This window comes from Salmonella sp. NW177 (assembly GCF_051811585.1).
GTDB lineage: Bacteria > Pseudomonadota > Gammaproteobacteria > Enterobacterales > Enterobacteriaceae > Salmonella > Salmonella enterica.
Genome location: NZ_JAMMZV010000002.1, coordinates 386,792 through 444,462 on the forward strand (window position 1 = coordinate 386,792; position 57,671 = coordinate 444,462).

The 57,671-nt window shown below is 52.6% G+C and carries 44 protein-coding genes, 1 pseudogene and 1 CRISPR repeat array (2 of these 46 running past the window's edge); of the genes and pseudogenes, 25 read left to right on the forward strand and 20 right to left on the reverse strand.

The window, feature by feature from the left end; genetic code table 11:
* The 3 genes in view from gcvA to rlmM are tightly spaced (at most 18 nt apart) and all read left to right on the forward strand, a layout consistent with a single transcriptional unit that may run on beyond the window.
* Positions 1-724, forward strand: partial view of a glycine cleavage system transcriptional regulator GcvA gene (gene gcvA / locus NA986_RS08555; RefSeq protein ID WP_000044409.1) — the 3' portion only. 194 nt of this gene lie to the left of the window's left edge; 724 of the gene's 918 nt are visible here — the last part of the coding sequence; its start codon lies beyond the left edge, outside the window; it ends in the stop codon at positions 722-724.
* Positions 725-742: 18 nt separating this feature from the next.
* Entirely contained in the window at positions 743-1,138 is a 396-nt protein-coding gene (locus NA986_RS08560) for a DUF423 domain-containing protein (protein WP_000203913.1), read from the forward strand.
* Positions 1,131-2,231, forward strand: coding sequence for a 23S rRNA (cytidine(2498)-2'-O)-methyltransferase RlmM (gene rlmM, locus NA986_RS08565; protein WP_001045494.1), 1,101 nt, complete (start codon positions 1,131-1,133; stop codon positions 2,229-2,231). The genes NA986_RS08560 and rlmM overlap by 8 nt, the downstream gene beginning before the upstream one ends.
* Positions 2,232-2,289: 58 nt before the next feature.
* Here rlmM and fucR read toward each other — a convergent pair whose 3' ends face one another.
* From fucR to fucP, 5 genes are all read right to left on the reverse strand, one after another.
* Positions 2,290-3,000, reverse strand: a complete 711-nt coding sequence (gene fucR / locus NA986_RS08570; protein ID WP_000642330.1) for an L-fucose operon activator — start codon at positions 2,998-3,000, stop codon at positions 2,290-2,292.
* Between the two features lie 57 nt (positions 3,001-3,057).
* Positions 3,058-3,480: an L-fucose mutarotase gene (fucU, locus tag NA986_RS08575; protein ID WP_000920848.1), complete on the reverse strand. Its 423-nt coding sequence runs from the start codon at positions 3,478-3,480 to the stop codon at positions 3,058-3,060.
* 1 nt (position 3,481) lies between these two features.
* Entirely contained in the window at positions 3,482-4,900 is a 1,419-nt protein-coding gene (fucK, locus tag NA986_RS08580) for an L-fuculokinase (protein WP_053444830.1), read from the reverse strand.
* 100 nt (positions 4,901-5,000) lie between these two features.
* The gene (gene fucI, locus NA986_RS08585) at positions 5,001-6,776 is read right to left on the reverse strand and encodes an L-fucose isomerase (RefSeq protein ID WP_000724126.1); all 1,776 of its coding nucleotides are present in this window, start codon (positions 6,774-6,776) and stop codon (positions 5,001-5,003) included.
* Between the two features lie 31 nt (positions 6,777-6,807).
* Positions 6,808-8,124, reverse strand: a complete 1,317-nt coding sequence (gene fucP, locus NA986_RS08590; RefSeq protein ID WP_000528622.1) for an L-fucose:H+ symporter permease — start codon at positions 8,122-8,124, stop codon at positions 6,808-6,810.
* Positions 8,125-8,679: 555 nt separating this feature from the next.
* Here fucP and fucA point away from each other — a divergent pair.
* Together fucA and fucO are read left to right on the forward strand one after the other, a co-directional pair.
* Positions 8,680-9,327, forward strand: a complete 648-nt coding sequence (gene fucA, locus NA986_RS08595) for an L-fuculose-phosphate aldolase (RefSeq protein ID WP_000440819.1) — start codon at positions 8,680-8,682, stop codon at positions 9,325-9,327.
* A gap of 16 nt (positions 9,328-9,343) precedes the next feature.
* Entirely contained in the window at positions 9,344-10,492 is a 1,149-nt protein-coding gene (fucO, locus tag NA986_RS08600) for a lactaldehyde reductase (protein WP_020899172.1), read from the forward strand.
* A 91-nt stretch (positions 10,493-10,583) separates the two neighbouring features.
* On the opposite strand, the gene xni is transcribed toward fucO, so the two are convergent.
* The 5 genes from xni to queF all read right to left on the reverse strand — a co-directional run bounded on the left by xni (position 10,584) and on the right by queF (position 17,115).
* On the reverse strand, positions 10,584-11,339 hold the full coding sequence (xni, locus tag NA986_RS08605; protein WP_001818022.1) for a flap endonuclease Xni: 756 nt from the start codon (positions 11,337-11,339) through the stop codon (positions 10,584-10,586).
* 170 nt (positions 11,340-11,509) lie between these two features.
* Positions 11,510-12,877, reverse strand: a complete 1,368-nt coding sequence (sdaB, locus tag NA986_RS08610; protein WP_000626384.1) for an L-serine ammonia-lyase II — start codon at positions 12,875-12,877, stop codon at positions 11,510-11,512.
* Between the two features lie 58 nt (positions 12,878-12,935).
* Positions 12,936-14,225, reverse strand: a complete 1,290-nt coding sequence (gene sdaC / locus NA986_RS08615; RefSeq protein ID WP_000450462.1) for an HAAAP family serine/threonine permease SdaC — start codon at positions 14,223-14,225, stop codon at positions 12,936-12,938.
* Positions 14,226-14,789: 564 nt separating this feature from the next.
* Complete coding sequence (gene ppnN, locus NA986_RS08620) at positions 14,790-16,154, reverse strand: nucleotide 5'-monophosphate nucleosidase PpnN (RefSeq protein WP_000627973.1); 1,365 nt, start codon at positions 16,152-16,154, stop codon at positions 14,790-14,792.
* 112 nt (positions 16,155-16,266) lie between these two features.
* Positions 16,267-17,115: an NADPH-dependent 7-cyano-7-deazaguanine reductase QueF gene (gene queF, locus NA986_RS08625; RefSeq protein ID WP_023215984.1), complete on the reverse strand. Its 849-nt coding sequence runs from the start codon at positions 17,113-17,115 to the stop codon at positions 16,267-16,269.
* Between the two features lie 68 nt (positions 17,116-17,183).
* Here queF and syd point away from each other — a divergent pair, with 68 nt between their 5' ends.
* The 8 genes from syd to NA986_RS08665 all read left to right on the forward strand — a co-directional run bounded on the left by syd (position 17,184) and on the right by NA986_RS08665 (position 25,678).
* Positions 17,184-17,729, forward strand: a complete 546-nt coding sequence (gene syd, locus NA986_RS08630) for a SecY-interacting protein (RefSeq protein WP_023215985.1) — start codon at positions 17,184-17,186, stop codon at positions 17,727-17,729.
* 611 nt (positions 17,730-18,340) lie between these two features.
* Positions 18,341-18,670: a YqcC family protein gene (locus tag NA986_RS08635; RefSeq protein WP_023215986.1), complete on the forward strand. Its 330-nt coding sequence runs from the start codon at positions 18,341-18,343 to the stop codon at positions 18,668-18,670.
* On the forward strand, positions 18,670-19,452 hold the full coding sequence (truC, locus tag NA986_RS08640) for a tRNA pseudouridine(65) synthase TruC (RefSeq protein ID WP_000890028.1): 783 nt from the start codon (positions 18,670-18,672) through the stop codon (positions 19,450-19,452). Before NA986_RS08635 ends, truC begins: the two co-directional genes overlap by 1 nt.
* Before the next feature lie 18 nt (positions 19,453-19,470).
* Positions 19,471-19,920: a flavodoxin gene (locus NA986_RS08645; protein ID WP_000807736.1), complete on the forward strand. Its 450-nt coding sequence runs from the start codon at positions 19,471-19,473 to the stop codon at positions 19,918-19,920.
* 481 nt (positions 19,921-20,401) lie between these two features.
* Positions 20,402-21,760, forward strand: a complete 1,359-nt coding sequence (gene gudP / locus NA986_RS08650; protein ID WP_000097015.1) for a galactarate/glucarate/glycerate transporter GudP — start codon at positions 20,402-20,404, stop codon at positions 21,758-21,760.
* Entirely contained in the window at positions 21,757-23,097 is a 1,341-nt protein-coding gene (locus tag NA986_RS08655; RefSeq protein WP_000211801.1) for an enolase C-terminal domain-like protein, read from the forward strand. Before gudP ends, NA986_RS08655 begins: the two co-directional genes overlap by 4 nt.
* 20 nt (positions 23,098-23,117) lie before the next feature.
* Positions 23,118-24,458 (forward strand): glucarate dehydratase, encoded by a 1,341-nt coding sequence (gene gudD / locus NA986_RS08660; RefSeq protein ID WP_000107113.1) that lies wholly within the window; start codon positions 23,118-23,120, stop codon positions 24,456-24,458.
* A gap of 77 nt (positions 24,459-24,535) precedes the next feature.
* On the forward strand, positions 24,536-25,678 hold the full coding sequence (locus NA986_RS08665) for a glycerate kinase (protein WP_023215987.1): 1,143 nt from the start codon (positions 24,536-24,538) through the stop codon (positions 25,676-25,678).
* Between the two features lie 43 nt (positions 25,679-25,721).
* Here NA986_RS08665 and barA read toward each other — a convergent pair whose 3' ends face one another.
* On the reverse strand, positions 25,722-28,478 hold the full coding sequence (gene barA, locus NA986_RS08670; protein WP_000186400.1) for a two-component sensor histidine kinase BarA: 2,757 nt from the start codon (positions 28,476-28,478) through the stop codon (positions 25,722-25,724).
* Positions 28,479-28,535: 57 nt separating this feature from the next.
* Here barA and rlmD point away from each other — a divergent pair, with 57 nt between their 5' ends.
* Complete coding sequence (rlmD, locus tag NA986_RS08675) at positions 28,536-29,831, forward strand: 23S rRNA (uracil(1939)-C(5))-methyltransferase RlmD (RefSeq protein ID WP_000046849.1); 1,296 nt, start codon at positions 28,536-28,538, stop codon at positions 29,829-29,831.
* A gap of 51 nt (positions 29,832-29,882) precedes the next feature.
* Positions 29,883-32,117: a GTP diphosphokinase gene (gene relA / locus NA986_RS08680; RefSeq protein ID WP_000226841.1), complete on the forward strand. Its 2,235-nt coding sequence runs from the start codon at positions 29,883-29,885 to the stop codon at positions 32,115-32,117.
* A gap of 349 nt (positions 32,118-32,466) precedes the next feature.
* Here relA and NA986_RS08685 read toward each other — a convergent pair whose 3' ends face one another.
* From NA986_RS08685 to NA986_RS08715, 7 genes are all read right to left on the reverse strand, one after another.
* Positions 32,467-33,498, reverse strand: coding sequence for a hypothetical protein (locus tag NA986_RS08685; protein WP_001071987.1), 1,032 nt, complete (start codon positions 33,496-33,498; stop codon positions 32,467-32,469).
* A gap of 54 nt (positions 33,499-33,552) precedes the next feature.
* Positions 33,553-34,089 carry a fimbrial protein gene (locus NA986_RS08690; protein WP_023215990.1) on the reverse strand — a complete coding sequence of 179 codons (537 nt, stop codon included), beginning with the start codon at positions 34,087-34,089 and terminating at the stop codon, positions 33,553-33,555.
* Positions 34,086-34,556, reverse strand: coding sequence for a fimbrial protein (locus tag NA986_RS08695; RefSeq protein WP_023215991.1), 471 nt, complete (start codon positions 34,554-34,556; stop codon positions 34,086-34,088). Before NA986_RS08695 ends, NA986_RS08690 begins: the two co-directional genes overlap by 4 nt.
* A gap of 14 nt (positions 34,557-34,570) precedes the next feature.
* The gene (locus NA986_RS08700) at positions 34,571-35,077 is read right to left on the reverse strand and encodes a fimbrial protein (protein ID WP_070793834.1); all 507 of its coding nucleotides are present in this window, start codon (positions 35,075-35,077) and stop codon (positions 34,571-34,573) included.
* Between the two features lie 19 nt (positions 35,078-35,096).
* Positions 35,097-35,870, reverse strand: a complete 774-nt coding sequence (locus tag NA986_RS08705; RefSeq protein WP_001044459.1) for a fimbria/pilus periplasmic chaperone — start codon at positions 35,868-35,870, stop codon at positions 35,097-35,099.
* 12 nt (positions 35,871-35,882) lie between these two features.
* Positions 35,883-38,579 (reverse strand): fimbrial biogenesis outer membrane usher protein, encoded by a 2,697-nt coding sequence (locus NA986_RS08710; protein ID WP_227000481.1) that lies wholly within the window; start codon positions 38,577-38,579, stop codon positions 35,883-35,885.
* Between the two features lie 82 nt (positions 38,580-38,661).
* Positions 38,662-39,249, reverse strand: a complete 588-nt coding sequence (locus NA986_RS08715; RefSeq protein ID WP_000842511.1) for a fimbrial protein — start codon at positions 39,247-39,249, stop codon at positions 38,662-38,664.
* A 604-nt stretch (positions 39,250-39,853) separates the two neighbouring features.
* On the opposite strand from NA986_RS08715, the gene mazG reads away from it, so the two are divergent.
* From mazG to NA986_RS08740, 5 genes and pseudogenes are all read left to right on the forward strand, one after another.
* Positions 39,854-40,654, forward strand: a complete 801-nt coding sequence (gene mazG, locus NA986_RS08720) for a nucleoside triphosphate pyrophosphohydrolase (protein ID WP_000210454.1) — start codon at positions 39,854-39,856, stop codon at positions 40,652-40,654.
* Positions 40,655-40,881: 227 nt separating this feature from the next.
* The gene (pyrG, locus tag NA986_RS08725; RefSeq protein ID WP_000210863.1) at positions 40,882-42,519 is read left to right on the forward strand and encodes a glutamine hydrolyzing CTP synthase; all 1,638 of its coding nucleotides are present in this window, start codon (positions 40,882-40,884) and stop codon (positions 42,517-42,519) included.
* Between the two features lie 82 nt (positions 42,520-42,601).
* On the forward strand, positions 42,602-43,900 hold the full coding sequence (gene eno, locus NA986_RS08730) for a phosphopyruvate hydratase (RefSeq protein ID WP_000036734.1): 1,299 nt from the start codon (positions 42,602-42,604) through the stop codon (positions 43,898-43,900).
* Between the two features lie 135 nt (positions 43,901-44,035).
* Positions 44,036-44,707: a 7-carboxy-7-deazaguanine synthase QueE gene (queE, locus tag NA986_RS08735; RefSeq protein ID WP_001199961.1), complete on the forward strand. Its 672-nt coding sequence runs from the start codon at positions 44,036-44,038 to the stop codon at positions 44,705-44,707.
* Between the two features lie 296 nt (positions 44,708-45,003).
* A CRISPR array of direct repeats spans positions 45,004-46,313; the repeat unit is 29 nt; unit sequence GTGTTCCCCGCGCCAGCGGGGATAAACCG.
* A 158-nt stretch (positions 46,314-46,471) separates the two neighbouring features.
* Positions 46,472-47,269, forward strand: a pseudogene (locus NA986_RS08740) (MBL fold metallo-hydrolase).
* Between the two features lie 87 nt (positions 47,270-47,356).
* On the opposite strand, the gene queD reads toward NA986_RS08740, so the two are convergent.
* Positions 47,357-47,719, reverse strand: coding sequence for a 6-carboxytetrahydropterin synthase QueD (gene queD, locus NA986_RS08745; RefSeq protein ID WP_000108313.1), 363 nt, complete (start codon positions 47,717-47,719; stop codon positions 47,357-47,359).
* Positions 47,720-48,141: 422 nt separating this feature from the next.
* On the opposite strand from queD, the gene cysJ reads away from it, so the two are divergent.
* The 3 genes from cysJ to cysH all read left to right on the forward strand — a co-directional run bounded on the left by cysJ (position 48,142) and on the right by cysH (position 52,463).
* The gene (gene cysJ / locus NA986_RS08750) at positions 48,142-49,941 is read left to right on the forward strand and encodes an NADPH-dependent assimilatory sulfite reductase flavoprotein subunit (RefSeq protein WP_023215996.1); all 1,800 of its coding nucleotides are present in this window, start codon (positions 48,142-48,144) and stop codon (positions 49,939-49,941) included.
* A complete protein-coding gene (gene cysI, locus NA986_RS08755; protein WP_023215997.1) occupies positions 49,941-51,653 on the forward strand; it encodes an assimilatory sulfite reductase (NADPH) hemoprotein subunit in 1,713 nt (570 codons plus the stop codon). The genes cysJ and cysI overlap by 1 nt, the downstream gene beginning before the upstream one ends.
* A gap of 75 nt (positions 51,654-51,728) precedes the next feature.
* Positions 51,729-52,463 carry a phosphoadenosine phosphosulfate reductase gene (gene cysH / locus NA986_RS08760; RefSeq protein ID WP_023215998.1) on the forward strand — a complete coding sequence of 245 codons (735 nt, stop codon included), beginning with the start codon at positions 51,729-51,731 and terminating at the stop codon, positions 52,461-52,463.
* 212 nt (positions 52,464-52,675) lie between these two features.
* Here the strand turns inward: cysH and sopD are convergent, their stop codons facing one another.
* Positions 52,676-53,629 (reverse strand): SPI-1 type III secretion system effector SopD, encoded by a 954-nt coding sequence (gene sopD, locus NA986_RS08765; protein WP_077957178.1) that lies wholly within the window; start codon positions 53,627-53,629, stop codon positions 52,676-52,678.
* 444 nt (positions 53,630-54,073) lie between these two features.
* Here sopD and NA986_RS08770 point away from each other — a divergent pair, with 444 nt between their 5' ends.
* Positions 54,074-56,737: a CRISPR-associated helicase/endonuclease Cas3 gene (locus NA986_RS08770; protein WP_079950922.1), complete on the forward strand. Its 2,664-nt coding sequence runs from the start codon at positions 54,074-54,076 to the stop codon at positions 56,735-56,737.
* Between the two features lie 11 nt (positions 56,738-56,748).
* Positions 56,749-57,671, forward strand: partial view of a type I-E CRISPR-associated protein Cse1/CasA gene (gene casA, locus NA986_RS08775; RefSeq protein ID WP_023216096.1) — the 5' portion only. It continues 634 nt past the right edge of the window; the window shows 923 of its 1,557 coding nt (coding positions 1-923); it begins with the start codon at positions 56,749-56,751; the stop codon falls past the right edge of the window.

Consider the following 57,671-nt stretch of genomic DNA (forward strand, 5'->3'; position numbering starts at 1 on the left):
AGGCCAAAGCTATTTTCTCGACATTAAAGAGATATTTTCCCAGCTCACGGAAGCAACGCGTAAGCTCCAGGCGCGCAGTGCCAAAGGGGCGCTGACGGTGAGTTTACCGCCCAGTTTTGCCATCCAGTGGCTGGTGCCCAGGCTCTCCAGCTTTAACTCAGCTTATCCGGGAATTGACGTTCGGATACAAGCCGTTGACCGTCAGGAAGATAAACTGGCAGACGATGTCGATGTCGCGATTTTTTATGGCCGGGGAAACTGGCCGGGCTTGCGCGTCGAAAAATTATACGCAGAATATTTACTGCCCGTCTGTTCTCCTTTATTACTCACAGGCGAAAAACCGTTAAAAACGCCGGAAGATCTGGCGAAACACACGCTATTGCACGACGCCTCCCGGCGTGACTGGCAGGCCTATACTCGTCAGTTAGGGCTCAACCATATTAACGTTCAGCAAGGGCCGATATTTAGCCACAGCGCGATGGTGCTACAGGCCGCTATTCACGGACAGGGGATCGCGCTGGCGAATAATGTTATGGCGCAGTCGGAAATTGAAGCCGGGCGACTGGTGTGTCCATTTAACGATGTTCTGGTGAGTAAGAATGCTTTTTATCTGGTTTGTCATGACAGCCAGGCAGAACTGGGTAAAATAGCCGCCTTCCGTCAGTGGATTTTGGCGAAGGCGGCGACGGAGCAAGAAAAATTCCGTTTTCGTTACGAACAATAATTAACTTAGGGTATGACCATGACCAGCCGTTTTATGCTGATTGTCGCCGCTATCAGCGGTTTTATTTACGTTGCTCTGGGCGCGTTCGGGGCGCATGTTTTGAGTAAAACCCTGGGCGTGGTTGAAATGGGCTGGATTCAGACCGGCCTGCAATATCAGGCGTTCCATACGCTGGCGATCTTTGGCCTGGCGGTGGCGATGCAGCGCCGTATCAGCATCTGGTTTTACTGGAGCAGCGTTTTTCTGGCGCTGGGCACGGTGCTGTTTAGCGGCAGTCTGTACTGCCTTGCGCTTTCGCATCTGCGCCTGTGGGCGTATATCACGCCTGTCGGCGGCGTCAGTTTCCTGGTGGGCTGGGCGCTATTGCTGATTGGCGCCATTCGTATGAAACGTAAGGGCGCGAGCCATGAATAAAGTTGTATTGCTCTGCCGTCCGGGGTTTGAAAAAGAGTGCGCTGCAGAAATTACCGATAAAGCGGGAAAACGGGAAATATTTGGTTTTGCACGCGTAAAAGAGAACGCAGGCTATGTCATTTATGAATGCTACCAGCCGGAAGATGGCGAAAAGCTGATTTCAGAACTGCCGTTCAGTTCGCTGATTTTCGCCCGCCAGTGGTTTGTGGTGGGTGAACTGCTGCAACATTTACCGCCGGAAGACAGAATTACGCCGATTGTCGGCATGTTGCAGGGCGTAGTGGAAAAGGGCGGCGAGCTGCGAGTTGAAGTCGCCGACACCAATGAAAGTAAAGAACTGATGAAGTTCTGCCGCAAATTTACGGTGCCGCTGCGCGCGGCTTTGCGTGATGCGGGCGTATTGACGAATTATGAAACGCCGAAGCGTCCGGTCGTTCATGTCTTTTTTATCGCGCCAGGATGCTGCTATACCGGTTATTCGTTCGCGCATAACAATTCACCGTTTTATATGGGCATTCCGCGTTTGAAGTTTCCGTCTGATGCGCCGAGCCGCTCAACGCTGAAACTGGAAGAGGCGCTCCACGTTTTCATCCCGGAAGATGAGTGGGATGAACGTCTGGCGAACGGCATGTATGCGGTGGATTTGGGCGCCTGTCCCGGCGGATGGACGTACCAGTTAGTGAAGCGCAATATGTGGGTCTACTCCGTAGATAACGGCCCGATGGCGCAAAGCCTGATGGACACCGGACAGGTGACCTGGTTGCGTGAGGATGGCTTCAGGTACCGTCCGAACCGGAATAATATTTCATGGATGGTCTGCGATATGGTGGAGAAGCCGGCCAAAGTCACCGCGTTAATGGCGCAGTGGCTGGTGAACGGCTGGTGCCGGGAGACGATTTTTAACCTTAAACTGCCGATGAAAAAACGCTATGAAGAGGTGTCGCATAACCTGGCGTATCTTCAGGCGCAGTTGGATGAGCATGGCGTTAATGCGCAGATCCAGGCGCGTCAGCTTTATCACGATCGCGAAGAAGTGACGGTGCACGTGCGTCGGTTGTGGGCGGCTGTTGGCGGGCGTCGCGACGAGCGATAAAAACGCGCTGCCGTCATCCGGCGCGTCATCAGCGCCGGATGACGCACGCTTATCCGGCCTATGACTGCGGCGCGTCTGAAACAATATGCGTCACGTCATCCAGATGGCCGATGCGCGCCTCTCCTGAACGATTAAATTTACTTTTATCAATCAATAATAAAGACTGCGAGGCGCGCCTGAGCAGGATAGATTTAAAATCGGCGTTGATCGCATTGGAGTCCCACAGATCGCCGCCGCCGTCGATCCCCTCGCAGGAAAAGATGAACAGATCGATATCAAGCGATTTTAGCTGTGAGATAAGCGACGGGTTAACGTAACAGCCATATTTACGTTCAAGCTGGCCGCCGGAACTTATCAGCGCAATGCGTTCGCGTTTTCCCAGCTCCTGACAGATAGGATGGCTATTGGTAAAAACCTGAATGGGAATATCCGGCAACTGGCGGGCCAGATACCAGCAGGTTGAACTGGCATCCAGCGCAATCGTCATTCCTTCTTCTATCCACGCTAACGCTTCACGGGCAATATCGGCTTTGTGCGCATAATGGCTTTTCAGGCGGATATGGAATGGATCGCCGCTGTCCTGATTTTCACGATGAATATATTTAGCTCGTCCGTGATTACGCAGCACTTTTCCCTGCGTCTGTAGTTCACTGAGATCGCGGCGGATGGTCTCTTTACTGACGTTAAGCCGGGTGGCCAGCGCTTCGGTGGTCAGACTTTTATGATTGATCAGCAGATCGACTATCGCTTGTTGGCGTGCCGCTTTCATTTTTCTCACCCCATCATTCGATGAACGCCCGCGTCATGCGGGCGCACCGGCAAGAGATTACGGCGTTACCCCTTTTTTTAAAAGAATATTTCCGTACTTCGCGCACTCACCTGTGATAACGATCGCAAACGCTTTTTGCGCCCGCTCATAAAACGCATAGCGGTCGATACGAACGATATCCGGGCACGGCGCTTCTAATGACAAGGCATCGCGATAGCGCGCTTCAACGCTGGGGTCGAGCGTGTCGCCTTCCACGGCGGCCATCATCACCAGCGGCGGGGCGTAGCTATCCAGCTCAAAGAGCGGAATAATTGCCCGCAGTAGATCGCTGACGCTAAGACCATCGGCGCGAATCACCTGCGGGCCCAGGCTATGCGCGGGAAAGTGAGCGTCGGAAAAAATGATTTCGTCCCCGTGGCCCATCTCGGCCAGCACTTTGAGCAGTGTCGGGGAAATTAACGGTGAAATGGTTTTTAGCATTTCATACTCCCTCAATAATTTCGGGTTCGGTTTGCGGCCAGAAATAGCGATACTGATAATTGACCTGCGCGCGCGCCTGCTCCGGGCTACTAAATTCGCCTACGCCGTACCAGCCAAACATGGCAGCGCCGGCCACGGTGGTTTCCGCATCGTCCAGCACTTTGATAGGGAGAGCAAGCTGATTCGCTTTAATTTGATTCCACAAAGCGTTGCGACTGCCGCCGCCAACCAGTAACAGTTCTGTGGCGTTAAAATGACCGATTTTCTCCAGCGTGCGCAGATTACGCTGCAGTTGCGCCGTTAGGCCTTCCAGCGCGGCGCGATAGAAATGGCCGCGGGTGGTATTGAGCGTCACGCCCTGCCAGCCTGCATTTTGGCAGGCGAGTAGATCGCACTGCATCCGCACGCCTTCCGCGCCAGCGGGAATAGCGCGCGCTTCGTCGATCAGCGTTTGCCATGGCGTTTCCGGCGTCCACAGCAGTTTTCGTACCCATTCGAGTACGCCGGAGGCCAGCCACTGCATTCCGGGGTTATAAAGCCCCGACTGACTGTCCAGTTCACAGGTCGAGCCCGGATACTGACTGAGCAGCGAGGTATCCACCTGACCGCTGCGCACCATCAGAATCTCCCAGGTTCCGGAGGAGAGCACTGGTTCACCTTGCTGCGCGCCAGCGCCGAATAACGCGAACTGAGTATCGTGTCCGGCAGAGATCACCGGCACACCCGCCGGGAGACCGAGTAGCCTGGCCGCGTCTGTCTGTAGCGTGCCTATCGGGGCGCCCGCTTCCACGATACGCGGGAACAGGCGGCGCGCCAGGCCCGTCGCCTGCAGGATTTCCGGACTAAAGTCGCGCTGATGGATATCCAGGAGCTGGCTGGTGCCTGCCATAGTGATATCGGTCGTAAACTCGCCGGTCAGACGGTGGTTAATCAGCGACGAGATAAACAGCCAGCAGTGAGCTTGTTCCAGCAGGCGCGGATGATTCTCTTTAAGCCAGACCAGTTTATACAGCGTGTTAAAGCTGAACGCGCCGACGCCGGAGAGCGTCTGCAATTGCCGGGGCGAGATAAAGCGCTCAATCGTTTCCATCACGGCAGCGGTTCGCGGGCATTTCCAACTGATGACCGGGTAGAGCAGCTTACCCTGCGCATCGACCAGCGCGCCATCGACGCCGAACGTAGTCACCGTAATACCGCGAACAACACACTCCGACAGGGCGCTGGAGAGTGACCTGCAGCAGTCGGCGAAACGTTGCAGGATGGCGTCCAGCGACCACTGATGCCAGGCGCTATTTTCTGCGGCAATGTCGCTGGCGTTAGTGGTTGAGGCGCGGGCGACAATTTTCCCCTGGCGATCAACGGCGATCGCCCGAACGTTAGTCGCACCGCAGTCGAGAACCAGGATAACGTCTTGTTTCATAGATAACTCCATAAACGCCGCCCGATGGCGCTACGCTTATCCGGCCTACGGTTCACGCGCCCGTAGGCCCGGTAAGCCTGCGCCACCGGGCTAAGCCGCATTAACGTTTATACAGCGGGCCATAATTCTGGCAGGCGCGATAATCCTGGCCTTCGATATCCATACCGTGAGCCGCCCAGGCGGAAGGACGGTAGATCTTCGCCTCCTCCACGTTGTGCATACATACCGGGATACGCAGCATCGCGGCAAGAGTAATAAAGTCCGCCCCTACATGGCCGATGGTGAGTACGCCGTGGTTAGCACCCCAGTTCGCCATCACCGAATAGACATCGGTAAACGGGCCTTTGCCGGTAAGACGCGGCGCAAACCAGGTGGTAGGCCAGGTAGAGTTGGTACGGGCATCAAGCTGATCGTGCATCGCTTTCGGCAGTTCGACGCTCCAGCCCTCGGCGATTTGCAGTACTGGCCCCAGGCCTTTGATGATATTCACGCGGGTCATGGTGAATGGTACGCCGCCTTCGGTCAGGAAACGGGATGAGTAGCCGCCGCCGCGGAAGTATTCGTGAATCGCCGGGCACCATTCAGTGGCCGCCAGACACGCATCCGCCTCTTGTTGGCTGATTTCCCAGTGTGGTTTCATGGTCGGCTTGCCTTCGCTGTCGCGCTGTTTACAGGCACCGTCCAGAGCGGCAGAACCGGAGTTAATCAGGTGAATAATGCCGTGCTCCGCCAGTCCGCTAAGCGCCTGGCCGGTGACGCGTTCTACGGCTTCCGGCGACCAGTAGGTTCGCACGTCGGCGAAGATCTGCGCGGTACCAGTGAGTTGATGGCCAAACAGCATCGCTACGCCGTTCAGACTGTCATTTTCGGTGGCGACGACAAACGGTTCGCGTACGCCGTTCCAGTCAAAAGAGCTATTGAGCAGCGCTTCGGCGGTATCGCCGTTCGGGTATTGATCGGTCCAGTGGCGCTGGCCCTGGAAGCCGGCGGCAATGGCGTTGTAGCCCAGCGATTCTTCAACTAACCCTTTGTCCGCCAGCGTCTTGTTGCCCTGCATCATGTCGCGAATACACATCGCCATCAGCAGGCTCTCTTTTAGCACCGCGCGGTTCTGGGCTTCATTGCGCTTATACTGCGAGGCGTTCTGATCTTCGCCGTAGCGGAAGTTTTTATCCGCCCACGCCAGCGCCATCTCCAGTTCGGCCTCATCATAAATTTTTTGATCGATACGGCGGCGCAGTTCGGTCATATCTACCGCTTGCACCTTCATGCCCAGCCAGGATTCAAAGAAGTTATGATCGACAATGGAACCCGCGATCCCCATCGACACGCCGCCGACGGAGAGGTAGCTTTTGCCTTTCATGCTGGCTACCGCTAACCCTGCCCGCGCAAAACGCAGCAGTTTTTCTTCGACGTCGGCTGGAATGGAGGTATCGTCGGCATCCTGCACGTCATGGCCATAAATGGAGAACGCCGGAATGCCTTTCTGGCTGTGCGCCGCCAGCGCTGCGGCAAGGTAAACCGCCCCGGGACGCTCTGTGCCGTTAAAGCCCCAGATGGCTTTCGGACGCATCGGGTCCATATCAATGGTTTCGCTGCCATAGCACCAGCACGGCGTAACGGTAATGGTCACGCCCACGTTCTGGCTACTGAATTTTTCTTCACAGGCGGCGGATTCCGCCATTCCGGCAATACAGGTATCCGCAATGACGCACTCCACCTGTGCCCCACAGGCGTGGCGGATTTTCTCGGTGATGAGCGCCGCCGTCGCTTTCGCCATGTTCATGGTTTGCTCTTCGAGCGACTCGCGTACGCCCATACGACGTCCATCAATCACCGGGCGGATACCGATTTTCGGTAAGCTGATTTTTTTCATGACAGATTCCTCACGTTATTCGGATAAATGTTCAGTTTGTCGCCGCTTGTGAACGGAAACGGGCAAAAATGAAGATGACGGCAAAGCACAATGCCGGAACCAGTTCGGCGGTCGGGATTTTGCCTGCGGCGTCGCTAACGAAGCCCATTACTGGCGTGACAATACCGCCGCCAATGATGGTCATGACGATAAAAGACGAGCCGTACTTAGTGTCCTGTCCCAGATTTTTGATACCCAGCGAGAAGATGGTCGGGTACTGGATTGACATAAATGCGCTACACAACGTCAGCGCCAGCAGGCCGATATGTCCGCCGCTAAAGGCGGAAATCAGACACAGGAGCATGGCAAACAGGGCGTAGGCGGCCAGCACTTTATGCGGCGCGAAGCGGCTGATAAGCCAGGTCCCGGTGAAACGGCCGATAAAGAAGCACACCATCGTGCCGGTCAGGTAGTTGGCGGCGAAACCGGGCGTCATTCCAGGGATCTCCTCAATGGCGTAGCGGATCAGATAGCTCCAGCAGGCGGTTTGCGCCCCCACGTAGCAGAACTGCGCCAGCACCGCCCAGCGCCAGTGGCGGATACGGATGAGTCGGGAGAGAGAAGATAAGAAAGAGCTTTGTTTAGCATCGCTATGATCGTCACTTTGCAGGGCCGGAAATTTGGTCAGCATAATCAGCAGCGCAACTACTAATACGATGGCGACGATAATCATGTATGGCGTTTGTACCGATAACACCAGGCTGTGTTTATAGGCGCTAAGCTGATCCGGCGTCATTTTATCAAGCGCTTCTTGCGATTGATGCGGCACGTTAGACAAAATAAGGCTTTGCCCAAACACAACGGCGATAATAGCGCCAAAGGAGTTAAAAGTTTGCGCCAGATTAAGCCGGAAATGTCCGCCGCTTTCTGGACCTAATACCGTAACAAAAGGGTTGGCTGCAGTTTCAAGGCAGCCTAAACCGGCGGCGATGATAAACAGGCCAATTAAAAATAATGTGTAATTCATTATCTCAGCGGCAGGCCAGAATAATGCGGCGCCAACAGCATACAAAAAAAGCCCGGTGATAATCCCTGCTTTATAACTGAGTTTTTTCATCAAAATCCCAGCGGGGATTGGAATGACGAAATAACCGAAATAAAAGGCTGACTGAATAAGCCCAGCCTGAAAGTTAGTTAGCGTAAAAGCTTGTTGAAACTGCGGTAATAAAATGTCATTCAGATTATTGGCGACGGCCCACAGAAAAAATAGCGAGCAAAGTAAGGCGAATGGAATAATGTAGCGCTTGCTCTTGCTTTGCTCTGCATCCACAGCACGAAAACTCTGCGTTTGTATTGTTGTGTTTCCCATAGCATCCTCATCGGTTCAGAAGCTTTTGCGTGCGGTCGGTTCTGGTCACCAGACCGTAAAATTAGGTGAGTTCGCTTTTCTTTCCGGTAATAAATTGGCGTCCGGAATGAACTCATGGATTCATTTTCAAATAAAAAAGGCCTTTTAATATGATGGCGGTCACATTTATACCTGAGAGCAGAGCGTTCTGTGATTATCATCACTTTAATTTCCATAAAAAAATGACCGTTTGAGATGTTTAATTTAAAAAACCACAGACTGAATGCCCGAATTAAATTATTGCCACGAAAACGGGCAGTAGTAACTTATTCTTCATTTTTGCCCGTTTTAAAAAATATTATTAAGAGCGGGCATTTATCGGCGAGAGAAACGGTAGGCGTCTGGTTTATCGTGGCGAATTAATTGATGTGAATCACAAAATATCGTTATTTAAATTCCCTTCTCTTTATTCAGTATGATGATAGTTGCTAACTATTCGATTATTTCAACAGGACAGCAGCGCGATGCGAAAGGCGGTTTTGTTGTCTCATTTTGAATCACAGAGAGAGGTAAATAATGGAACGAAATAGACTGGCGCGGCAGATTATTGATACCTGTCTGGAAATGACGCGGTTAGGGTTAAATCAGGGGACGGCAGGTAACGTGAGCGTACGTTATCAGGGCGGATTGCTGATTACGCCGACGGGGATCCCCTACGAGAAGCTGACAGAGTCGCACATTGTTTTTATTGATGCTGACGGTCAGCATGAGCAGGGCAAGCTGCCTTCCAGCGAGTGGCGTTTTCATATGGCGGCATACCAGACGCGCCCTGACGCCAATGCCGTGGTACATAACCACGCTGTCCATTGTACGGCAGTCTCGATCCTGAATCGCCCGATTCCGGCGATTCACTACATGATTGCCGCCGCAGGAGGAAACTCTATTCCCTGCGCGCCCTACGCCACTTTTGGCACCCGCGAACTTTCTGACCATGTTGCCGTGGCGCTTAAAAATCGTAAAGCGACGCTGTTACAGCATCACGGGCTTATCGCTTGTGAAGAAAATTTAGACAAAGCGTTGTGGCTGGCGCATGAAGTGGAAGTGCTGGCGCAGCTCTATTTAAGTACGCTGGCCATTGTCGATCCGGTACCGGTACTGGATGACGAGGCGATCGCTATCGTACTGGAGAAATTTAAAACTTACGGATTACGTATTGAAGAGTGATGTCAGGAGACAGGCGATGGCGAACAGAATGATTCTGAATGAAACGGCATGGTTTGGCCGGGGAGCGGTGGACGCATTAACCGATGAGGTAACGCGCCGCGGTTATCATAAAGCGCTGATTGTTACCGATAAAACGCTGGTGCAATGCGGTGTGGTCGATAAGGTGACAAGCAGAATGGATGCCGCAGGGCTGGCGTGGGAGATCTATGCGGGCGTGATCCCTAATCCTACGATTTCTGTTGTCCAGGAAGGGCTTAAGGTCTTTACCCAAAGCGGCGCGGACTATCTCATCGCCATTGGCGGCGGTTCTCCGCAGGATACCTGCAAAGCGATCGGTATTATCAGTAACAATCCGGAATTTGCCGATGTGCGCAGTCTGGAAGGGCTATCGTCGACCCGTAAACCCAGCGTGCCGATTATGGCGATCCCGACAACGGCGGGAACCGCGGCGGAAGTCACTATCAATTATGTGATTACCGATGAAGAGAAACGGCGCAAATTCGTTTGTGTCGATCCACATGATATTCCGCAGGCGGCATTTATCGATGCCGATATGATGGACGGTATGCCGCCCGCGCTGAAAGCGGCAACGGGCGTGGATGCGCTAACCCATGCTATTGAAGGCTATATTACCCGGGCCGCATGGGCGCTGACGGATGCATTACATATCAAAGCCATTGAGATTATTGCTGGCGCGCTACGCGGCGCCGTAGCCGGAGAAAAAGAGGCCGGTGAGGCGATGGCGCTGGGGCAATACGTTGCCGGGATGGGGTTTTCCAATGTGGGGCTGGGACTGGTGCATGGGATGGCGCATCCGTTGGGCGCGTTTTACAACACGCCACACGGCGTCGCGAATGCTATTTTGCTTCCGCATGTGATGCGTTTCAATGCCGGGTCTACCAACGAGAAATTCCGTGATATCGCCCGGGCGATGGGGGTGAAGGTAGAAGGATTGAGTCTTGAAGAGGCGCGTAATGCCGCAGTGGAAGCCGTATTTACGCTAAATCGCGATGTGGGAATTCCGCTGCATTTGCGTGATGTCGGCGTTCGAAAAGAGGATATCCCGGCGCTGGCGCAGGCGGCGTTCGATGATGTCTGTACGGGCGGCAATCCGCGTGAAGCGAGTCTGGCGGACATTGTCGAACTGTATCATACCGCCTGGTAATTTTGCCGGATGGCGCTGCGCTTATCCGCTCTACATTTCGTGCAGTCCTGTAGGCAGGATAAGGCGTTCACGCCGCCATCCGGCAACAAAACTACCGCACCAGCCGTAGCTGCTGTAAGTTTCCGTCGATATGTAAATCGGTTTGCAGACGTGCAATATCGCGGCAAAGAAATGCCATTTCTTTATGCGTCTCAAGCTTTTTGCGCCACTTTTCCGGCACCTCGTCCAGATGGGCGTAAATTCCCTCCAGATTTTGAAACTGAATCAATAGCTGGGTCGCGCTTTTGGGGCCGATACCGGCAACGCCGGGGACTTTCGAACTGCTGATTCCTGCCAGACCCCAGTAATCCGGCAACTGCCGGGGGAGTACGCCAAACTCTTTTTCAATAAACGGCGCGTCCAGCCAGCGTTTCTGGAAGTAGTCGCGAATGCGCAATCCCGGAGAGAGCAACTGGCAATAGCCTTTATCGGTTGACACAATGGTTGCCTGGTGCCCGGCTTCGGTAACTTTTAGCGCCAGCGTCGCCGCCAGATCGTCCGCTTCGTTACCGTCTGATGCCCAACAGCGTACGCCGCGCTGTTCAAACGCGGCGCGTAGGGCGGGCATTTCATTATGTAAATCGTCAGGCATCGGCGGACGTCCTGCTTTGTAGTCCGGCAAACGCTGATGACGCCAGCCGCTGCTGCGCGCGTCGTCATCAAATACCGCTACGGCATGGGTTGGCTGGCTGTGGATAATCAATTGATCGAGCGCGTGTTGGCAGGTTTCCACACAGGGCGATCCCTGAACGGCGTGAATACGGCGAATCAAATTGAGCGCGTCGACGATAAGCAGATGAGCAGCCACGGTGTTCTCCCTTACAAACCTGCGCGTAGGGTAACATTCACGGCGGGGGGAGGCGAGCATTGCGAAATAGCGCTATCCGTAGGCCTGATAAGCGAGGCGCCATCAGGCAACAAAAGCCGGATGGCGGCGAGCGCCTTATCCGGCCTACAGATCCTAAAATGTGCTGAGAATTAATCGCAGGTAACGATCTTCATCGCCAGGCCGCCGCGCGAAGTTTCGCGGTACTTAGCGTTCATGTCTTTACCGGTTTCGTACATGGTCTCAATCACTTTATCGAGGCATACGCGCGGTTCGCTGGTACGGCGCAGCGCCATACGCGCGGCGTTGACCGCTTTGACTGAAGCAATCGCGTTACGCTCAATGCAGGGAACCTGGACCTGGCCGGCAACCGGATCGCAAGTTAACCCCAGATTGTGCTCCATGGCGATTTCTGCGGCGATACACACCTGCGCCGGACTACCGCCCAGCAGCTCGGCCAGACCCGCTGCCGCCATGGAACAGGCCACGCCGACCTCTCCCTGACAACCCACTTCGGCGCCGGAAATAGAGGCGTTCATCTTATACAGCGAGCCAATCGCGCTGGCGACCAGCATATAGCGAGCAAGCGAGTTAGCATTTACTTCGCGGATAAACTTGTCATAGTACGCCAGCACCGCCGGCACAATACCACATGCGCCGTTAGTCGGCGCAGTGACTACTCGTCCGCCTGCGGCATTCTCTTCGTTCACCGCCAGCGCGAACATATTGATCCAGTCGACGACCGCCATCGGATCGGTGGTGGTCTTATCCTGACTGACCAGCACCCGACGCAGCGCCGCCGCGCGACGCGGAACGCGCAGTTTGCCCGGCAATACGCCCTCGGTGGTGATACCGCGCTCAATACCGCTGCGCATCACCTCCCAGACCCTGGCGAAATGCTGCTCCAGCGCTTCTTTACTGTGCAGGGCCAGTTCGTTTTGCATCATCAGACCGGAGAGCGACAGACCCGTCTCCTGGCAGTGGCGCTGTAAATCCGCGGCGGTTTTGTAAGGGTACGGTACGTTAACGGGTTCGCTATTCGTCAAACCAAAGTGCTCTTCATCGACGATAAAGCCGCCGCCAATGGAGTAGTAGGTTTGGCTGTAGAGCACCTTATCGCCCGCCAGCGCGGTAATACGCATCCCGTTCTCATGCAGAGACAGGTTGTCGGCGTGGAAATTCATGCACTTATCGACCGGAAATTCGACTTCATGCTGCCCATTAGCCAGTAGTAAACGCCCATGGGTGTTCACATCCTGGATAAAGGACGGAATGGCGTCGATATCGACGGTGTCCGGCAGATTCCCCGCCAGGCCCATAATAATGGCGATATCAGTGTGGTGGCCTTTACCCGTCAATGACAGAGAGCCGTAGACATCCACCACGACGCGGGTGACATCTGTAAGGATATGGCGGGCAATCAGATCGTCCGTGAACTGCTTGCCTGCTTTCATTGGTCCGACGGTGTGAGAACTGGAAGGGCCAATGCCGATTTTAAAAATATCGAATACGCTAATCATAGGGCATCCATTGCGGTTGTATCATAGAGAAGCGCCGCGGTAAGCGGCGCTAAAGGACTTAGCTGAACAGTGAGTAGAAAATAGCGGAGATGGCAATCAGGCCCATAATCACAACGAATACGTTGCTGATATGACCGCTGTACTTACGCATTGCCGGTACTTTCTGGATGGCATACATCGGCATCAGGAACAGAATCATCGCGATGATCGGGCCGCCCAGGGTTTCAATCATGCCCAGGATGCTGGGGTTCAGCGTCGCCACAATCCAGGTGGTGACCAGCATGAACAGCGCGGTAATTTTATTCAGTTTGTTGATTTCGATGGATTTACCTTTACCACGCAGCGATTTAATCACCATCCCGTTAAAGCCTTCACGCGCGCCCAGGTAGTGGCCGAGGAAGGATTTGGTGATAGCAATCATCGCAATGATCGGCGCCATCCAGGCGATGATCGGCGCGTTAAAGTGGTTCGCCAGGTAAGACAGGATAGAGATGTTCTGCTCTTTTGCCGCTGCCAGATCTGCCGGCGTCAGGCTCAGCACGCAGCTGAAGACGAAGAACATCACGGTCAGCACCATCATGATGTGGGCGAAGGCCAGAATTTTAGAACATTTCTTCTCTGCGCCTTCACCGTACTCTTCACGCTTCGCAACCGCGAAGGAGGAGATGATCGGGGAGTGGTTGAAAGAGAAAACCATCACCGGAATCGCCAGCCACAGCGTCATCCACAGACCGTTACCGGTAGACGCGGCGGAATCAAAGGACAGCGTTTCCAGCGCCGCGCCGTTCCACTGCGGGATCAGGTACAAGGCCAGCAGCATCAGCGCAGCGACGAACGGGAATACCAGGATACTCATCGCCTTAACGATCATTTGCTCGCCGAAGCGCACGATGGTCATCATGCCAACAATCAGGATCAGGGAAAGAATCGCCCGCGGCGGCGGATTAATCGCTAACTGGTGGGTCAGGAAGCTTTCCACGGTATTAGTAATCGCCACGCTGTAAACCAGCAGGATGGGGTAAATCGCGAAGAAGTAGAGCAGGGTAATCAGTTTACCTGCGCCGATACCGAAGTGTTCCTCAACGACTTCAGTGATGTCTTCACCCGGGTTTTTACCGGACAGCACGAAGCGGGTTAAACCACGGTGTGCGAAAAAGGTCATCGGGAAAGCGAGAATCGCCATGATGATGAGCGGAATCATGCCGCCGACGCCTGCGTTGATCGGCAGGAACAGAACGCCCGCGCCGATTGCCGTGCCGTAAAGGCCCAGCATCCACATGGTATCCGTTTTGCGCCATGCGCTTCGAGAGTCAATCGAAGCAATCGTGCTGGTCTGAGTGGTTTCCATCTATTTCTCCTGGAGGATGCTAAAAATCAGGTTGCTGGTCTAATCCAATGAAAAAAGACCTGATCGTAAAATGAAATCTGCTTAGGGACGCTTTTTATATAATTTTTCGCCGTAATAATTTTCGGGCGGAAAGATACATTTAAGTGATGAATCTATCAGTGATCCCGATCTCAAATGCAATAATCCGCTTCTTACATGGATAAATTTGGACCATTAATCTATTAAAAAAACGTCATAACGAATTTCCGGGCGCGAAGGCTACCATTAACGATATAAGGCCGGAAAGATTGGGGCGCAAGATACGGAGGTTTGACTATAAAAATCAAGGTTTTTAGTGGATTCTGGCGAAGAATAAGAGTTTGAACCGATAAATCACGGTAAGAGGAGTGAAGTAAACGTTTGCCTGACAATCTATTTATGGTGAATTATAAATGGTGTTTATAAAACAATGCGGGCTATGCCTCTGATGATCATCATAAAAAATGAAGGAATACGTGAATCGCCATACCGCAATGAAAGGAATGGGAGAAGCGCCCGGCTGCTGGCGGCAACCGGGCATAAGCGCTAAGCGCAGATCTCGTAACAGGGGATGTAGGCGGAACCCGGCAATTTCATACGATGCTGCGCGACGAAACCCTGCAGCAGATCGTCCATGCGACGCATCATTTCTCGATCGCCGTGGATTTTATACGGACCATTAGCTTCAATGGCGCGTATCCCGACCTCCTTCACGTTCCCCGCGACAATACCGGAGAAGGCGCGTCGCAGATCCGCCGCCAGAATCTCAACCGGCTGATCCGGGTACAGTTTCAGGTTGGCCATATTCTCATGCGACGGCTCAAACGGCACCTGCAGATCCGGTGCAATACGCATCGACCAGTTAAAACTATAGGCGTCGCCAGTATCGCGGCGATTCTCTTTCACTTGCGGCATCGCTTTCTTCATCAGCCGCGCTACCTCCGCCGCATCGTCAATGATGATGCGGTAATGACGGCGGGCCGCTTCGCCCAGCGTATGGGTAATAAATTCATCCAGCACGCGGAAGTAATCGGCGCTCTCTTTTGGTCCGGTCAGGATCAGCGGCAGCACCTGATTTTTATTGGCTGGATTCATCAGAATCCCCAGCAAATAAAGCAGCTCTTCCGCCGTACCCACGCCGCCCGGGAAGATGATGATACCGTGTGCGATACGGACGAACGCTTCCAGGCGTTTTTCGATATCCGGCATGATGATCAGTTCGTTCACCAGCGGGTTAGGCGGTTCAGCCGCAATAATGGAAGGTTCAGTCATGCCGATAAAGCGGCTGTCTTTATAGCGCTGCTGTGCGTGACCGACCGCCGCGCCCTTCATGGGGGCTTCCATCGCCCCAGGGCCGCAGCCGGTGCAGATGTTCAGCTCGCGTAATCCCAACTGCGTGCCGACGCGACGGGCATACAGGTACTCGTTTTCGTTAATTGAGTGGCCGCCCCAGCATACCACCATGTTTGGCGCTTCGCCGACGTGCAGCGCCCGGGCGTTGCGCAAAATGGAGAACACCAGATTGGTGATATGTGTTGAGCTTTCAAGATCCAGATGCTGGAAACGACCAGCATTGTGGATCTGCCCATTCACAAAGAGAATGTCGCGCAGCACCGCGAACAGGTTAGCCTGTAGCGCACGAATAATCCGCCCGTCAACAAAGGCGTCTTCAGGCGGATTAATCAATTCCAGCTTCACGCCGCGCTCGCGGCGCAGTACGTTAATATCGAAATTTTCAAAGCGGGACAGCAGCTCTTTGCTGTTGTCGGTCAGGCTGCCGGAGTTAAGAACGGCAAGTGAACAGTTACGAAACAGTTGATACAGGTCGCTACTGGCCGTGCGTTTCAGCATGTCCACTTCCAGTTGCGACAACATATCCATTGAGCCAAGCGGGCTAATATGTGTAATCAAGTAAACTCCTTATGGGACGCAACACGCCATTCCCTGTTGATTACAATAGCCCTGGCTGATGACCTTTCACAACCTTACATGCGCAATCCGGCACGCAAAATTGACAAAAAAATTACTGTCGCGCCAGCCTGCCCGTGGCGGGCACGAAATCGGTATTGCTGCGCCAGGGATTAATGTCCAGCCCGCCGCGGCGGGTATAGCGCGCATAAACGCTTAACGTTTCCGGCTGGCAGAAGCGCAGAATGTCATTGAAAATACGCTCTACGCACTGCTCGTGAAATTCATTATGGTGACGGAAGGAGACCAGATAACGCAGCAGTTTTTCCCTGTCGATTTTGCGCCCGCGATACTGAATTTGTATCGAGCCCCAGTCCGGTTGGTGGGTGATCAGGCAGTTGGATTTCAACAGATGACTGACCAGCGTCTCCTCTACTTGCTTCTCGCCGCTGACCGCATGTTGCAGATAGTCGGTAGTAAACTGGTAGTTGTCGATACTGATATCCTGATCGTCAATACAGGCGCCGTGGAAATGGGCGACAGGCTGTCCTTCCAGCTCATCAAGACGATGAAGCCTCACGCTAACGTTGCCCTGCGCGCAGGCGCGCAGATTGCGCTCCAGCGTCTGGCGCACCGTCTCCCAGGTGTCAAAGCGCGTCTGGTTAAAGCTGTTCAGATACAGTTTAAAACTTTTGGATTCGATTAAATTAACGCTGGTGTAATCCAGTTCGACATGCCCGACGGCGACCTGCGGAAGACCCTGGCTGTTAAGCCAGGAAAGTTCATACAACGTCCAGATATCCGCGCCGTGGAACGGCAAATTATCGGCTGTTAATCCGAGCGGGTCGCGATTCAAACTGCGCGGTACGCCCTGCAGCAGGCTGGCGTCATAATTGTCCCGGTAATCCGTTGATTTTCCGAGAGTCAGGCCATCAAGAGCCTGATGGTTTTCATAAGAAGACATGTTTCACCGTCATAAACCAGATACACTATGCGCCAAGTGTATCCTGGCTTTTATGAAGAGAGAAACTGGTGGACGAACTGACAGCGCAGGCATTGAAAGCCTTTACGACGCGTTACTGCGACGCGTGGCAAGAAAAACACGGTAGCTGGCCGTTGAGCGAAGAACTGTATGGCGTACCTTCTCCGTGCATTATTTCTTCAACCCGCAATGCCGTTTACTGGCAGCCGCAACCTTTTGAAGGCGAAGAAAATGTAAACGCGGTTGAACGCGCCTTTGATATTATGGTACAACCTGCGCTCCACGCGTTTTACACCACGCAGTTTGCTGGCGACATGCCCGCGCAGTTTGCGGATGAAAAGCTTACGCTACTGCAAACCTGGAGTCAGGATGACTTTCGGCGCGTGCAGGAAAATCTGATAGGCCACCTGGTCACGCAAAAGCGGCTCAAGCTTCCTCCCACGCTTTTTATTGCGACGCAGGAAAATGAGCTTGAGGTCATTTCGGTCTGTAATCTGTCCGGCGAGGTGATTAAAGAAACGCTGGGCACCCGCAATCGTACCGTTCTTGCCGCAACGCTTGCGGAATTCCTTACGCAACTTAATCCTCTTCTGTAATCGTTTGCCCTAACGGGTGTGAGAGATCTCTTACAAAGTCTGTAGGAGATCGCCAGGATATCAGCGGATACTGAGCCCCGTTTTCTTATGTAAGTCTATATAAAACAACTAATTAAAATGTTTTTGCGCACTTTCATATGAAAATTTACTTAAGGTATTGTCTGTAAGCGTCTTGTAAGACAAGGGGAAACAGGCGATTCTATCTTCGTCGACAGGGAGTCGTACAACGAAGCGAACGTCAGGATGATGACGCTTCAGCAGGACACGCCAGGATGGTGTTACAAGGAAAGGCTTCAGGATGAAGCAAAGTGGAAAGCGCAGGATGCGTTAAAGGACACCTCCAGGACGGAGAACGAGAGCCGATCAGGATGTTCGGCGGGTCTGGATGACCAGGGACGCTTCAGGAAGAAGCTATCACATCGGGCGATGTGCGCAGGATGCAAACGTTCAGGATGAACAGGCCGTAAGGTCACAGGAAAAGTTGTCACGGATGAGCAGGGAGCACGAAAAGTAGCTGGAATGCTGCGAAACGAACCGGGAGCACTGTTTATACAGTGCTCCCTTTTTTTTGTTATTCTTCGCGCCAGATTTTCATCATTGAGGTTTTTAACATGACGACTCATGACCGTGTGCGTCAGCAGTTACATGCGCTTGAAACGCTGCTGCGCGAGCATCGCCACTGGCGGCAGGATGCGCCGCAGGCGCACCTGTTTACCAGCACCCAACCATTTTTTATGGATACCATGGAACCGCTGGAATGGCTGCAATGGGTATTGATCCCACGTCTGCATACCCTACTTGATAATGCGCAGCCGCTGCCCGAGGCGTTTGCCGTCGCCCCTTATTATGAAATGGCGCTGGCGGCGGATCATCCGCAGCGCGAGGCGATCCTGGCGGTTTTGCAGGATCTGGATGCGCTATTCGTCCGCGATAAATCCTGATGCTGGAGATCCTCTATCAAGACCCGTGGCTGGTTGCCGTGAATAAACCCGCAGGCTGGCTTGTTCACCGGAGCTGGCTGGATCGCGACGAAAAAGTCGTTGTCATGCAAACGGTGCGCGACCAAATCGGCCAGCATGTTTTTACCGCCCACCGTCTCGACAGACCCACGTCGGGCGTACTGTTAATGGGGCTGTCCAGCGAAGCGGGACGCCGTCTGGCGCAGCAGTTCGAGCAGCACCACATCCGTAAACGCTACCATGCCATTGTGCGCGGCTGGCTGATGGATGACGCGGTACTGGATTATCCGCTGGTGGAAGAGCGCGATAAAATTGCCGATAAATTCGCCCGCGAAGATAAAGCGCCCCAGCCGGCTGTAACGCAGTATCGCGGGCTGGCGACGGTCGAAATGGCGGTGCCGACCGGACGTTATCCCACCACGCGTTATGGTCTGGTTGAGCTGGAACCAAAAACGGGACGCAAGCACCAGCTTCGTCGTCATCTGGCGCATCTGCGTCATCCTATCATCGGCGACAGCAAGCATGGCGATTTGCGACAAAACCGCAGCGCCGCAGAGCATTTTGCCTGTCGTCGCCTGATGCTTCATGCCAGTCGGCTTGAACTGACGCACCCCTTCACCGGACAGCCGTTGATAATTCAGGCCGGGTTGGATGAAACCTGGATGCAGGCGCTGACACAGTTTGGCTGGCGTGGACTTCTCCCTGACAATGAAAGGGTTGAGTTTACGGCGGCGTCCCGGCAGGATGAGACTCATCAGGCATAATTCAGGGAGATACGCATAATGGCGGAAATTGGTATTTTTGTCGGGACCATGTATGGCAACTCACTGCTGGTGGCGGAAGAAGCGGAAGCGATCCTCGCCAGACAGGGCCACAGCGCGACCGTGTTTGAAGATCCTGAACTGTCCGACTGGCAGCAATATCAGGATAAGGTTGCGCTGGTCGTTACCTCGACGACCGGGCAGGGCGATCTACCGGATAGCATTGCGCCGCTCTTTCACGGCATTAAAGATACGTTGGGTTTTCAGCCAAACCTGCGTTACGGGGTGATTGCGTTAGGTGATAGCAGCTACCCCAATTTCTGTAATGGCGGCAAACAGTTTGATGCCCTGTTGCAGGAGCAAAGCGCGCAGCGGGTGGGGGAGATGTTATTCATTGACGCCAGCGAACATCCGGAGCCGGAGAGCCAGTCCAATCCCTGGGTTGAAAACTGGGGAACTTTACTTTCCTGAGGTAAATCCCTCCCCCCTACGGGAGGGTACCTTTTCGTTTGCTTGCGTTGCCAGTAAGCAAAATCACGACCTGTATACAGTGTAAAGTAACTGAATCGTGTTAGCTTTGGGCATATGCCCGCAAAAGCGGCAGTTTTTTACGGGCGTTTTCATGTAATCAAGCGACCTGTTTCACATTCTTCTCTTTTTATTCCTCCTGCGTCGACGCCTGGCGCCTTCTGATTTCATTTCCGTGAAGTGGCTTCCACTGTCCTGGGCTTTTGCCATAAACAGGCGTAATTCATCGCCAAAATACTGTGTTGTTGCACGGTGAGTGTGTGTGGCGCGCTTTTTATACTTCTCCTGCCAGTGAATAAAAGCATGCAGCGTGCAAAGCAAACGACCTAATAAAAGCTGCAACAAGGAAACGTTATCTCTGATTCCCTACCGGTTGTGCAGTTCAGAGTGAGCGTAGCTAACGCGAAATTTCAGGAGTGCAACAATGAGTTCATTAAGTCACGCGGCGAGCAGTGCGGAGAAACGCACGAACGCCCGCTACTGGATAGTGGTGATGCTGTTTATCGTCACATCCTTCAACTACGGCGACCGCGCCACATTGTCCATTGCCGGCTCAGAAATGGCCAAAGATATCGGCCTTGATCCGGTAGGCATGGGCTATGTTTTTTCTGCTTTTTCATGGGCCTATGTTATCGGGCAGATCCCGGGTGGCTGGCTGCTGGACCGCTTTGGTTCCAAACGCGTCTATTTCTGGTCTATTTTCATTTGGTCAGTCTTCACCCTGTTGCAGGGTTTTGTCGATATCTTTAGTGGTTTCGGCATTATTGTCGCCCTCTTTACGCTTCGTTTCCTGGTTGGTCTGGCGGAATCGCCTTCTTTCCCGGGTAACAGTCGCATCGTTGCGGCCTGGTTCCCGGCGCAGGAGAGGGGAACGGCAGTGGCCATCTTTAACTCCGCGCAATACTTTGCCACGGTTATTTTCGCGCCGATTATGGGCTGGCTGACGCACGAAGTGGGCTGGTCGCATGTCTTCTTCTTTATGGGCGGGTTAGGGATCATCATCAGCTTTATCTGGTTGAAAGTTATCCATGAACCAAATAACCATCCGGGCGTAAATAAGAAAGAGTTGGAGTACATCGCAGAAGGTGGCGCGCTGATCAATATGGATCAGAAAGACACCAAAGCGAAAGTACCGTTTAGCGTCAAATGGGGCCAGATCAAACAGCTGCTGGGCTCTCGTATGATGATTGGCGTTTACATCGGTCAGTACTGTATTAACGCATTGACCTATTTCTTTATTACCTGGTTCCCGGTCTATTTGGTCCAGGCGCGCGGCATGTCGATTCTCAAAGCGGGCTTTGTCGCCTCGGTTCCTGCAGTCTGCGGCTTTATCGGCGGCGTGTTGGGCGGCATCATTTCCGACTGGCTGATGCGTCGTACTGGCTCCCTGAATATCGCGCGCAAGACGCCGATTGTGCTGGGGATGTTGCTGTCAATGGTTATGGTGTTCTGTAACTATGTGAACGTGGAATGGATGATCATCGGCTTTATGGCGTTGGCCTTCTTCGGTAAAGGTATCGGCGCGTTGGGCTGGGCAGTAATGGCGGATACCGCGCCGAAAGAGATCAGCGGTCTTTCCGGCGGCTTGTTTAATATGTTCGGCAATATCTCCGGTATTGTGACGCCAATCGCGATTGGTTACATCGTTGGCACCACCGGTTCCTTCAACGGCGCGTTGATCTATGTCGGCGTACATGCCCTGGTGGCCATCATCAGCTATCTGGTGCTGGTAGGTGATATTAAGCGTATTGAACTGAAACCTGTCGCAGGACAATTATCATGACAACGCAATCCAGTCCCGTTATTACGGACATGAAGGTCATTCCGGTTGCCGGACATGACAGTATGCTACTCAACATCGGCGGCGCGCATAACGCGTACTTCACCCGTAACATCGTCGTCCTCACCGATAACGCCGGGCATACTGGCGTCGGCGAGGCGCCGGGCGGAGAAGTGATTTATCAGACGCTGGTCGATGCTATTCCGATGGTATTAGGCCAGGAAGTCGCCCGCCTGAACAAAGTGGTGCAACAGGTGCATAAAGGCAACCAGGCTGCTGATTTTGACACCTTTGGTAAAGGCGCATGGACGTTTGAACTGCGGGTTAACGCGGTGGCAGCTTTGGAAGCGGCGCTGCTTGATCTACTGGGGCAGGCGCTTAATGTGCCGGTCTGTGAACTGTTAGGACCCGGTAAACAGCGCGATGCCGTCACCGTGTTAGGCTATCTCTTCTATATTGGCGATCGTACTAAAACCGATCTGCCGTATCTGGAAAGCACGCCGGGCAGTCATGAATGGTATCGCCTGCGCCATCAGGAAGCGCTGAACAGCGACGCGGTCGTGCGGCTGGCGGAAGCGTCTCAGGATCGCTACGGTTTTAAAGATTTTAAACTCAAGGGCGGCGTGCTGCCGGGCGAACAAGAGATTGATACCGTTCGCGCGCTAAAAAAACGCTTCCCGGACGCGCGTATTACCGTGGATCCGAACGGCGCCTGGCTACTGGATGAAGCCATTGCGTTGTGCAAAGGGCTGAAAGATGTACTGACCTACGCGGAAGATCCGTGCGGCGCGGAGCAAGGATTCTCTGGTCGTGAAGTCATGGCGGAGTTCCGCCGCGCGACAGGACTGCCGGTGGCGACCAATATGATCGCCACCAACTGGCGCGAAATGGGGCATGCGGTGATGCTCAACGCGGTAGACATTCCTCTTGCCGACCCGCATTTCTGGACTCTCACCGGCGCCGTTCGCGTGGCGCAACTGTGCGATGACTGGGGGCTAACCTGGGGCTGCCATTCGAATAACCATTTTGATATTTCACTGGCGATGTTTACCCATGTCGGCGCGGCGGCGCCAGGCAAACCCACCGCTATTGATACGCACTGGATCTGGCAGGAGGGCGATTGCCGCCTGACTAAAAATCCGCTGGAAATTAAAAACGGCAAAATTGCCGTTCCGGATGCGCCAGGACTGGGCGTGGAGCTTGACTGGGAACAGGTGCGAAAAGCGCATGACGCGTATAAAAAGCTGCCAGGCGGCGCGCGTAATGATGCAGGCCCGATGCAATACCTGATCCCCGGCTGGACTTTTGACCGCAAACGCCCTGTTTTTGGTCGTCACTAATTCTGAATAAGGACACAGTTATGAGTACTCAATTTACGACGCCTGTAGTGACTGAAATGCAGGTTATCCCGGTTGCGGGTCATGACAGTATGCTGATGAACCTGAGCGGCGCGCACGCCCCGTTCTTCACGCGCAACATCGTCATTATTAAAGATAACTCCGGCCATACCGGGGTCGGCGAGATTCCGGGCGGCGAAAAAATTCGCAAAACGCTGGAAGATGCGATCCCACTGGTGGTGGGAAAAACGCTGGGTGAATATAAAAATGTCCTGACCGCCGTTCGCAACCAGTTTGCCGATCGCGATGCGGGCGGACGCGGTTTACAAACATTCGATCTCCGTACCACTATCCATGTGGTGACTGGTATTGAAGCGGCAATGCTTGACCTTTTGGGTCAACACCTGGGCGTCAACGTCGCTTCGCTGTTAGGCGACGGTCAGCAGCGCAGCGAAGTCGAAATGCTGGGTTATCTGTTCTTTGTCGGCAATCGCAAGGCCACGCCGCTGCCGTATCAGAGCCAGCCGGATGAGCAATGCGACTGGTATCGTCTGCGCCATGAAGAGGCGATGACGCCGGAAACGGTAGTGCGTCTGGCGGAAGCCGCCTATGAAAAATACGGCTTCAACGACTTCAAACTGAAAGGCGGCGTGCTGGCGGGCGAAGAAGAGGCCGAGTCAATCGTGGCGCTGGCGAAACGTTTCCCACAAGCGCGCGTTACGCTCGATCCAAACGGTGCCTGGTCGCTGAACGAAGCGATCAGCATTGGTAAATACCTGAAAGGTTCTCTGGCCTATGCAGAAGATCCGTGCGGCGCGGAACAGGGTTTTTCCGGGCGTGAAGTGATGGCGGAATTCCGTCGCGCGACCGGATTACCGACGGCCACCAATATGATAGCGACCGACTGGCGTCAAATGGGGCATACGCTGTCGCTGCAATCCGTCGATATCCCGCTGGCGGACCCGCACTTCTGGACTATGCAAGGCTCTGTACGCGTGGCGCAAATGTGTCATGAGTTCGGTCTGACCTGGGGCTCGCACTCTAACAACCACTTTGATATTTCGTTGGCGATGTTTACCCATGTTGCCGCGGCGGCGCCGGGCAAGATCACCGCGATCGATACCCACTGGATCTGGCAGGAAGGCAACCAACGTCTGACTAAAGAACCGTTTGAAATTAAAGGCGGCATGGTGCAAGTACCGACCAAACCGGGGCTGGGCGTTGAGCTCGATATGGATCAGGTGATGAAAGCGCATGAGCTCTATCAAAAGCATGGCTTAGGCGCGCGTGACGACGCGATGGGAATGCAGTACTTAATTCCTGGCTGGACGTTTGATAATAAGCGTCCTTGCATGGTGCGTTAAGTCAGAGCCGGTTCCGTGAGGAACCGGTCCTTCTCTGGGTGTATGCTTAACAGGATCAACATGCGTAAGGACGACTTATGAAAATAGTGATCGCACCAGACTCGTATAAGGAAAGTTTGAGTGCTCTTGAGGTAGCGACCGCCATTGAACAAGGATTTCGCGAGATCTGGCCTGACGCCGATTACCTGAAATTGCCGCTGGCTGATGGCGGAGAAGGTACTGTCGAAGCGATGGTTGAAGCGACGGCGGGTCGAATCGTGCATGTTGAGGTCACCGGGCCGTTGGGGCATCGCGTCAATGCGTTTTATGGGCTTTCCGGCGATGCGCGTTCCGCGTTCATTGAAATGGCGGCCGCCAGCGGGCTGGAGCAGGTGCCGCCCGCGCAACGCGATCCGTTGAAGACCACGTCATGGGGAACCGGCGAGCTGATCCGTCATGCGCTGGATGCGGGCGTTGAGCATATCATTATTGGTATCGGCGGTAGCGCCACCAACGATGGCGGCGCGGGGATGGTACAGGCGCTGGGGGCCAGGCTACGGGATGCGCAGGGCAATGATATTGCGCAAGGCGGCATTGGGCTGGAAACACTCGCCAGCATTGATATCAGCGGCCTGGATAAGCGTTTGTCGGCGTGCCATATAGAGGTCGCCTGCGATGTCACGAATCCCCTTACCGGCAAAGAGGGCGCGTCTGCGGTTTTTGGTCCGCAAAAAGGGGCGACGCCGGAAATGATTGAACGCCTGGATACGGCATTGACTCGCTATGCGCATTTGATTGCTCGCGATCTGTATGTCGATGTGTTGGATCTGGCAGGCGGCGGAGCGGCAGGCGGCATGGGGGCGGCGTTATACGCGTTTTGCGGCGCGCAGCTACGGCGTGGTATTGAGATTGTCACCGATGCGCTTCATCTGGAAGCGTGTCTTGCGGATGCTGATTTAGTCATCACCGGCGAGGGACGCATCGACAGCCAGACCATTCACGGTAAAGTCCCTATTGGCGTGGCAAACATCGCCAAACGGTATAACAAGCCGGTAATTGGTATTGCGGGTAGCCTGACGGCGGACGTTGGCGTGGTTCATGAACATGGGCTTGATGCCGTTTTCAGCGTGATTTATACCATCTGCACGCTGGAGGACGCTCTGAAGAATGCGAGTGAAAACGTACGAATGACCGCGCGCAACGTGGCTGCAACGCTGAAAGCGGGGCAACAGTTACGCTGAGTTGTAGGCCGGATAAGGCGGTCACGCCGCCATCCGGCGAATATCAGCCTAATATCTTCTTCGCTTCACGCGCGACATTATCCATCTCATCCAGCAGCTCCAGAAACTCAGGCTCCAGCTCCTCTTCGTGGACGCCGCTGCGAAGCTGTTGCTCAATAAGCTGGCAAAGGTTCTTCATCCGCGGTACGCCGCTATAGCCGCAGCTCCCGTGTAGCTTATGGACCAGATCGACCAGACCGTTGGGGTTTTCTCCCACCAGTTGTTCTTCAATTTTGTTGCGCACTTCCGGCAGAAAATCAATCAGCATTTGCAGCATATCCCGCGCCAGATCGGGCTTACCGGCAGCCTGGCGGAGCGCAAGCTGCCAGTCGAGCGTCGCATTCGGATTGAAGATAAACTCAGCCGGTTCCGGCGCCATCAGACGCGCTGCTACGTTGGCGCCAGGTTTATAGCGCAGCAACAGATTATGCAACTTCTCTTCTTCTATCGGTTTAGCCAGATAGTCGTTCATGCCCGCGCTGAGCAACTTCTCTTTTTGCCCGGCCATCGCATGTGCCGTAACGGCAATAACCGGTGTTTGCTGCTGATGAGGAAGCTGGTGAATCAATTCGCAGGCGCGTATGCCGTCCATATCCGGCATCTGAATATCCATCAAAATCAGATCAAACTGCATTTGTTTCGCCCGATCTACCGCCTGATGTCCGCTATCACAAAGTTCTACGTGCTGGACTTTATCTTCCAGTAACGCGCCGATAAGCTTCAGATTGGCGGGATTGTCATCAACCGCCATAACCGTCATGGTGATTTTACTGGTATCCATTAGCAGCGGTTCAGGATGGTGATTCAACTGGCAATATTCCGTCAGCGCTGGCAACAGGCGCGTTGACGTCAATGGTTTTAACAGACAGGCCGCCGCGCCTCCTTGTTTCAGCTTTTCGGCGTTAATTTGCGCATGGCAAGGTAGCGCCAGCAGTAGAAAGTCCGTCATTGACGCCGCTTTCGCCAGACGTTCATGCTGCATGGTGAGCGGCTCGCGGAAGGTCACCGGAACGCTCAAAATCATAATATCGTAGTGCGCTAACGGCAGCGCGGAGAAGGTCGGGCTGTAAACCACCTCCACCGGCGTGTCGCTCAGCAGATCCAGGGTACATTGCGCGGCGGTAGCATTCGGTTCGACATAAGCCAGCCGTTTTCCGGCCAGACACGCGGTCGACGGACCGTCAATAATGACATTTGGGTTAAGATCAAGATTAATATGAAACCAGAAGGTCGAGCCGCGATTAGGCTGGCTGTGGAAAGAGATATCCCCGCCCATTTCGTTGACCAGCTTTTGCGTAATCACCAGCCCAAGCCCGGTGCCGCCGTGACGGCGAGAAATACTGGCATCGGCCTGGCGAAACGCCTGAAACAGTCGCGACTGGTCGCGCTCCGGAATGCCGATCCCCGTATCCCGGATCTGCACTTCAATCTGTACTTTGGTGTTACTGAGCGCCCGCTTTTCTACCAGAATATCGATATTGCCACTCTCGGTGAACTTAATGGCATTACCCACCAGATTAGTAATGACCTGTTGCAGGCGCAGCGGGTCGCCAATCACATTATCCGGGACGTCGTTTTTAATATTTAACGTCAACTCCAGCCCTTTATCATGCGACGAGTGGGCCAGCAGCGTAACCACTTCATCCAGCGTATTACGCAGTGGAAAAGGGATACTTTCCAGAATGAGTTTACCGGCTTCCAGCTTGGAGAAGTCGAGCACGTCATTAATGATCGCCAGCAGATTATTCGCAGAACGCTCAATGGTGTTCAGATGGTCGCGCTGGGTGGGATTCAGCTCCGTTTTTAATGTCAGGCGGGTAAAGCCAATGACGCCGTTCAGCGGCGTTCGCAGTTCGTGCGACATGTTCGCCAGGAACTCCGACTTAATACGCGCCGCTTCCTGGGCGCGCTTTTTCGCCAGATCGAGCTCAACGTTTTGGATTTCCATCTGCTCAAGGGTTTCACGCAGGTCTGAAGTGGCCTGATCGATATTATGCTGCATCTCTTCGTGATAGGCGGCAAGCGACATCGCCATGGAATTAATGCCGTTTTTCAGCATGTCCAGCTCGCCCAGCATAAATCCTTCCACACGGCTATCCAGTTGTCCGCGGCGAATGCGGTCAACGGTATTCACCATGTTACGGATAGGCCCGGTGACATCGCGCATAAGCCGCCAGCCAAAGATCAGCGCAATGCCAATACAAAAAAGCATCATTACGCTGGAGATAAAAATCTCTTTGTATTGCTGTAGCCTTACCGACTTGAGATCCAGTTCAAGTGCCACATATCCCAGCATATTTTTGGTATTTTTCGCGTCGGCAATCGCTGACTCGTCCGGCGAATAGCTCTCCGAGATAATCGGGGTGCGCAGAATCATAATATCGCCGTGGCGATCGACGCTCAGACGACGTGGAAACGGCGCTCCGGCGGGAAGCTGCATCTGTGAGGGGTCCAGATGGAAATTAGACGTTACAAACAGGCGGTTATGATCGTCATAAACGGAAATCGCCCGCACAATATCAGAGTGTCTGCGGTGCAGGACGCTGATAAGTTGGCCGATAGACTCCCGGTTTTGTAAGTTCATACCATATTCGCTGGAGACGGCGAGCGGTTCAATAATACTGGCGCCGGCATCTTCCAGTTGACGCTGCAGGTCGTTATAGCGGTGCACTACAAAAAAGATACTGAGCAGCAAACCTATCAGGACGGTCGGGGCCAGGATCAGAATCATCATGCGTGCGCGCAGGCTGTAGTTGGTCATGGAGTTCCGTTATGGGACAATTAGGGTCACACTGTTAAATTGAGAAAAAGCTGGTCGATGGCGCAATTCTACTCTGCAAAACGGCGCGTGACGACGCGTCAGATCATAACCGTTAAAGTCAATGACCTCGATTCATTTGGTCAGGGCGTAGCCCGTCATAACGGAAAGGCGCTGTTTATCCCCGGTTTATTGCCTGAGGAAAGCGCAGAAGTCATTATTACAGAAGATAAAAAGCAATTTGCCCGCGCACGCGTTTCACGCCGTTTGAATGATAGCCCGGAACGAGAAACGCCGCGCTGCCCGCATTTTGGCGTCTGCGGCGGTTGTCAGCAACAGCATGTCAGCATCGCCCTGCAACAACGCAGCAAAAGCGCGGCGCTGGCGCGTTTGATGAAACACGAGGTGAATGACATCATCGCCGGCGCGCCCTGGGGGTATCGGCGTCGTGCGCGGTTAAGTCTGAATTGCCCGCCGGATAAACCGCTGCAAATGGGATTTCGCAAAGCGGGTTCCAGCGATATCGTCAATGTCGAACAGTGCCCCGTTTTGGCGCCCCAGCTTGCAGCATTGCTGCCCCGAATCAGGGCGTGTCTGGCGAGTTTACACGGCACCCGACATCTTGGGCATGTTGAGTTGGTACAGGCGGGAAGCGGTACGCTGATGATTCTGCGCCATACCGCGCCATTAAGTGCGGCGGATAAAGAAAAACTGGAACGCTTTTCGCATTCTGAGGGATTGTCTCTGTTTCTGGCGCCGTTTAGCGAGATACTGGAAACGGTATCTGGCGAAGCGCCCTGGTATGATTCGCACGGCTTACGTTTAGCCTTCAGTCCGCGAGACTTTATTCAGGTTAATGAGGCGGTAAACCAGCAAATGGTCGCCCGCGCGCTGGAGTGGCTTGATGTGCGCGCCGAGGATCGTGTCCTGGATCTGTTCTGCGGAATGGGGAATTTTACGCTGCCGCTGGCAACGCGCGCGGCAAGCGTGATTGGGGTTGAGGGCGTTCCGGCGCTGGTAGAAAAAGGCCGTGAAAACGCCATCCGCAATGGTTTACATAATGTGACATTCTTCCATGAGAACCTGGAGGAAGATGTCACGAAGCAGCCGTGGGCGAAAAACGGCTTTGACAAAGTCTTACTCGATCCTGCGCGTGCGGGGGCTACAGGAGTGATGCGACATATTATAAAATTAAAACCTATTCGCATTGTTTATGTATCCTGTAACCCGGCGACGCTGGCGCGCGATAGTGAAGCGCTGGTCAATGCGGGATATGAGGTTACGCGTTTAGCGATGCTCGACATGTTCCCGCACACAGGACATCTGGAATCAATGGTTCTGTTCGAGCGCATGTAATGATTACCGGCTTACCGACTTCGGTAGGCCTGGTCCCTTAAGGAGAGGACGATGGTCGCGGTAAGAAGTGCACATATTAATAAAGCTGGTGAATTTGATCCGAAGAAGTGGATCGCAAGCCTGGGAATTTCCAGCCAGCAGTCGTGTGAGCGCTTAGCCGAAACCTGGGCGTATTGCCTGCAACAGACACAAGGACATCCGGATGCGGATCTGTTGCTGTGGCGTGGCGTGGAGATGGTAGAAATTCTTTCCACGCTGAGTATGGATATCGACACGCTGCGGGCGGCGCTACTGTTCCCTCTGGCCGACGCCAACGTAGTCAGCGAAGATGTACTGCGCGAAAGCGTCGGCAAATCTATCGTTACCCTGATTCATGGCGTGCGCGATATGGCGGCGATCCGTCAGCTAAACGCCACTCATAACGACTCTGTTTCTTCGGAGCAGGTTGATAACGTCCGTCGAATGTTATTGGCGATGGTGGATGATTTCCGCTGCGTGGTGATCAAACTGGCCGAGCGAATCGCTCATTTGCGCGAAGTGAAAGAGGCGCCGGAAGATGAGCGCGTGCTGGCGGCGAAAGAATGTACCAACATCTATGCGCCGCTCGCTAATCGTCTGGGCATCGGGCAACTGAAGTGGGAACTGGAAGACTACTGTTTCCGCTACCTGCATCCGGCGGAATACAAACGCATCGCCAAACTGCTGCATGAGCGCCGTCTCGATCGCGAACATTACATCGAAGAGTTTGTTGGACATCTGCGCGCCGAAATGAAAAACGAAGGCGTGCAGGCGGAAGTCTACGGACGACCAAAACATATTTATAGCATCTGGCGCAAAATGCAGAAAAAGCATCTGGCGTTTGATGAACTCTTTGACGTGCGCGCCGTGCGTATTGTCGCTGAACGTCTGCAGGACTGCTACGCCGCGTTGGGGATAGTGCATACGCACTATCGTCACCTGCCGGATGAATTCGATGATTATGTCGCTAACCCGAAACCGAACGGTTACCAGTCTATCCACACCGTGGTCCTGGGGCCGGGCGGTAAAACCGTTGAGATCCAGATCCGTACCAAACAGATGCATGAAGACGCCGAACTGGGCGTGGCGGCACACTGGAAGTATAAAGAAGGCGCCGCGTCCGGCGGCGTGCGCTCCGGTCATGAAGACAGAATTGCGTGGCTGCGTAAGCTGATCGCCTGGCAGGAAGAGATGGCCGATTCCGGCGAAATGCTGGATGAAGTGCGCAGCCAGGTGTTTGACGATCGGGTCTACGTTTTTACGCCAAAAGGCGACGTGGTTGACTTGCCTGCTGGATCTACGCCGCTCGATTTTGCTTACCACATCCACAGCGATGTCGGGCACCGCTGCATCGGCGCGAAAATCGGCGGCCGTATTGTGCCATTCACATATCAGTTGCAGATGGGCGATCAGGTTGAAATTATCACTCAGAAGCAGCCGAATCCCAGCCGCGACTGGCTGAATCCAAACCTGGGCTATGTGACGACCAGCCGCGGACGCTCGAAAATTCACGCCTGGTTCCGTAAACAGGACCGTGACAAAAATATCCTGGCTGGACGGCAGATCCTCGACGATGAGCTGGCGCATTTGGGGATTAGCCTGAAAGAGGCCGAGAAACATCTGCTGCCGCGCTACAACTTTAATGAGCTGGAAGAGTTGCTGGCGGCGATAGGCGGCGGCGATATCCGTCTTAATCAGATGGTGAATTTCCTGCAATCGCAGTTCAATAAGCCGAGTGCAGAGGAGCAGGATGCAGCGGCGCTGAAACAGCTTCAACAAAAAACATACGCGCCGCAAAATCGTCGTAAAGACGACGGGCGCGTGGTGGTAGAAGGCGTGGGTAATTTGATGCACCACATTGCCCGCTGCTGCCAGCCGATTCCGGGGGATGAAATTGTCGGCTTCATTACTCAGGGGCGAGGGATTTCCGTGCACCGGGCCGACTGCGAACAGCTGGCGGAACTGCGCTCCCATGCGCCGGAGCGGATCGTAGAGGCGGTATGGGGCGAGAGCTACTCGGCGGGATATTCGCTGGTGGTGCGCGTCCAGGCCAACGATCGCAGCGGTTTATTGCGTGATATCACCACCATTCTGGCTAACGAAAAAGTCAACGTGCTGGGCGTCGCCAGCCGCAGCGACATTAAGCAGCAGATCGCCACCATTGATATGACCATCGAGATCTACAACCTGCAGGTGCTGGGCCGCGTGCTCGGTAAGCTGAACCAGGTGCCGGATGTGATTGATGCACGGCGACTGCACGGGGGGTAAAGTGAAACGTTATTATCTACAAAGTAGTCTGATATATCTACCCGTTATACTTTACGTTGCCTGTGTGTTGGCATGGCCCGGCTCTCCGGGCCTCGCCCTAAAGGGCCGCCGTAAGTGGCGTTCACATCGGCCTTGCCAATTTGTCCTCGCTCCCCCCAGTCACTGACCAGCGTAAGCCCTGGGGATTGATGGGGGACATCCTTGTCCCCCACCGCAGGCAGCCTTCGGCTGTTCAAATTCGTATCAGACGAATTTGTCACTGCGTCGCCGCCTGCCTGCAACTCGAATTATTTAGGGTATATGAGTATAAAAGTATGCAATCGTAAACTCAGATCTATTAAGAAAAATACTATTGCCAGGGCAAAATAACTGTCACGCTGCAATTAGTATCAACGTTTATTCGTTCCCAGTTGCCGATTATTCTTCCCAGTTCGCCATTGTTGCATGCCCCCATATCACCATTCCTACATTGATAATCTACATTTGTTTTAATCCTGCTATCAGCACAAACTACATTGATCGTGCTATTTTCCAATGTATAATCGAATCCTTCACCCCACGTGACATTTTTCTCCTTATACATCAAATAAATTTTCCCTAGTTCTATATTTTCTGCCTTATCGTTATAATGAAGTTCATTATAATTTAACACGGAGTTCTTATCCAAAGACGCAGTTATGAAACCAATCGGCGATGCAACCGTATAAGTTGAATTGTTATTCGTAAAAACAGAACCTGTCCCAGAATGATATTTGTATTGACCGCATCCAGGTACCGTAAAAATAAACCCGGGATCATATAGTGGTGGCATTGTTATGTTAGAAATAACACCCGTATTAGGGGTTGGTGTTATTGCGCCTGTATTAATTACTACTGCACCACCAATCGCCATACCCTGAAATCCACTGCCATCCATCGGGATCTCTGTTATATATCTCATTGTTCCTGTAGCATATAATTTACTTTCGATAATTGACATGCCATTATCTGTCCTTACAGGTACAGCTTTGTCTGTGTCATAACCAGTAACAAAGCATGTTATGCCGTAATAACCAGGAAAATTACCATTGAGTAATGTACACTGGGCATCTGTATTAACTTTGACATCTGCTGTTGTATATAAATTAACTGTTATGCCACCAATAAACATAGATATGAGACTTCCATTAAGCAGGGTTGCCTCATATTTTGCTGGAATAACAGTGCTATCATGCGGCCAGCTTTTGCATTGTGAGAATTCAGCCTGTTGAGCCTGAGGTATTACTAAATAATTTGTTGAGTCACGTATTACTAATGGTTCAATCATTACATTTTGGTTAATGGCCTGAGTTATCCCAGGATATGCAATTATACTTAGAAAAAATAATGCTTTTTGATTCATTTAAATTTCCATTATTTAAATAAAATATTAGAAATGAGTATATGACTTGAGAAGTTACTGATATTCAAAACTCACTGTTGCGCTACCCGAAAATTCCCCCGGCATAACATCTTCACCAGCGTATTTTTGCAGCCAGGCCTGCAAGTTGATGGTGGTAATCCCTTCCTTCAGCACAAAAGCTGTACCCTCTGTTGCATTGATACTCACTGGTTGCTGTGCAGCCGTTTCCACGCCAATCGCAAAACCACTGGCTTCCGACGAGGGCTCCAGCGCCAGCAGTCCGGGCAGGGTACTGTCTTCAACGCCCTGAAAGGTCACCAGCACGCCGTTGGCTAGCGCTGTTTTGCAATCATGGAGGCTAAGTGTGAATGGAACAGGAGTCGTTTGCCCGCTGGCGTCGAAATTGTCACTGCCAATAGTATGAAAATCCACCGTCGCCATCGTGTCATTATCCACTACCAGGTTACAGGCGCCGGCAACCAGCTTACCGCTGTAGTGCACATTAGGCGTGGCGGCAGGTAGCGTATTGCAAACCGCCCATAACATTACGCCTCCGATCAAATGCCCGGCAGTTTGAAAAATACGGTTCATTGGTAATCCACCTGTAACGTGGCAAAAGCCTCAAAATCGCCTTCGGCAGGCTCTTTACCGGGCTGTTTTACCGGCACGGCTTTTAGTGTGGGAAGCGATGATTCATCGATGGTTAGCGACGTGCCGGGAGGAAACACCGTGCCGTTCTGCTGAAGTTCAATGCCCAGTTCAGGGACATTGGTGGTTAAGGCATTTGCGGAGTAAGGCGTCGCCGTGCCCAGATAGCTCAACGTAAAAGTTAATGCGTCATTGCGAAAGCTGCTGTCGCAGGTAAGGGTCCACGGGATCTCGGTCAGGTAATTGACGCCGTCAATATTATCAATAATGACGCTACCAAAACTGACCTCCAGCGTTTCACCGTTATTGATAGTACAGGCGGGCGGGTTTATCAGTTTGCCGTGAAAGGTCAAATTGTCGGCGCAGGCAAACTGGGTGATTAAAAGCGTCAGGATAAGCACCCTTTTCACTATGAATCTCTCCATCACTGGTAATCCACGACTAACGTCGCACTGGCGTTAAAATCGCCACCCGCTAACTGCGTGGTGGGCTCTTTAACCGGTACGGCTTCCAGCTCCGGCCCATTGCTGCCGCTCAGGGTGAAGTTCAGCCAATCCGTTATGCCAACCGGAACCAGTTGCTTATTGCCCGCCTGCTGAATACGGATGCCTAACCCCTGCACCGAAGTTTGCAGAACCTGCTCCCCGCTGATGGTGGTGGTGGTCCCCTGAATTTGTAGCTTCAGATAGTCACTCGCTCTGCCATCGCAGTTCAGGCTGTAGCCCACAGGTTTCGTTTGAGAAACATCGCCAACTTTGGTGGTCAGGACATCGCCAAACTCTACGGAAGCGCCGCCTATCGTACAGGGCGGTGGTTGAGTGACGACCAGATGTAGCTCCAGTTGCACGGTTTTTGTGCCGGCAGCCTCGGTGCCGGCAACGAATCCACCGCACAGCAGCACCAGCATTTTCCAGCGAGTCAACATCGTCATGGATCTCTTTCGCACAGGATTACTTATTCGCTTTCTTCTCAGCGTCACGGGTTTTTTCCTCATTGACCTTGCAGGTATTCCCTGAGCAGGTGAAAACCAGCAGGCGATGGCCGCCGTAATCATCGACGTAGCCCACCACCGGCGAGCTGCCGAGCGAGGCACCTTTGATGGGAGAGGTCACTTTTTCACGCGGGGCAATCAGCAGGTTTTTAAAGCCGGAGGCGGTTTCGTTCTCTTTGCTACCGGCATTGCTGATGACGAGGTAAAACGGTGTGGGGTTGTCGAAGATCACACCATCGCCCTGGTAGGTCAGCGTGAGCTTCGTCTGCCACGGGTGCGTCTTATCCACCTGCCGGGCGACGGCTACCGGGCGGTAGAAAAACTTAATACGCGTTTGCAGCGCCAGCTGGAGCGTATTAGGCTTATCGCTTTTCGGCGGAATTTCCCGCACGTTGAAATAAAACAGACTTTCCCGGTCCTGCGGTAGGCTAGCCGCGGCTGGTAACGGCTGGACTTTAACCTGCCCGTCGGATTTTGGCTCAATACGCTGCAGCGGCGGCAGGGCGGTAAAATAGCGGGTATCTTTGGCGAACTTATCGTCTTCCAGCCACGCCTGTGCGAGATAGGGCAGAGTGGCGTTGCCGTTTTTCAGCGTGACGGTGATTGAATTTTCATTGCCGTTAAAAATAACGCGGGTACGATCCGGCACAATCGCGCTGTGCGATACCAGCGGCGCAGCCAGTAATACCGAAGCGATAAGCGCCTGGCGCTTAAAATGGTTGGTCTTGTTCATTACGGGTTCCCTTTATTCCATATCCTTGCGATTCACCGCATGGTTGTCAGCCAGCGGTATGGGCGGGGTTTGAGTGGTTGTCGCCACCGGCGCGGCCGGTTGGCCATCGGTTTGCGTATGTTCCTGGATTAGCGGTTGCGCAGGCAGCGGAGAACTTTTCTGCGGTGCGGTGGGGGGCTGACCTTCCAGCATTTTGCACGGCAGCAATAGCGCGTTGGCCAATAGCTCTGGTGTAAACGTGGGCGGGAGTGATGCTTCACACTGCGCCGCGCCATCCCAGAAGACTTTCAATGTTTCCCCGGCTTTTACGCCCGCCAGCCAGGCGTTGCCGTCATCGGCCACCAGGCCCAACTGCTGCTGGCGTTCGTTTTTCACTTCGGCGCCGAACGGTGGGAGGTCGCCGTCTGCCAGCCGGAAAACCGCCATCATTTTCTCGCCGCTGACCACGTCAAAGTGACGGTAGCCGATGGCGCCTTCGGTGAGCGTGATCTGCACAACCGACTTAGTTGCTTCCGCCTTCTCCGGCAATTTGTTCAGATCGATACGCGCCAGGCTGCGCGAATAGCTTCCGACATCCGCAATCACGGCCTTGCCGAAAATGTTGGTTGAGGTTGGCGAGCCGTTACCGCTAACGGGGACGTCCGCAATGCCGTCGGTATCAACCAGCAAACGTGTGCTGCCCGCTAAACTTCCCCGGTGTAGCGCGCCGCCCTGGGTGGTCAGCGTCATGCCGCCGCGCAGCGACATACCCAGCGAACGGTACGATCCTTCTTCATAATCCGCGCTCAGATCGATGTCCGTCAGCGCGCCCTGATGGCTGTAATAACCGTCTGCCTGCGCGCCTTGTTCATCCTGCCCGACGTGAAGCTGCCAGTTATCGCCGTTCTGGCTGTGGCCGGAATAGCCGAGCTGATTACGGTGTTGACTACCGTTAAACGTACCGTTGTAGCTGATGGAATCATTGCCCCAGGGAACAGACAGCGAGATATAGACGCCATCATCTTTATCACCGTTATATTCGCTGCGATAGCCGTTCAGCGACGCACTGAGATTTTTTATCGACCCTAAGTCGAAGTACCAGGAAAGAGACAGGTTATAGTTACTCTGATCCGGGCTGTCCCAGAAGGTACTGCGTGAGTAGCTGAAATAGGCGCTCATGCCCTGTTCACGGAAGTTCTGGTTATAGGTGACCGTATAGCGTTCTTTTTCGTGACCGGCATTGAGATGATGATAGGTTTTCGCATCCAGATAGTCGCTCATGCTCATAAAGTTCTTTTCTGAGAAGCGGTATCCGGCAAAGGTTAGTCGGCTGTCGATTTCATCAAAGTCACGGGAGTAGCTGATGCGATATGAGTTACCCTGCAGCGTTTCGCCGTCAAACCCGTCGTCTTGCGGCATGTGGGCGATGGAGTGCGTAATGTCGACCGCCACCGCGCCCACCACGCCAAGATCCTTACCGCTTCCCAGCGCCACGGCCTGATAGTTGCTTTCTCCAATTGCGCCGCCATATAGCGACCAGCCGTTGGTGACCCCCCACGAAGCTTCCGCCGAGGCGAATGTGCCGGTAATGGGGTGATGATCCCAGTCCTGCGGGCGGCCCAGCGCCATCTTGTAGCGCACCATGCCGGGGCGCGTCAGGAAGGGAACCGATGCGGTGTTAACGTCAAACTCCTGGGTCTGACCGTTCTGCTCTTCCACGGTGACGTGCAACGTACCGGAAACGGACTGGTTGAGATCCTGAATACGGAACGGTCCTGCGGGCACCTGCGTTTCATACAGTACGCGCCCCTGCCAGGAGACTTTGACTTTTGCGTTAGAACGCGCAATGCCCACGATCTCCGGCGCATAGCCGCGCAGTTTCGGCGGCAGCATCTGATCGTCAGAAACGACGCTGGCACCGATATAGTTAAAGCTGTCGAAAACATCGGACTGGAGATAGCTTTCGCCCAGCGTAAGTTTGGCCCCGAGCGTCGGTAGTGCGCGATAGGCGTAGTAGCGGCTCCAGCTCTGATCGTGGTGGGTGGAAGTGTTCTCGTCATCGTCACGATGGTCGTAGCTGGCCTGCCAGTCGGCCCGCAGTCGCCATGCGCCCAGGTTCGCGCCTAACGTCCCGTTGCCGCTGATGCTTTGCTCTTCGCTGCCGCTTTCTTGATCGTGGCGGAGCTGATTATTAATGTTGTAATCCAGAATGATGCCGGGAATACCATTATCCCAGCGGGCGGGCGGGTCCCAGTCGACATCGCTGTATTCCATATACGCCTGGGGTAAATTCACCAACAGCGTGGAGTGCCCCAGGTCGGCCTGAAAATCCATGCCTTTCAGTGAATCTGGCGCCAGACATTGTCGTTCACCGTGCGTTATCCAGACGAGTTTTTCCGCGAGTTCCGGTTTTATACCCAATTGCGTAACTAATTCTGGTTCTGCGCAAACCTCACTTCCTTGTGGATCATGTTCTGGAATAACCCAGTTAACAGGAAATTCCTGCGGCAGAGTCTGTCCGTTAATTTTAATTTGTAGGAGGTAGACGCCTGGCAGAATAAAACCCTTACGAGAAAACTGTGCAATGTTAACGTTATCGCGATTTTTTACATCGAGGAAATCGGTATTAAATTCGATGTCTTTGCCTGACGCGCTATAAGGGGAGGCGCTTAGAAGCATTCCCACTCCGCACGCTATTGGGCAAAGAACACTTTTCCATGTGTTATTCATCAAATATATTCCGCAATAAAACTCAACAGGAATACCCTACCTAAAGCGGCAGGGTATTATCGTCGTGACTCTGTGAACTGAATTACAGGTAAGAGATAGTGACGTTGGCGGCGCTGCTGAATTCACCTGTGCCTACGGTGCCGGTTGCTGCGCCAACCAGCCAGGCGGTGAAATTCAGGCTTTGCTTCTCATCAAGGATGCTGTCTCCGTCCAGGTCCGCAATGGCCTGTGTATAGGTATCGCCCAGTTTGATATTGTTTTTGCCAGCATCGCCGATTGCCAGGCTTACGTTGCTAATAGCGCCAGTGCCGTCAGTCTTCATCAGCGCGAGATTATCCGTGGCGCCTGTAGCCGCTGTGGTTCCACTACCTGTAGTGAATACCACATTCATATTTTTCTCGGTAGCCCAGGTACAACCCTCAAGATCGATATGAAAGGTACGGGCATTGTTGATGGTCGTTTTACCATTACTCAGCGTGCCATTACCGATACTTGAACCCATATTGACTGTTTGATCTTCCGTATCCAATGTGACGGAGCAGGGGGAGTCAACAATATTACCAAGGAAAGTGACCTTCGCTGTGTTGCTACCCGCGGCTTGAGCGCCGGAGACAATTCCCATAACTAAAGATGCAGTTACTGCCAGTTTACAAAAATGAGATGACTTCATCGTGTTATCCTTAATTAACGTGTTTTATGGCAACATTTTGTACGCGTATACCAAGGGATATGCGGCATAGAGCCATGCTGCGGGCTTTGGGTAAAAAATAGGTCATAATAAAAATATTATATTTCTACATTTTTATGAGTATATTCTTATGAGCTGAATGATCGCACCTGCTCATAGAATATTATATGTAATACTTTCAATATATTTATTTCATGTATGTTCCAGAAAAAACAAAAAAGCGGTCTTTTTTGAATATTAAACTGGCGTGCATGCTACTCGTTTTTCCGTAAAAGTGAAATAATTTATTTTTTTAAAAGGGAAGGCTCTTTGGGTGGGGTGCTTATAGTGTTTGCATAATTTTTTTACTTAATTGATGTTATTTATAATGTCTGGTGCAAATATCTGTTTTTTTAATAAATTAGTTATATGATTATTATATTGTTGTGTATCGATTAATAATTTTAAAGTTATACGGGGAAGGTAGTATTCAACACCTGTTAACAATATATTTTATTATATAGGCGTTACCGTAGTGTCTCTGTGCGTGAATGGTTAAGAATAATACGTTACAATTGTCGCTGGTATTTACAACCGATTAAAAACCATGACAACTAACCATCAAATTGACCGTCTTCTCACCCTCATGCAGCGCCTGCGTGACCCGGAAAACGGCTGCCCGTGGGATAAAGAGCAGACCTTCGCCAGCATCGCGCCTTATACGCTGGAAGAAACCTATGAAGTACTGGATGCGATTGCGCGTGAGGATTTTGACGACTTGCGCGGCGAACTGGGCGACCTGTTGTTCCAGGTGGTGTTTTACGCGCAGATGGCGCAGGAAGAAGGCCGCTTCGATTTTAATGATATCTGCGCTGCCATCAGCGACAAGCTGGAGCGCCGCCATCCGCATGTTTTTGGCGAGCTTTCCGCGGATAATAGCGAAGAAGTCTTAGCTCGCTGGGAGCAAATCAAAACGGAAGAGCGCGCGCAAAAAGCGCAGCATTCCGCGCTGGACGATATTCCGCGCAGCTTACCGGCCTTGATGCGCGCGCAAAAAATCCAGAAACGGTGTTCAAACGTGGGCTTCGACTGGACGACGCTGGGACCGGTCGTCGATAAGGTCTATGAAGAGATCGATGAGGTCATGTTTGAGGCGCGGCAGGCGGTTGTTGATCAGGCTAAACTGGAAGAGGAAATGGGCGATTTGCTCTTTGCCACGGTCAACATGGCGCGTCATTTAGGTACGAAAGCGGAGCTCGCTTTGCAAAAAGCGAACGATAAATTTGAACGTCGTTTTCGCGAAGTTGAACGTATTGTCGCAGCCAGAGGCCTGGAAATGACCGGGGTGGACCTGGAAACAATGGAAGAAGTTTGGCAGGAAGTAAAACGCCAGGAAATTGATCTCTAAAGGTTTTAGGCGGTCAAGAGCGATTTGTGTGATTTTTTAAATAACAAGCGCTTGATTTACGTCAAAAACATTTACCTCAAAGGGGCTATTTTCTCCCTCCCTGTGTGAATGTCAGCCTGACGAAGAGGAGGAATAATGAAAGTTTGTGGCGTAGGTCATGTTCGGGTATACTGCTTTCCCGTCCTGGTTATTCCATCGTCTTTTAAACCTAACTTCTCAGGTTCCGCATGACAACGAACTATATTTTTGTGACCGGCGGGGTCGTATCCTCTCTGGGTAAAGGCATTGCCGCAGCCTCCCTCGCAGCCATTCTGGAAGCCCGTGGTCTCAACGTGACCATCATGAAACTGGATCCGTACATCAACGTCGATCCGGGTACTATGAGCCCAATCCAACACGGGGAAGTGTTCGTTACTGAAGACGGCGCTGAAACCGACCTGGACCTGGGGCACTACGAGCGTTTCATCCGCACCAAGATGTCTCGCCGCAACAACTTCACGACTGGCCGTATCTACTCCGACGTTCTGCGTAAAGAACGCCGTGGCGACTATCTGGGCGCAACCGTACAGGTAATCCCTCACATCACTAACGCGATTAAAGAGCGCGTGCTGGAAGGCGGCGAAGGCCACGATGTGGTACTGGTGGAAATCGGCGGTACCGTCGGTGATATCGAATCGCTGCCGTTTCTTGAGGCGATTCGTCAATTGGCGGTAGATATCGGTCGTGAACACGCGCTGTTTATGCACCTGACGCTGGTACCTTACCTGGCGGCTGCGGGCGAAGTGAAAACTAAACCGACTCAGCACTCCGTGAAAGAGCTGCTGTCTATCGGTATTCAGCCCGATATTCTGATTTGTCGTTCCGATCGCGCGGTTCCTGCCAACGAGCGTGCAAAAATTGCATTGTTCTGTAATGTGCCGGAAAAAGCCGTTATTTCAATGAAAGATGTCGATTCCATTTATAAAATTCCAGGCCTGTTGAAATCTCAGGGGCTTGATGATTATATTTGTAAACGATTCAGCTTGAACTGTCCGGAAGCTAACCTGTCTGAATGGGAACAGGTCATTTACGAAGAAGCGAACCCGGCAGGCGAAGTGACTATCGGCATGGTCGGCAAATATATTGAACTGCCGGATGCCTATAAGTCGGTGATCGAAGCGCTGAAACACGGTGGTCTGAAAAACCGCGTTACCGTCAACATCAAATTGATCGATTCGCAAGATGTTGAAACGCGCGGCGTCGAAATTCTGAAAGATTTGGACGCTATCCTGATCCCCGGCGGCTTCGGCTATCGTGGCGTTGAAGGTAAAATCGCCACTGCGCGCTATGCGCGTGAAAACAATATTCCTTATCTGGGCATTTGCCTGGGGATGCAGGTTGCGTTGATTGAGTTCGCTCGTAACGTGGCCGGCATGGACAACGCCAACTCAACGGAATTTGTGCCAGACTGTAAGTACCCGGTTGTGGCGTTAATTACCGAGTGGCGCGATGAAGACGGTAACGTTGAAGTCCGTAGCGAGAAAAGCGATCTGGGCGGCACCATGCGCCTGGGCGCGCAGCAGTGCCAGCTTAGCGATGACAGTCTGGTACGTCAGTTGTACGGCGCGTCGACGATTGTTGAACGTCATCGCCATCGTTACGAAGTCAACAATATGTTGTTGAAACAAATTGAAGCAGCGGGTCTGCGTGTCGCAGGCCGTTCCGGTGATGATCAGTTAGTCGAGATCATTGAGGTACCGAATCATCCGTGGTTCGTGGCCTGTCAGTTCCATCCGGAATTTACTTCCACGCCGCGTGATGGACATCCGTTGTTCGCTGGCTTTGTTAAAGCCGCCAACGAGCATCAGAAACGTCAGGCGAAGTAAAAAAGTTAGAACGGCGGTGCACCCTCAGTGGTGCACCGTTTGTCTGAAGTTTTAGTTTAACTAGTGACTTGAGGAAAACCTAATGTCCAAAATCGTTAAAGTCATCGGTCGTGAAATCATCGACTCCCGTGGTAACCCGACTGTTGAAGCTGAAGTACACCTGGAAGGTGGTTTCGTAGGTATGGCGGCGGCTCCGTCAGGTGCTTCTACTGGTTCCCGCGAAGCGCTGGAACTGCGCGATGGCGACAAATCCCGTTTCCTGGGTAAAGGCGTAACCAAAGCTGTTGGCGCGGTTAACGGCCCGATCGCTCAGGCTATTCTTGGCAAAGACGCTAAAGACCAGGCTGGCATCGACAAAATCATGATCGACCTGGACGGTACTGAAAACAAATCTAACTTCGGTGCAAACGCCATTCTGGCTGTCTCTCTGGCTAACGCCAAAGCTGCTGCTGCCGCTAAAGGTATGCCGCTGTACGAGCACATTGCTGAACTGAACGGCACTCCGGGCAAATACTCCATGCCGGTTCCGATGATGAACATCATCAACGGCGGCGAGCACGCTGACAACAACGTCGACATCCAGGAATTCATGATCCAGCCGGTTGGCGCGAAAACGGTTAAAGAAGCCATCCGTATGGGTTCTGAAGTTTTCCATCACCTGGCAAAAGTGCTGAAAGGCAAAGGCATGAACACCGCTGTGGGTGACGAAGGCGGCTATGCGCCGAACCTGGGCTCCAACGCGGAAGCGCTGGCTGTTATCGCTGAAGCGGTTAAAGCGGCTGGTTACGAGCTGGGTAAAGACATCACCCTGGCGATGGACTGCGCAGCATCTGAATTCTACAAAGACGGTAAATACGTTCTGGCTGGCGAAGGCAACAAAGCGTTCACCTCCGAAGAATTCACCCACTTCCTGGAAGAACTGACCAAACAGTACCCGATCGTTTCCATCGAAGATGGTCTGGACGAGTCTGACTGGGACGGTTTTGCATACCAGACCAAAGTACTGGGCGACAAAATCCAGCTGGTTGGTGACGACCTGTTCGTAACCAACACCAAAATCCTGAAAGAAGGCATCGAGAAAGGCATCGCTAACTCCATCCTGATCAAATTCAACCAGATCGGTTCTCTGACCGAAACTCTGGCTGCAATCAAGATGGCGAAAGACGCTGGTTACACTGCTGTCATCTCTCACCGTTCTGGCGAAACTGAAGACGCTACCATCGCTGACCTGGCTGTTGGTACCGCTGCAGGCCAGATCAAAACCGGTTCTATGAGCCGTTCTGACCGTGTTGCTAAATACAACCAGCTGATTCGTATCGAAGAAGCTCTGGGCGAAAAAGCACCGTACAACGGTCGTAAAGAGATCAAAGGCCAGGCGTAATCCTGCTTTTACCTCTTAACGTATAAACCCGCTTCGGCGGGTTTTTTTGTATCGGTTCAATAGCGCAGCCGCTGTGCATGACCGGGCAGACGAAATCTGCAATAATTAACGATTATCCCCTTAACAGAGAACGCTATGCAGTACCCGATTAACGAGATGTTCCAGACCCTACAAGGCGAGGGTTATTTTACCGGCGTCCCCGCTATTTTTATTCGTTTACAGGGATGTCCGGTCGGCTGTGCCTGGTGCGATACCAAACACACCTGGGATAAACTGAGCGATCGGGAAGTGTCTCTGTTCAGCATTCTGGCAAAAACCAAAGAGAGCGACAAATGGGGTGCTGCGAGCAGTGAAGACTTGCTGGCAGTAATTAATCGTCAGGGCTATACCGCGCGTCACGTTGTCATCACCGGTGGAGAACCCTGTATTCACGACCTCATGCCGCTCACCGATCTGCTTGAAAAGAGTGGTTTTAGTTGTCAGATTGAGACCAGCGGGACGCACGAAGTGCGCTGTACGCCTAACACCTGGGTCACGGTTTCACCAAAAGTGAATATGCGCGGGGGATATGACGTGCTTTCCCAGGCGCTGGAGCGCGCCAATGAAATCAAGCATCCCGTTGGGCGAGTTCGTGATATTGAGGCGCTGGATGAACTGTTAGCCACGTTGAGCGATGATAAACCGCGCGTGATTGCTTTGCAGCCCATTAGCCAGAAAGAAGACGCGACGCGTCTGTGTATTGAAACGTGTATTGCGCGTAACTGGCGGCTGTCTATGCAAACGCATAAATATTTAAATATCGCCTGATGCTCTATCAATTTTACGGACGGCCTGCCGATGCCGTCTGTGACTCATCCATTACCTTGCATTGTTTATTTTCTCTATGTGAATTTCGATGAGTGTATAAAAGCGCTGATAAATTTTTCCATAGCGATGCACGGATCACGCTATTTTGGTAAATTTAAAGAAAAAATCATTCTATGAACTTTTTTGCATCAAAATCAGCAAATTAGCTGTTCTTTAATAATTTAAATTGTTGCGATTATGTTGGTAGAATGTGGTGCTGACAAAAAGTAGTTTATAAACAATGATATACGTTTAGTGTGTTCCCCGCGCCAGCGGGGATAAACCGCTTACCGCAGAACCGTACATGCGGCTCATTTCGTGTTCCCCGCGCCAGCGGGGATAAACCGGTAATTCCTCGCCGTAAACGTAACGGAAATACGTGTTCCCCGCGCCAGCGGGGATAAACCGATCAACGATGCCAAACTCGGTGGCGATTGGCAGTGTTCCCCGCGCCAGCGGGGATAAACCGGCCGCGAAATCGCAGCGCCGCATGACGACTCTGTGTTCCCCGCGCCAGCGGGGATAAACCGTAATATTCTTATCCAATATTTTATTGCTTGAGGTGTTCCCCGCGCCAGCGGGGATAAACCGTAGATAGTGAACTTTATGAAGAAGTAATGAAGGTGTTCCCCGCGCCAGCGGGGATAAACCGGGGATGTCACAATGATAAGGCGTTTTCCGTTAGTGTTCCCCGCGCCAGCGGGGATAAACCGGCGGATAATTCAACAGCGTTGGGCTATAGCACGTGTTCCCCGCGCCAGCGGGGATAAACCGGTTGAAATCTTGGCCGCAGCGGAGGAAATGGGGTGTTCCCCGCGCCAGCGGGGATAAACCGCGCAATTACACTGACAATTCGTCAGCGCAAACGTGTTCCCCGCGCCAGCGGGGATAAACCGAAATTTGGCTTGATGCCGCAAACAAAGAACTTGTGTTCCCCGCGCCAGCGGGGATAAACCGAACTGCTTAAATCAAAAGGACTTCACTAATGAGTGTTCCCCGCGCCAGCGGGGATAAACCGCCCGTGTGCCCTTTACCCTTGCCGTAGTCCAAGTGTTCCCCGCGCCAGCGGGGATAAACCGACATTGATTGATACGTGTATCAATCGCTGGTCGTGTTCCCCGCGCCAGCGGGGATAAACCGTCGCGGATTTTCTTAAACGCAGCAATAATATTGTGTTCCCCGCGCCAGCGGGGATAAACCGAGTTCAGTCCAGTTAACGCTGAACGGCGAACCGTGTTCCCCGCGCCAGCGGGGATAAACCGATCGTTGTCGTTCGTGTTGCTGAGGGTGCGAAGTGTTCCCCGCGCCAGCGGGGATAAACCGGGGCCCCCACGATTTAGCCTTTGACAATTATAGTGTTCCCCGCGCCAGCGGGGATAAACCGGAAAGCTACGACTTACCAGACTGAAGCCATAAGTGTTCCCCGCGCCAGCGGGGATAAACCGAACATCGTCGCCAGGCGTTTTTGCATGTCGTCGTGTTCCCCGCGCCAGCGGGGATAAACCGTAACCATCGTGACGTGTGAAGTTGCCGCCCAGGTGTTCCCCGCGCCAGCGGGGATAAACCGATTTTAGAATTACGCATTGAGCCGATGATGTAGTGTTCCCCGCGCCAACAAGGATAGCCGTTGCATAATCATAATCTGTGTACCAGTAATGGCTGCTACAAACCTGTAAAGTAAAAAGGCCGCGTTTTTCCGGGGAGGCTTTTATACAGGAGAAGGCCATGGCGTTAAGGATCAGGGTATTGCTCGAAAATCATAAGGGAGCTGGAGCGGATAAATCGTTGAAGGCCCGGCCAGGGTTAAGCCTGTAGGTCGAGGATGAGTCTACGTCTATCTTGTTCGATACCGGCCCTGATGGCAGTTTTATGCAAAACGCGTTGGCGATGGGGATCGACCTGTCCGATGTGTCTGCTGTGGTGCTTTCGCATGGTCATTACGATCATTGCGGCGGCGTGCCGTGGCTTCCTGATAACAGTCGAATCATCTGCCATCCCGATATTGCGCGCGAACGTTATGCGGCAATGACTTTTCTCGGTATTACCCGAAAAATAAAAAAATTGTCGTGTGAGGTGGACTATTCACGCTATCGAATGATGTACACGCGTGACCCCCTGCCGATTGGCGAAAACTTTATCTGGTCAGGGGAAATACCAGTGGTCGCGCCTGAAGCCTACGGCATTTTTGGCGGCCACGATGCGGAGCCGGACTCTATTTTGGATGAGGGCGTACTGATTTACCAATCGACAAAAGGATTAGTCATCATTACGGGATGCGGGCATCGGGGGATCGCAAATATTGTCCGGCACTGTCAGAACATTACCGGTATAAAGCGGATTTACGCGCTTGTCGGCGGATTTCATCTCCGCTGCGCATCACCGTTCACGCTGTGGCGAGTCAGGCGCTTTCTGCAAGAACAAAAACCTGAAAAACTATGCGGTTGTCACTGTACAGGGGCCTGGGGGCGGTTGTGGCTACCGGAAATAACCGCACCTGCAACCGGTGATGTGCTGCGCTTTTAACACCGCGCTGGACAATGTTTTCACTGATAAAACGTCGTGTGGATAGGCTGGAATCAATTTGACATCCAGCCCACGCGTTAATAAACCTTATTCGCCGCGATAGACGCAGCCGGCTGTACAGGTCTCTTTCACCATCACGGCGCTCAGTAGCGGCACGACGGGCTTAACCTGATCCCAAATCCATTTTGCCAGCACTTCGCTGGTGGGATTGGACAGCCCTGGAATATCATTCAGATAGTAGTGATCAAGACGATCGTAAGTCGGTTTAAACGCCGCTTTGAGATCCGCGAAATCCATAATCCAACCGGTATGCGGATCGACTTCACCGGTAATTTCGAGACGCACCATAAACGAGTGTCCGTGCAGGCGGCCGCACTTATGCCCTTCAGGCACGTGAGGCAGGCGGTGAGCGGCTTCAAAGGTGAAATCTTTATACAACGTGGTGGACATGATGAACTCTCAGGCAATAAAAAAACCGCCGTAGGGTACCGGAAAGCGCATTTTTTATCATTAACTAAAACCATTCTCCGCCTTGTGACGGGCAATTAATTTAAGAATTTCCAGAAAATTTAATAATTATCAATCAATTATAAAATCGATTTTGGCGTTAATAACGATAACTAAAACAGGTTAGTTCATTTGGTTATTTGTTATTTCCAACCCTTCTTTAATTGTTATTCCTCTCACCGTTAACCTTATCCTCAGTTTGGGATTTATCGCTTATACATTTCATCTTTCAAGCCGCATCTGTGTGACTGCGTTTACTCACCCCAGTCACGTATTTATGTACGCTCCTGGGGCGCGCTCAGCTTACGGCGAACTTGAATGATTTTGTGTATAGATCCGCTTTGCTTACTGGAACATAACGACGCATGACGACACCGGCTCCACTGACTGGGTTGCTTCCGCTTAATCCGGAGCAACTGGCGCGCCTTCAGGCCGCGACAACCGACCTTACTCCCGAACAGCTTGCCTGGGTCTCCGGCTATTTTTGGGGCGTACTGAACCCGCGCTCAGGCGCTGTTGCCGTCACGCCTGCTCCTGAGGGAAAGATGCCGGGAGTTACGCTTATCTCCGCTTCGCAAACCGGCAATGCGCGTCGTGTGGCGGAAGCGCTGCGTGATGATCTGCTGGCGGCCAACCTTAATGTGACACTGGTGAACGCCGGCGACTACAAATTCAAACAGATTGCCAGTGAAAAAATGCTGGTGATAGTGACGTCCACCCAGGGAGAAGGCGAGCCGCCGGAAGAGGCCGTCGCGCTGCATAAGTTCCTGTTCTCGAAAAAAGCGCCGAAACTGGAAAACACCGCGTTTGCCGTATTTGGTCTTGGCGATACATCCTATGAATTCTTCTGCCAGTCCAGCAAAGATTTCGACAGCAAACTGGCGGAACTGGGCGGTGAACGTCTGCTCGACCGTGTCGATGCTGACGTTGAATATCAGGCAGCTGCCAGCGAATGGCGCGCCCGCGTGGTTGATGTTCTGAAGTCCCGCGCACCTGTCGCGGCACCTTCGCAATCCGTCGCTACTGGCGCGGTAAACGACATCCACACCAGCCCCTATACCAAAGACGCGCCGCTGACCGCGACCCTCTCCGTGAATCAGAAAATCACCGGTCGCAACTCGGAAAAAGACGTTCGTCATATTGAGATTGATTTAGGCGACTCCGGTCTGCGTTACCAGCCGGGCGATGCGCTGGGCGTCTGGTATCAGAACGATCCGGCTCTGGTGAAGGAGCTGGTTGAGTTGCTGTGGCTGAAAGGCGATGAGCCGGTGACGGTTGACGGTAAAACCCTGCCGCTCGCCGAAGCGCTGGAGTGGCACTTCGAGCTGACGGTGAATACCGCCAACATTGTTGAGAACTACGCGACCCTGACGCGCAGTGAGTCGCTGTTGCCATTAGTGGGCGACAAAGCGCAGCTCCAGCACTACGCCGCGACCACGCCAATCGTCGATATGGTGCGTTTCTCTCCGGCGCAACTGGATGCTCAGGCGCTAATCGACCTGCTGCGTCCGCTGACGCCGCGTTTGTACTCCATCGCCTCCGCGCAGGCGGAAGTCGAAAGCGAAGTACACGTAACCGTCGGCGTCGTGCGCTACGACATTGAAGGCCGCGCTCGCGCGGGTGGTGCTTCCAGCTTCCTTGCCGACCGCGTGGAAGAAGAGGGCGAAGTTCGCGTCTTTATTGAGCATAACGATAACTTCCGCCTGCCAGCTAACCCGCAGACGCCGGTCATTATGATTGGCCCCGGCACCGGCATCGCGCCGTTCCGCGCCTTTATGCAACAGCGCGCGGCGGAAGGGGCGGAAGGTAAGAACTGGCTGTTCTTCGGTAACCCGCACTTCACCGAAGATTTCCTTTATCAGGTTGAATGGCAGCGTTACGTGAAAGAAGGCGTGCTGAACCGGATCGATCTGGCCTGGTCCCGCGATCAAAAAGAAAAAATCTACGTACAAGACAAACTGCGCGAACAGGGCGCGGAGCTGTGGCGCTGGATCAATGACGGTGCCCACATTTATGTCTGCGGCGACGCCAGGCGTATGGCCGCAGATGTCGAAAAAGCGTTGCTGGAAGTGATCGCTGAATTCGGCGGTATGGACCTCGAATCGGCAGATGAATATTTAAGTGAGCTGCGCGTAGAGCGCCGTTATCAGCGAGATGTCTACTAATGAGCGAAAAACATCCAGGCCCACTGGTGGTCGAAGGTAAACTGTCCGATGCCGAGCGCATGAAGCTGGAAAGCAACTACCTGCGCGGTACCATTGCGGAAGATCTGAACGACGGTCTCACCGGCGGTTTTAAAGGCGACAACTTCCTGCTAATACGCTTTCATGGCATGTATCAGCAGGATGACCGCGATATTCGCGCCGAGCGTGCGGCGCAGAAGCTGGAGCCGCGCCACGCCATGCTGCTGCGCTGCCGTCTGCCGGGCGGGGTGATTACTACGACGCAATGGCAGGCGATCGATAAATTCGCGGCGGATAACACGATTTATGGCAGTATCCGTCTGACCAACCGCCAGACCTTCCAGTTTCACGGTATTCTGAAGAAGAACGTCAAGCCGGTGCACCAGATGCTGCATTCGGTCGGGCTGGATGCGCTGGCAACCGCTAACGACATGAACCGTAACGTGCTGTGCACCTCCAACCCGTACGAATCGCAGTTGCACGCGGAAGCCTACGAGTGGGCGAAGAAGATCTCCGAACATCTGCTGCCGCGCACCCGTGCGTATGCGGAGATCTGGCTCGATCAGGAGAAGGTGGCGACCACCGATGAAGAGCCGATCCTCGGGCAGACCTATCTGCCGCGTAAGTTCAAAACCACGGTGGTGATCCCGCCGCAAAATGATATCGATCTGCACGCCAACGACATGAACTTTGTGGCGATTGCCGAGAACGGCAAGCTGGTCGGCTTTAACCTGCTGGTGGGCGGCGGTCTGTCTATTGAGCATGGTAATAAGAAAACCTACGCGCGTACGGCCAGCGAGTTTGGCTATCTGCCGCTGGAGCACACCCTGGCGGTGGCCGAAGCGGTAGTGACGACGCAGCGCGACTGGGGTAACCGTACCGACCGTAAAAACGCCAAAACCAAATACACCCTTGAGCGCGTGGGACTGGAGACGTTTAAAGCGGAAGTCGAGCGTCGCGCGGGGATCACATTTGAACCCATTCGTCCGTATGAATTTACCGGGCGTGGCGACAGGATTGGCTGGGTGAAAGGCATTGATGATAAATGGCACCTGACGCTGTTTATCGAAAGTGGCCGCATTCTGGACTATCCGGGGCGTCCGCTGAAAACCGGCCTGCTGGAGATCGCGAAGATTCATCAGGGCGAGTTCCGTATTACCGCTAACCAGAACCTGATTATTGCCAGCGTGCCGGAAAGCCAGAAAGTGAAAATCGAGACGCTGGCGCGCGATCATGGGCTGATGAATGCGGTGAGCGCGCAGCGTGAAAACTCAATGGCCTGTGTATCGTTCCCGACCTGCCCGCTGGCAATGGCGGAAGCCGAGCGTTTCCTGCCGTCGTTCACGGACAAAGTGGAAGCGATTCTGGAAAAACACGGTATTCCTGATGAGCATATCGTGATGCGCGTGACCGGCTGCCCGAACGGCTGTGGTCGCGCGATGCTGGCGGAAATTGGCTTAGTAGGGAAAGCGCCTGGTCGTTATAACCTGCATCTTGGCGGCAACCGTATTGGGACACGTATCCCACGGATGTATCAAGAAAATATCACCGAGCCGGATATTCTGGCCTCGCTGGATGAACTGATTGGGCGCTGGGCGAAAGAGCGTGAAGCGGGTGAAGGCTTCGGCGACTTTACGGTGCGTGCGGGCATCATTCGCCCGGTGCTCGATCCAGCGCGTGATTTCTGGGAATAACCTGAATTGCCGGATGGCGTCTGTGTAGGCCTGATAAGCGCAGCGCCATCAGGCAAGGCAAACAGTGAGGAACTTATGTCCCAACTCGATCTCAACGCATTGAATGAACTGCCAAAAGTCGATCGCGTACTGGCGTTGGCGGAAACCAACGCTCAATTGGAAACGCTGACTGCCGAAGAACGCGTGGCCTGGGCGCTGGAAAATCTGCCCGGCGAATACGTGCTCTCCTCAAGCTTTGGCATCCAGGCGGCGGTGAGCCTGCACCTGGTGAACCAGATTCGCCCGGATATCCCGGTGATCCTCACCGATACCGGCTATTTGTTCCCGGAAACCTACCAGTTTATTGATGAGCTAACGGACAAACTCAAACTCAACCTGAAAGTTTACCGCGCGGGCGAAAGTCCGGCCTGGCAGGAAGCGCGCTACGGCAAGCTGTGGGAGCAGGGCGTTGAGGGCATTGAGAAATACAATGACATCAACAAAGTCGAGCCGATGAACCGGGCGCTAAAAGAGCTGAAAGCGCAGACGTGGTTTGCGGGTCTGCGTCGCGAGCAGTCCGGCAGCCGCGCGCATTTACCCGTTCTCGCTATCCAGCGCGGCGTGTTTAAAGTGCTGCCGATTATCGACTGGGATAACCGCACGGTTTACCAGTATCTGCAAAAGCACGGTCTGAAATACCATCCGCTGTGGGATCAGGGCTATCTGTCGGTGGGCGATATACATACTACCCGCAAGTGGGAGCCGGGCATGGCGGAAGAAGAGACGCGGTTCTTCGGGCTGAAGCGCGAGTGCGGGCTGCATGAAGGGTGATTGTCCTTACGCGGTATGATTATACTTGCTGCTATGAAAAATCCGGCAGGCAGCCGGATTTTAAATTGGTTATATACCCAAAATAATTCGAGTTGCTTAAAGGCGGCAAGGGAGTGAGTCCCCAGGAGCATAGATAACTATGTGACTGGGGTGAACGAGCGTAGCCAACACATAAGCAACTTGAAGTATGAAGGGTATATTACTGACTATCTTTATACCAGTAATATATTACGACTGCACCCATCTTTACCAATGTGCAAAGAACGTTCATGGGTTAGATATAGCTTTTCAAGAATTACATCAATAAACATTTTTTTTGCATGATAGTCGTTATAATCCTGATTAAGTTTTTTTAAAAAACCGGAATTTGTTGGTTTAAACTCTGCAAACGGTGAATAGCTATGTAGTAAATAGGAGATGCACGGATGCATCATGCTAAAAGCGACTTCACCTTGTACCTCCTGATAACCTATTTTGCAAAACTGAGTTGTAGGCTCAAAGTTACCGGCATTAATACAGGCCAGCATCGATTTTTCATCTGCAGTAAGTGAGTCCTGCCATTCGACAAGCGGGTGGTCTGGAGCCTCTGCGGGACGCATCATCTCATAAACCGCCGCTTTGATTTGTGCATTGCCCGTCACTTCTTTTCGTAGAGTTGAAATCGACTCTTGAAGTAATTCCGGGTGCCAGGTCATCTTCGAACCAATCACCTCACATATTTGTAAAAATAATTGTCTCTCCTCTCTACTCATAGATTCTATCACTGCATCATCTGATATATTAAGGATGTCCTTAATATTGCTTTGGCTGATCACCGTGTCGCCGACCATAAGTAAAAATTGTGTCTGAGAAGCATCCATCTTGATAGTAAACAGATCCTGATGAGCCGGGCAGGCCAGATGTTGTAGCCGTTTAAAGGCGTAAATTTTATTTATATCCTCTACGTTAACTTCCATCTCTCCAGGTTCACCACGGCCCTGCCCGTGAATGATGGAGTGTAACACTTCCAGCGCATGGTCCTTTTTTTCCGCTCTAAAATGATCCTGGACTTTATCCCAGCCCCCCATATGGATTGCTTTTTCTTTATCTGCGCTTAACAGATGAGCAAGCCGACTTTCATTAAGCGTATAATTTTGATGATTACCGAAGCTTAAAGTGACTGGCATAATATTTTCCTTCAAATTTATATTATTCAATATTCGGAGTAAAATATATCTTTCAATTCTCTCTTTTTTATTAAACAGATAAAGTTTACTACAGGAGAGAATTTGAACGACATTATTAATACAGCACATTTATGGTTGGTAATCCTTTGTGGTGACGATAATTCAGACAAAAGGTAGATGATTAGCCGCAAATGGTCGTTTTTTTAAATTTTGGTTTATGCAGGGGGGCATTGGAAGAAGCCTCTTTGATCGCTTCTTCCAAAAGAAAAGAGCGGAAAAATTTATAATAATTATTCGTGGGGTAAATATTTCTGAAGAATATATAAAGTTGAGTGAGCATATTTAAATATAATCTCAGGAAGTGCAATTTTTGTGAGATATATCAACAAAAAAGACCATTAAAAAGGCGTAGAGTGCTTTTATTATCCACATGCTGGAGTTTACGTGTCGATATATCACTATTGGGGAAAGTCTCGACGAGGAGAAACTGACGGCGGTGATGATTACCATTTGCTTTGCTGGCATTCTTTAGATGTTGCGGCTGTGGGTTACTGGATGGTGATAAATAATATTTATTTTATTGACCACTATCTAAAAAAATTAGGCATCCAGGATAAGGAGCAGGCGGCGCAATTTTTTGCCTGGATTTTATGTTGGCATGATATTGGAAAATTTGCTCATTCCTTCCAGCAACTATACCGTCATGAGGCTTTAAATATCTTTAATGAGCCTACACGGCATTATGAAAAAATCGCGCATACCACGCTGGGATACGTGTTGTGGAACTCCTGGCTAAGTGAATGCCCTGAATTGTTTCCTCCTTCTTCGCTTTCAGTTCGTAAAAGTAAGCGCGTTATGGCGCTTTGGATGCCAGTCACTACAGGTCATCATGGACGCCCTCCAGAGGCAATCCAGGAGCTGGACCATTTTCGCCAGCAGGATAAAGATGCGGCAAGAGATTTTCTTCTGAGAATAAAAGCGCTCTTTCCTTTAATTACTTTGCCTGAAGCCTGGGATGAAGATGAGGGTATCGACCAATTTCAGCAACTTTCCTGGTTTATTTCCGCTGCGGTTGTACTGGCTGACTGGACTGGTTCTGCCAGCCGTTATTTTCCGCGTACTGCGGAAAAAATGCCTGTTGATATCTACTGGCAGCAAGCTCTCACTAAAGCACAAACTGCCATTACGCTATTTCCCTCAGCGGCGAATGTGTCTGCCTTTACGGGCATAGAAACGCTTTTCCCTTTTATTCAGCATCCCACACCGTTACAACAAAAGGCGCTTGAGCTGGATATCAACGTGGATGGCGCCCAACTCTTTATTCTTGAAGATGTCACTGGAGCCGGAAAAACAGAGGCGGCGCTCATATTAGCTCATCGACTGATGGCGGCAGGTAAAGCGCAGGGACTCTATTTTGGACTGCCGACAATGGCGACAGCCAACGCGATGTTTGAACGTATGGCGAACACCTGGCTGGCGCTGTATCAGCCGGACTCCCGTCCCAGCCTGATTCTGGCGCATAGCGCGCGTCGCTTAATGGATCGTTTCAATCAGTCAATATGGTCGGTCACTCTTTCTGGTACGGAAGAACTCGATGAAGCGCAGCCTTATAGTCAGGGATGCGCCGCCTGGTTTGCCGACAGCAATAAAAAAGCGTTGTTGGCGGAGGTTGGCGTAGGCACGTTGGATCAGGCGATGATGGCGGTAATGCCATTTAAACATAACAACCTGCGGTTACTGGGTCTTAGCAACAAGATTTTACTGGCTGATGAGATCCATGCCTGTGATGCCTGGATGTCCCGAATACTTGAAGGTTTGATTGAACGGCAGGCCAGTAATGGCAACGCCACTATTCTGTTATCTGCGACGCTATCGCAGCAGCAGCGAGATAAGCTGGTGGCGGCATTTTCCCGTGGGGTGAGGCGTAGTGTGCAGGCGCCGTTGCTAGGCCATGACGATTATCCCTGGCTGACTCAGGTCACACAAACAGAGCTGATTTCTCAGCGGGTTGATACACGCAAGGAGGTTGAGCGTAGTGTAGATATTGGCTGGCTACACAGTGAAGAGGCGTGTCTTGAACGTATAGGTGAAGCAGTGGAAAAAGGAAACTGTATCGCCTGGATACGTAACTCCGTTGATGATGCGATTCGTATCTATCGCCAGCTTCAACTGAGTAAGGTCGTCGCCACGGAAAACCTTTTACTCTTCCATAGTCGCTTTGCTTTTCACGATCGTCAGCGGATTGAGTCGCAGACGCTGAATCTCTTTGGCAAACAGAGCGGTGCGCAACGTGCCGGTAAGGTCATTATCGCCACGCAGGTCATCGAACAAAGTCTGGATATTGACTGCGATGAGATGATCTCTGATTTAGCGCCGGTGGATTTATTAATTCAGCGGGCCGGTCGACTACAGCGTCATATTCGCGATCGTAACGGTCTGGTGAAAAAGAGTGGGCAGGATGAGCGAGAGACGCCAGTGCTGCGCATTCTTGCTCCGGAGTGGGATGACGCGCCGAGAGAGAACTGGTTATCCAGCGCCATGCGTAACAGCGCCTATGTCTATCCCGATCATGGGCGCATGTGGCTGACGCAGCGCATATTACGTGAGCAGGGGACGATTCGGATGCCGCAATCTGCCCGATTGTTGATTGAGTCGGTCTACGGCGAGCATGTCAACATGCCGGTTGGATTTGCAAAAACCGAGCAATTGCAGGAAGGCAAATTTTATTGCGACCGGGCATTTGCCGGCCAGATGCTGCTTAACTTTGCGCCGGGCTACTGTGCTGAAATTAGCGATTCTTTACCGGAGAAAATGTCAACGCGGCTGGCGGAAGAGTCTGTCACGCTGTGGCTGGCGAAAATCGTGGATAGCGTCGTAACCCCTTATGCCAGCGGTGAACACGCCTGGGAGATGAGCGTGCTGCGAGTACGTCAGAGCTGGTGGAATAAACATAAAGACGAGTTTGAAAAATTAGACGGCGAACCCTTGCGTAAGTGGTGTGCGCAACAGCATCAGGATAAGGATTTTGCCACGGTGATTGTGGTGACGGATTGTGCCGCTTGTGGTTATTCGGCGAATGAGGGATTGATTGGCATGATGGGGGAATAACGAATATAGATATGGACAATTTTTCGCTTTTAACAACGCCCTGGCTCCCCGTCCGTTTCAAAGACGGTTCCACGGGCAAACTGGCTCCTGTCAATCTGGCAGATGAAAACGTGGTGGATATCGCCGCAACGCGAGCAGATTTGCAGGGAGCGGCCTGGCAGTTTTTGTTGGGATTGCTGCAATGCAGTATCGCGCCGAAAAGATACAAAAACTGGGAGGATATCTGGTTTGATGGATTGCATGCCGATGCGCTCCATAAGGCATTAGCACCGTTAGAACACGCTTTTCAGTTTGGCGCGGAAACGCCGTCTTTTATGCAGGATTTTGAGCCGTTAACCGGCGAAAAAGTGTCGATCGCCTCGTTGCTGCCAGAAACGCCCGGCGCACAAACCACGAAGTTCAATAAAGATCATTTTATCAAACGCGGTGTAACGGAACGTTTTTGTCCGCACTGCGCGGCGCTGGCGCTGTTCTCGTTGCAGCTTAACGCGCCCTCCGGCGGTAAAGGCTACCGCACCGGGCTGCGCGGCGGCGGGCCACTGACCACGCTGGTTGAATTGCAGGAATATCAGGGCGAGCGGCAAACGCCGCTCTGGCGCAAGCTGTGGCTCAACGTGATGCCGCAGGATACTGCGGATCTGCCTTTACCAGACCAGTGTGATGCGGCCATTTTCCCGTGGCTTGCCGCGACGCGGACCAGCGAGCAGGCGAATGCCGTTACCACGCCGGAGCAGGTCAATAAACTCCAGGCGTACTGGGGGATGCCGCGTCGTATCCGCCTGGATTTTGCCACCTTACAGTCAGGTTGCTGCGATATTTGCGGCGCTGAAAGCGATGAGCTTCTTGGCTTTATGACCGTCAAGAACTACGGCGTTAACTACGATGGCTGGCGGCACCCGCTGACGCCTTATCGCGCCCCGGTAAAAGATCAAAA

Excerpts from the sequence above, each read along its gene's own strand:
- rlmM (WP_001045494.1), top strand. The coding sequence starts at position 1,131 with ATGAATAAAGTTGTATTGCTCTGCCGTCCGGGGTTTGAAAAAGAGTGC.
- eno (WP_000036734.1), top strand. The coding sequence starts at position 42,602 with ATGTCCAAAATCGTTAAAGTCATCGGTCGTGAAATCATCGACTCCCGT.
- queD (WP_000108313.1), bottom strand. The coding sequence starts at position 47,719 with ATGTCCACCACGTTGTATAAAGATTTCACCTTTGAAGCCGCTCACCGC.
- gudD (WP_000107113.1), top strand. The coding sequence starts at position 23,118 with ATGAGTACTCAATTTACGACGCCTGTAGTGACTGAAATGCAGGTTATC.
- fucR (WP_000642330.1), bottom strand. The coding sequence starts at position 3,000 with ATGAAAGCGGCACGCCAACAAGCGATAGTCGATCTGCTGATCAATCAT.
- NA986_RS08560 (WP_000203913.1), top strand. The coding sequence starts at position 743 with ATGACCAGCCGTTTTATGCTGATTGTCGCCGCTATCAGCGGTTTTATT.
- queE (WP_001199961.1), top strand. The coding sequence starts at position 44,036 with ATGCAGTACCCGATTAACGAGATGTTCCAGACCCTACAAGGCGAGGGT.
- NA986_RS08655 (WP_000211801.1), top strand. The coding sequence starts at position 21,757 with ATGACAACGCAATCCAGTCCCGTTATTACGGACATGAAGGTCATTCCG.
- truC (WP_000890028.1), top strand. The coding sequence starts at position 18,670 with ATGCTGGAGATCCTCTATCAAGACCCGTGGCTGGTTGCCGTGAATAAA.
- NA986_RS08705 (WP_001044459.1), bottom strand. The coding sequence starts at position 35,870 with ATGAACAAGACCAACCATTTTAAGCGCCAGGCGCTTATCGCTTCGGTA.
- mazG (WP_000210454.1), top strand. The coding sequence starts at position 39,854 with ATGACAACTAACCATCAAATTGACCGTCTTCTCACCCTCATGCAGCGC.
- queF (WP_023215984.1), bottom strand. The coding sequence starts at position 17,115 with ATGTCTTCTTATGAAAACCATCAGGCTCTTGATGGCCTGACTCTCGGA.
- fucP (WP_000528622.1), bottom strand. The coding sequence starts at position 8,124 with ATGGGAAACACAACAATACAAACGCAGAGTTTTCGTGCTGTGGATGCA.
- barA (WP_000186400.1), bottom strand. The coding sequence starts at position 28,478 with ATGACCAACTACAGCCTGCGCGCACGCATGATGATTCTGATCCTGGCC.
- cysH (WP_023215998.1), top strand. The coding sequence starts at position 51,729 with ATGTCCCAACTCGATCTCAACGCATTGAATGAACTGCCAAAAGTCGAT.
- NA986_RS08635 (WP_023215986.1), top strand. The coding sequence starts at position 18,341 with ATGACGACTCATGACCGTGTGCGTCAGCAGTTACATGCGCTTGAAACG.
- sopD (WP_077957178.1), bottom strand. The coding sequence starts at position 53,629 with ATGCCAGTCACTTTAAGCTTCGGTAATCATCAAAATTATACGCTTAAT.
- fucU (WP_000920848.1), bottom strand. The coding sequence starts at position 3,480 with ATGCTAAAAACCATTTCACCGTTAATTTCCCCGACACTGCTCAAAGTG.
- sdaB (WP_000626384.1), bottom strand. The coding sequence starts at position 12,877 with ATGATTAGCGTATTCGATATTTTTAAAATCGGCATTGGCCCTTCCAGT.
- fucK (WP_053444830.1), bottom strand. The coding sequence starts at position 4,900 with ATGAAACAAGACGTTATCCTGGTTCTCGACTGCGGTGCGACTAACGTT.
- relA (WP_000226841.1), top strand. The coding sequence starts at position 29,883 with ATGGTCGCGGTAAGAAGTGCACATATTAATAAAGCTGGTGAATTTGAT.
- pyrG (WP_000210863.1), top strand. The coding sequence starts at position 40,882 with ATGACAACGAACTATATTTTTGTGACCGGCGGGGTCGTATCCTCTCTG.
- fucA (WP_000440819.1), top strand. The coding sequence starts at position 8,680 with ATGGAACGAAATAGACTGGCGCGGCAGATTATTGATACCTGTCTGGAA.
- NA986_RS08710 (WP_227000481.1), bottom strand. The coding sequence starts at position 38,579 with ATGAATAACACATGGAAAAGTGTTCTTTGCCCAATAGCGTGCGGAGTG.
- fucO (WP_020899172.1), top strand. The coding sequence starts at position 9,344 with ATGGCGAACAGAATGATTCTGAATGAAACGGCATGGTTTGGCCGGGGA.
- NA986_RS08685 (WP_001071987.1), bottom strand. The coding sequence starts at position 33,498 with ATGAATCAAAAAGCATTATTTTTTCTAAGTATAATTGCATATCCTGGG.
- NA986_RS08690 (WP_023215990.1), bottom strand. The coding sequence starts at position 34,089 with ATGAACCGTATTTTTCAAACTGCCGGGCATTTGATCGGAGGCGTAATG.
- rlmD (WP_000046849.1), top strand. The coding sequence starts at position 28,536 with ATGGCGCAATTCTACTCTGCAAAACGGCGCGTGACGACGCGTCAGATC.
- NA986_RS08665 (WP_023215987.1), top strand. The coding sequence starts at position 24,536 with ATGAAAATAGTGATCGCACCAGACTCGTATAAGGAAAGTTTGAGTGCT.
- NA986_RS08645 (WP_000807736.1), top strand. The coding sequence starts at position 19,471 with ATGGCGGAAATTGGTATTTTTGTCGGGACCATGTATGGCAACTCACTG.
- NA986_RS08700 (WP_070793834.1), bottom strand. The coding sequence starts at position 35,077 with ATGACGATGTTGACTCGCTGGAAAATGCTGGTGCTGCTGTGCGGTGGA.
- fucI (WP_000724126.1), bottom strand. The coding sequence starts at position 6,776 with ATGAAAAAAATCAGCTTACCGAAAATCGGTATCCGCCCGGTGATTGAT.
- cysI (WP_023215997.1), top strand. The coding sequence starts at position 49,941 with ATGAGCGAAAAACATCCAGGCCCACTGGTGGTCGAAGGTAAACTGTCC.
- gudP (WP_000097015.1), top strand. The coding sequence starts at position 20,402 with ATGAGTTCATTAAGTCACGCGGCGAGCAGTGCGGAGAAACGCACGAAC.
- sdaC (WP_000450462.1), bottom strand. The coding sequence starts at position 14,225 with ATGGAAACCACTCAGACCAGCACGATTGCTTCGATTGACTCTCGAAGC.
- NA986_RS08715 (WP_000842511.1), bottom strand. The coding sequence starts at position 39,249 with ATGAAGTCATCTCATTTTTGTAAACTGGCAGTAACTGCATCTTTAGTT.
- cysJ (WP_023215996.1), top strand. The coding sequence starts at position 48,142 with ATGACGACACCGGCTCCACTGACTGGGTTGCTTCCGCTTAATCCGGAG.